The sequence below is a fragment of the Paenibacillus oryzisoli genome, assembly GCF_050467285.1.
Classification (GTDB): domain Bacteria; phylum Bacillota; class Bacilli; order Paenibacillales; family NBRC-103111; genus Paenibacillus_E; species Paenibacillus_E oryzisoli_A.
In genome coordinates this window covers 1-55,865 of the sequence record NZ_JBCMUN010000030.1, presented here as the reverse complement: position 1 = coordinate 55,865, position 55,865 = coordinate 1, and the positions used below count along the sequence as shown (strand labels likewise).

The 55,865-nt window shown below is 48.4% G+C and carries 71 protein-coding genes, 1 rRNA gene and 1 other annotated feature (1 of these 73 running past the window's edge); of the genes, 2 read left to right on the top strand and 70 right to left on the bottom strand.

Going from position 1 to position 55,865, the window contains the following annotated elements; all coding sequences use genetic code 11:
- Positions 1-223, top strand: the 3' portion of a protein-coding gene (gerD, locus tag ABE504_RS31395; protein ID WP_430096504.1) for a spore germination lipoprotein GerD. 539 nt of this gene lie to the left of the window's left edge; 223 of the gene's 762 nt are visible here — the last part of the coding sequence; its start codon lies beyond the left edge, outside the window; its stop codon occupies positions 221-223.
- Positions 224-269: 46 nt separating this feature from the next.
- On the opposite strand, the gene ABE504_RS31390 is transcribed toward gerD, so the two are convergent.
- The 62 genes from ABE504_RS31390 to ABE504_RS31085 all read right to left on the bottom strand — a co-directional run bounded on the left by ABE504_RS31390 (position 270) and on the right by ABE504_RS31085 (position 46,292).
- On the bottom strand, positions 270-1,391 hold the full coding sequence (locus tag ABE504_RS31390; RefSeq protein WP_430096502.1) for a P-loop NTPase: 1,122 nt from the start codon (positions 1,389-1,391) through the stop codon (positions 270-272).
- 57 nt (positions 1,392-1,448) lie between these two features.
- The gene (cwlD, locus tag ABE504_RS31385; protein ID WP_430096500.1) at positions 1,449-2,210 is read right to left on the bottom strand and encodes an N-acetylmuramoyl-L-alanine amidase CwlD; all 762 of its coding nucleotides are present in this window, start codon (positions 2,208-2,210) and stop codon (positions 1,449-1,451) included.
- A gap of 97 nt (positions 2,211-2,307) precedes the next feature.
- A complete protein-coding gene (locus ABE504_RS31380) occupies positions 2,308-3,000 on the bottom strand; it encodes a phosphoadenylyl-sulfate reductase (protein ID WP_430096498.1) in 693 nt (230 codons plus the stop codon).
- A 203-nt stretch (positions 3,001-3,203) separates the two neighbouring features.
- Entirely contained in the window at positions 3,204-3,596 is a 393-nt protein-coding gene (gene rpsI, locus ABE504_RS31375; protein WP_126144071.1) for a 30S ribosomal protein S9, read from the bottom strand.
- An 18-nt stretch (positions 3,597-3,614) separates the two neighbouring features.
- Complete coding sequence (rplM, locus tag ABE504_RS31370; RefSeq protein WP_126144072.1) at positions 3,615-4,052, bottom strand: 50S ribosomal protein L13; 438 nt, start codon at positions 4,050-4,052, stop codon at positions 3,615-3,617.
- A gap of 179 nt (positions 4,053-4,231) precedes the next feature.
- The gene (truA, locus tag ABE504_RS31365; RefSeq protein ID WP_430096496.1) at positions 4,232-4,993 is read right to left on the bottom strand and encodes a tRNA pseudouridine(38-40) synthase TruA; all 762 of its coding nucleotides are present in this window, start codon (positions 4,991-4,993) and stop codon (positions 4,232-4,234) included.
- 102 nt (positions 4,994-5,095) lie between these two features.
- Positions 5,096-5,461, bottom strand: a complete 366-nt coding sequence (gene rplQ / locus ABE504_RS31360; RefSeq protein WP_057304263.1) for a 50S ribosomal protein L17 — start codon at positions 5,459-5,461, stop codon at positions 5,096-5,098.
- A gap of 24 nt (positions 5,462-5,485) precedes the next feature.
- Positions 5,486-6,430: a DNA-directed RNA polymerase subunit alpha gene (locus ABE504_RS31355; RefSeq protein WP_126144074.1), complete on the bottom strand. Its 945-nt coding sequence runs from the start codon at positions 6,428-6,430 to the stop codon at positions 5,486-5,488.
- Positions 6,431-6,556: 126 nt separating this feature from the next.
- Complete coding sequence (gene rpsK, locus ABE504_RS31350) at positions 6,557-6,952, bottom strand: 30S ribosomal protein S11 (protein ID WP_028557470.1); 396 nt, start codon at positions 6,950-6,952, stop codon at positions 6,557-6,559.
- A 19-nt stretch (positions 6,953-6,971) separates the two neighbouring features.
- Positions 6,972-7,340: a 30S ribosomal protein S13 gene (rpsM, locus tag ABE504_RS31345; RefSeq protein ID WP_126144075.1), complete on the bottom strand. Its 369-nt coding sequence runs from the start codon at positions 7,338-7,340 to the stop codon at positions 6,972-6,974.
- A 19-nt stretch (positions 7,341-7,359) separates the two neighbouring features.
- Complete coding sequence (rpmJ, locus tag ABE504_RS31340; RefSeq protein ID WP_003333770.1) at positions 7,360-7,473, bottom strand: 50S ribosomal protein L36; 114 nt, start codon at positions 7,471-7,473, stop codon at positions 7,360-7,362.
- 109 nt (positions 7,474-7,582) lie between these two features.
- Positions 7,583-7,801 carry a translation initiation factor IF-1 gene (gene infA / locus ABE504_RS31335; protein WP_009676800.1) on the bottom strand — a complete coding sequence of 73 codons (219 nt, stop codon included), beginning with the start codon at positions 7,799-7,801 and terminating at the stop codon, positions 7,583-7,585.
- Between the two features lie 2 nt (positions 7,802-7,803).
- Positions 7,804-8,094, bottom strand: coding sequence for a hypothetical protein (locus tag ABE504_RS31330; RefSeq protein WP_430096494.1), 291 nt, complete (start codon positions 8,092-8,094; stop codon positions 7,804-7,806).
- Between the two features lie 10 nt (positions 8,095-8,104).
- Entirely contained in the window at positions 8,105-8,857 is a 753-nt protein-coding gene (gene map, locus ABE504_RS31325; protein ID WP_126144077.1) for a type I methionyl aminopeptidase, read from the bottom strand.
- Positions 8,854-9,507: an adenylate kinase gene (locus ABE504_RS31320; RefSeq protein ID WP_126144078.1), complete on the bottom strand. Its 654-nt coding sequence runs from the start codon at positions 9,505-9,507 to the stop codon at positions 8,854-8,856. Before ABE504_RS31320 ends, map begins: the two co-directional genes overlap by 4 nt.
- Before the next feature lie 85 nt (positions 9,508-9,592).
- Positions 9,593-10,897 carry a preprotein translocase subunit SecY gene (gene secY / locus ABE504_RS31315; RefSeq protein WP_430096492.1) on the bottom strand — a complete coding sequence of 435 codons (1,305 nt, stop codon included), beginning with the start codon at positions 10,895-10,897 and terminating at the stop codon, positions 9,593-9,595.
- The gene (gene rplO / locus ABE504_RS31310; protein WP_430096490.1) at positions 10,897-11,337 is read right to left on the bottom strand and encodes a 50S ribosomal protein L15; all 441 of its coding nucleotides are present in this window, start codon (positions 11,335-11,337) and stop codon (positions 10,897-10,899) included. The genes secY and rplO overlap by 1 nt, the downstream gene beginning before the upstream one ends.
- A gap of 37 nt (positions 11,338-11,374) precedes the next feature.
- A complete protein-coding gene (gene rpmD, locus ABE504_RS31305; RefSeq protein ID WP_126144081.1) occupies positions 11,375-11,563 on the bottom strand; it encodes a 50S ribosomal protein L30 in 189 nt (62 codons plus the stop codon).
- An 11-nt stretch (positions 11,564-11,574) separates the two neighbouring features.
- Positions 11,575-12,072, bottom strand: coding sequence for a 30S ribosomal protein S5 (rpsE, locus tag ABE504_RS31300; protein WP_126144082.1), 498 nt, complete (start codon positions 12,070-12,072; stop codon positions 11,575-11,577).
- 27 nt (positions 12,073-12,099) lie between these two features.
- Positions 12,100-12,468, bottom strand: a complete 369-nt coding sequence (gene rplR / locus ABE504_RS31295; protein ID WP_126144083.1) for a 50S ribosomal protein L18 — start codon at positions 12,466-12,468, stop codon at positions 12,100-12,102.
- Positions 12,469-12,539: 71 nt separating this feature from the next.
- On the bottom strand, positions 12,540-13,082 hold the full coding sequence (rplF, locus tag ABE504_RS31290; RefSeq protein WP_430096487.1) for a 50S ribosomal protein L6: 543 nt from the start codon (positions 13,080-13,082) through the stop codon (positions 12,540-12,542).
- Between the two features lie 29 nt (positions 13,083-13,111).
- Entirely contained in the window at positions 13,112-13,510 is a 399-nt protein-coding gene (rpsH, locus tag ABE504_RS31285; protein ID WP_126144085.1) for a 30S ribosomal protein S8, read from the bottom strand.
- 32 nt (positions 13,511-13,542) lie between these two features.
- On the bottom strand, positions 13,543-13,728 hold the full coding sequence (locus ABE504_RS31280; RefSeq protein ID WP_126144086.1) for a type Z 30S ribosomal protein S14: 186 nt from the start codon (positions 13,726-13,728) through the stop codon (positions 13,543-13,545).
- A gap of 36 nt (positions 13,729-13,764) precedes the next feature.
- Positions 13,765-14,307: a 50S ribosomal protein L5 gene (rplE, locus tag ABE504_RS31275; RefSeq protein WP_430096484.1), complete on the bottom strand. Its 543-nt coding sequence runs from the start codon at positions 14,305-14,307 to the stop codon at positions 13,765-13,767.
- A gap of 32 nt (positions 14,308-14,339) precedes the next feature.
- On the bottom strand, positions 14,340-14,693 hold the full coding sequence (rplX, locus tag ABE504_RS31270) for a 50S ribosomal protein L24 (RefSeq protein WP_430096482.1): 354 nt from the start codon (positions 14,691-14,693) through the stop codon (positions 14,340-14,342).
- A 51-nt stretch (positions 14,694-14,744) separates the two neighbouring features.
- Positions 14,745-15,113 (bottom strand): 50S ribosomal protein L14, encoded by a 369-nt coding sequence (gene rplN / locus ABE504_RS31265; RefSeq protein WP_028557485.1) that lies wholly within the window; start codon positions 15,111-15,113, stop codon positions 14,745-14,747.
- 36 nt (positions 15,114-15,149) lie between these two features.
- Positions 15,150-15,413 (bottom strand): 30S ribosomal protein S17, encoded by a 264-nt coding sequence (rpsQ, locus tag ABE504_RS31260; RefSeq protein WP_430096480.1) that lies wholly within the window; start codon positions 15,411-15,413, stop codon positions 15,150-15,152.
- A gap of 34 nt (positions 15,414-15,447) precedes the next feature.
- Positions 15,448-15,645, bottom strand: coding sequence for a 50S ribosomal protein L29 (rpmC, locus tag ABE504_RS31255; RefSeq protein ID WP_028557487.1), 198 nt, complete (start codon positions 15,643-15,645; stop codon positions 15,448-15,450).
- Positions 15,635-16,069, bottom strand: a complete 435-nt coding sequence (gene rplP, locus ABE504_RS31250) for a 50S ribosomal protein L16 (RefSeq protein ID WP_126144089.1) — start codon at positions 16,067-16,069, stop codon at positions 15,635-15,637. Before rplP ends, rpmC begins: the two co-directional genes overlap by 11 nt.
- Before the next feature lie 3 nt (positions 16,070-16,072).
- Entirely contained in the window at positions 16,073-16,735 is a 663-nt protein-coding gene (gene rpsC / locus ABE504_RS31245) for a 30S ribosomal protein S3 (RefSeq protein WP_126144090.1), read from the bottom strand.
- Positions 16,736-16,748: 13 nt separating this feature from the next.
- Complete coding sequence (gene rplV, locus ABE504_RS31240; protein WP_126144091.1) at positions 16,749-17,081, bottom strand: 50S ribosomal protein L22; 333 nt, start codon at positions 17,079-17,081, stop codon at positions 16,749-16,751.
- A 25-nt stretch (positions 17,082-17,106) separates the two neighbouring features.
- Complete coding sequence (rpsS, locus tag ABE504_RS31235) at positions 17,107-17,385, bottom strand: 30S ribosomal protein S19 (protein ID WP_430096478.1); 279 nt, start codon at positions 17,383-17,385, stop codon at positions 17,107-17,109.
- 48 nt (positions 17,386-17,433) lie between these two features.
- Complete coding sequence (gene rplB / locus ABE504_RS31230) at positions 17,434-18,264, bottom strand: 50S ribosomal protein L2 (protein ID WP_430096476.1); 831 nt, start codon at positions 18,262-18,264, stop codon at positions 17,434-17,436.
- Positions 18,265-18,295: 31 nt separating this feature from the next.
- Positions 18,296-18,586 (bottom strand): 50S ribosomal protein L23, encoded by a 291-nt coding sequence (gene rplW / locus ABE504_RS31225; RefSeq protein WP_126144094.1) that lies wholly within the window; start codon positions 18,584-18,586, stop codon positions 18,296-18,298.
- On the bottom strand, positions 18,583-19,209 hold the full coding sequence (rplD, locus tag ABE504_RS31220; RefSeq protein WP_430096474.1) for a 50S ribosomal protein L4: 627 nt from the start codon (positions 19,207-19,209) through the stop codon (positions 18,583-18,585). The genes rplW and rplD overlap by 4 nt, the downstream gene beginning before the upstream one ends.
- Before the next feature lie 16 nt (positions 19,210-19,225).
- Complete coding sequence (rplC, locus tag ABE504_RS31215) at positions 19,226-19,849, bottom strand: 50S ribosomal protein L3 (protein WP_430096472.1); 624 nt, start codon at positions 19,847-19,849, stop codon at positions 19,226-19,228.
- A gap of 46 nt (positions 19,850-19,895) precedes the next feature.
- Positions 19,896-20,204 (bottom strand): 30S ribosomal protein S10, encoded by a 309-nt coding sequence (gene rpsJ, locus ABE504_RS31210; protein WP_028557496.1) that lies wholly within the window; start codon positions 20,202-20,204, stop codon positions 19,896-19,898.
- A 412-nt stretch (positions 20,205-20,616) separates the two neighbouring features.
- Positions 20,617-21,807 (bottom strand): elongation factor Tu, encoded by a 1,191-nt coding sequence (gene tuf / locus ABE504_RS31205; RefSeq protein WP_430096470.1) that lies wholly within the window; start codon positions 21,805-21,807, stop codon positions 20,617-20,619.
- A 38-nt stretch (positions 21,808-21,845) separates the two neighbouring features.
- On the bottom strand, positions 21,846-23,921 hold the full coding sequence (fusA, locus tag ABE504_RS31200) for an elongation factor G (protein WP_430096468.1): 2,076 nt from the start codon (positions 23,919-23,921) through the stop codon (positions 21,846-21,848).
- Positions 23,922-23,959: 38 nt separating this feature from the next.
- Positions 23,960-24,430, bottom strand: coding sequence for a 30S ribosomal protein S7 (gene rpsG / locus ABE504_RS31195; RefSeq protein ID WP_430096466.1), 471 nt, complete (start codon positions 24,428-24,430; stop codon positions 23,960-23,962).
- A 44-nt stretch (positions 24,431-24,474) separates the two neighbouring features.
- Entirely contained in the window at positions 24,475-24,894 is a 420-nt protein-coding gene (rpsL, locus tag ABE504_RS31190; protein ID WP_126144104.1) for a 30S ribosomal protein S12, read from the bottom strand.
- A gap of 164 nt (positions 24,895-25,058) precedes the next feature.
- Positions 25,059-25,310, bottom strand: coding sequence for a ribosomal L7Ae/L30e/S12e/Gadd45 family protein (locus ABE504_RS31185; protein ID WP_430096465.1), 252 nt, complete (start codon positions 25,308-25,310; stop codon positions 25,059-25,061).
- Positions 25,311-25,491: 181 nt separating this feature from the next.
- Positions 25,492-29,112: a DNA-directed RNA polymerase subunit beta' gene (gene rpoC, locus ABE504_RS31180; RefSeq protein WP_430096463.1), complete on the bottom strand. Its 3,621-nt coding sequence runs from the start codon at positions 29,110-29,112 to the stop codon at positions 25,492-25,494.
- Between the two features lie 71 nt (positions 29,113-29,183).
- Positions 29,184-32,723 carry a DNA-directed RNA polymerase subunit beta gene (gene rpoB, locus ABE504_RS31175; RefSeq protein WP_430096461.1) on the bottom strand — a complete coding sequence of 1,180 codons (3,540 nt, stop codon included), beginning with the start codon at positions 32,721-32,723 and terminating at the stop codon, positions 29,184-29,186.
- Between the two features lie 364 nt (positions 32,724-33,087).
- Positions 33,088-33,684, bottom strand: a complete 597-nt coding sequence (locus tag ABE504_RS31170) for a class I SAM-dependent methyltransferase (protein ID WP_430096459.1) — start codon at positions 33,682-33,684, stop codon at positions 33,088-33,090.
- Between the two features lie 151 nt (positions 33,685-33,835).
- Positions 33,836-34,201 (bottom strand): 50S ribosomal protein L7/L12, encoded by a 366-nt coding sequence (gene rplL, locus ABE504_RS31165; RefSeq protein ID WP_430096457.1) that lies wholly within the window; start codon positions 34,199-34,201, stop codon positions 33,836-33,838.
- A gap of 63 nt (positions 34,202-34,264) precedes the next feature.
- The gene (gene rplJ / locus ABE504_RS31160) at positions 34,265-34,774 is read right to left on the bottom strand and encodes a 50S ribosomal protein L10 (protein WP_430096455.1); all 510 of its coding nucleotides are present in this window, start codon (positions 34,772-34,774) and stop codon (positions 34,265-34,267) included.
- Between the two features lie 67 nt (positions 34,775-34,841).
- Positions 34,842-34,995: a sequence feature (ribosomal protein L10 leader region), on the bottom strand.
- Positions 34,996-35,050: 55 nt separating this feature from the next.
- Positions 35,051-35,743, bottom strand: a complete 693-nt coding sequence (gene rplA, locus ABE504_RS31155) for a 50S ribosomal protein L1 (protein ID WP_430096453.1) — start codon at positions 35,741-35,743, stop codon at positions 35,051-35,053.
- Between the two features lie 87 nt (positions 35,744-35,830).
- On the bottom strand, positions 35,831-36,256 hold the full coding sequence (gene rplK, locus ABE504_RS31150; protein WP_126144112.1) for a 50S ribosomal protein L11: 426 nt from the start codon (positions 36,254-36,256) through the stop codon (positions 35,831-35,833).
- A gap of 108 nt (positions 36,257-36,364) precedes the next feature.
- Positions 36,365-36,898 carry a transcription termination/antitermination protein NusG gene (nusG, locus tag ABE504_RS31145; RefSeq protein ID WP_126144113.1) on the bottom strand — a complete coding sequence of 178 codons (534 nt, stop codon included), beginning with the start codon at positions 36,896-36,898 and terminating at the stop codon, positions 36,365-36,367.
- Positions 36,899-36,922: 24 nt separating this feature from the next.
- Positions 36,923-37,135, bottom strand: coding sequence for a preprotein translocase subunit SecE (gene secE / locus ABE504_RS31140; RefSeq protein WP_126144114.1), 213 nt, complete (start codon positions 37,133-37,135; stop codon positions 36,923-36,925).
- A gap of 19 nt (positions 37,136-37,154) precedes the next feature.
- Positions 37,155-37,304, bottom strand: coding sequence for a 50S ribosomal protein L33 (rpmG, locus tag ABE504_RS31135; protein WP_079418041.1), 150 nt, complete (start codon positions 37,302-37,304; stop codon positions 37,155-37,157).
- A 225-nt stretch (positions 37,305-37,529) separates the two neighbouring features.
- Positions 37,530-38,174: an RNA polymerase sporulation sigma factor SigH gene (gene sigH, locus ABE504_RS31130; protein WP_126144115.1), complete on the bottom strand. Its 645-nt coding sequence runs from the start codon at positions 38,172-38,174 to the stop codon at positions 37,530-37,532.
- Positions 38,175-38,373: 199 nt separating this feature from the next.
- Positions 38,374-38,886 carry an NYN domain-containing protein gene (locus ABE504_RS31125; protein WP_430096451.1) on the bottom strand — a complete coding sequence of 171 codons (513 nt, stop codon included), beginning with the start codon at positions 38,884-38,886 and terminating at the stop codon, positions 38,374-38,376.
- 6 nt (positions 38,887-38,892) lie between these two features.
- Complete coding sequence (gene rlmB / locus ABE504_RS31120; protein WP_430096449.1) at positions 38,893-39,630, bottom strand: 23S rRNA (guanosine(2251)-2'-O)-methyltransferase RlmB; 738 nt, start codon at positions 39,628-39,630, stop codon at positions 38,893-38,895.
- An 11-nt stretch (positions 39,631-39,641) separates the two neighbouring features.
- The gene (locus tag ABE504_RS31115; protein WP_430096448.1) at positions 39,642-40,082 is read right to left on the bottom strand and encodes a Mini-ribonuclease 3; all 441 of its coding nucleotides are present in this window, start codon (positions 40,080-40,082) and stop codon (positions 39,642-39,644) included.
- Positions 40,079-41,479, bottom strand: coding sequence for a cysteine--tRNA ligase (cysS, locus tag ABE504_RS31110; protein ID WP_430096446.1), 1,401 nt, complete (start codon positions 41,477-41,479; stop codon positions 40,079-40,081). The genes ABE504_RS31115 and cysS overlap by 4 nt, the downstream gene beginning before the upstream one ends.
- Entirely contained in the window at positions 41,460-42,131 is a 672-nt protein-coding gene (gene cysE / locus ABE504_RS31105) for a serine O-acetyltransferase (protein WP_430096445.1), read from the bottom strand. Before cysE ends, cysS begins: the two co-directional genes overlap by 20 nt.
- Positions 42,132-42,455: 324 nt before the next feature.
- Positions 42,456-43,910 (bottom strand): glutamate--tRNA ligase, encoded by a 1,455-nt coding sequence (gene gltX / locus ABE504_RS31100; protein WP_430096443.1) that lies wholly within the window; start codon positions 43,908-43,910, stop codon positions 42,456-42,458.
- Positions 43,911-43,946: 36 nt separating this feature from the next.
- The gene (ispF, locus tag ABE504_RS31095) at positions 43,947-44,432 is read right to left on the bottom strand and encodes a 2-C-methyl-D-erythritol 2,4-cyclodiphosphate synthase (RefSeq protein WP_430096441.1); all 486 of its coding nucleotides are present in this window, start codon (positions 44,430-44,432) and stop codon (positions 43,947-43,949) included.
- Positions 44,433-44,434: 2 nt separating this feature from the next.
- Positions 44,435-45,133 (bottom strand): 2-C-methyl-D-erythritol 4-phosphate cytidylyltransferase, encoded by a 699-nt coding sequence (ispD, locus tag ABE504_RS31090; RefSeq protein ID WP_430096439.1) that lies wholly within the window; start codon positions 45,131-45,133, stop codon positions 44,435-44,437.
- Between the two features lie 91 nt (positions 45,134-45,224).
- Positions 45,225-46,292 (bottom strand): PIN/TRAM domain-containing protein, encoded by a 1,068-nt coding sequence (locus tag ABE504_RS31085; protein WP_430096437.1) that lies wholly within the window; start codon positions 46,290-46,292, stop codon positions 45,225-45,227.
- 154 nt (positions 46,293-46,446) lie between these two features.
- On the opposite strand from ABE504_RS31085, the gene ABE504_RS31080 reads away from it, so the two are divergent.
- A complete protein-coding gene (locus ABE504_RS31080) occupies positions 46,447-46,842 on the top strand; it encodes a DUF1573 domain-containing protein (RefSeq protein WP_430096435.1) in 396 nt (131 codons plus the stop codon).
- A gap of 82 nt (positions 46,843-46,924) precedes the next feature.
- On the opposite strand, the gene pssA is transcribed toward ABE504_RS31080, so the two are convergent.
- The 8 genes from pssA to rrf all read right to left on the bottom strand — a co-directional run bounded on the left by pssA (position 46,925) and on the right by rrf (position 55,723).
- Complete coding sequence (pssA, locus tag ABE504_RS31075; protein ID WP_430096434.1) at positions 46,925-47,689, bottom strand: CDP-diacylglycerol--serine O-phosphatidyltransferase; 765 nt, start codon at positions 47,687-47,689, stop codon at positions 46,925-46,927.
- A 99-nt stretch (positions 47,690-47,788) separates the two neighbouring features.
- Positions 47,789-48,868, bottom strand: coding sequence for a DNA integrity scanning diadenylate cyclase DisA (gene disA, locus ABE504_RS31070; protein ID WP_430096432.1), 1,080 nt, complete (start codon positions 48,866-48,868; stop codon positions 47,789-47,791).
- A gap of 37 nt (positions 48,869-48,905) precedes the next feature.
- Positions 48,906-50,273, bottom strand: a complete 1,368-nt coding sequence (gene radA / locus ABE504_RS31065; RefSeq protein WP_430096431.1) for a DNA repair protein RadA — start codon at positions 50,271-50,273, stop codon at positions 48,906-48,908.
- A 149-nt stretch (positions 50,274-50,422) separates the two neighbouring features.
- Positions 50,423-52,864, bottom strand: a complete 2,442-nt coding sequence (gene clpC / locus ABE504_RS31060; protein WP_430096429.1) for an ATP-dependent protease ATP-binding subunit ClpC — start codon at positions 52,862-52,864, stop codon at positions 50,423-50,425.
- Between the two features lie 69 nt (positions 52,865-52,933).
- On the bottom strand, positions 52,934-53,953 hold the full coding sequence (locus tag ABE504_RS31055; protein ID WP_430096511.1) for a protein arginine kinase: 1,020 nt from the start codon (positions 53,951-53,953) through the stop codon (positions 52,934-52,936).
- Between the two features lie 66 nt (positions 53,954-54,019).
- Entirely contained in the window at positions 54,020-54,526 is a 507-nt protein-coding gene (locus ABE504_RS31050) for a UvrB/UvrC motif-containing protein (RefSeq protein WP_430096427.1), read from the bottom strand.
- 14 nt (positions 54,527-54,540) lie between these two features.
- Complete coding sequence (locus ABE504_RS31045; protein WP_430096425.1) at positions 54,541-55,002, bottom strand: CtsR family transcriptional regulator; 462 nt, start codon at positions 55,000-55,002, stop codon at positions 54,541-54,543.
- Positions 55,003-55,606: 604 nt separating this feature from the next.
- Positions 55,607-55,723 (bottom strand): 5S ribosomal RNA (rrf, locus tag ABE504_RS31040).
- Positions 55,724-55,865: the final 142 nt, after the last annotated feature.

The following is a 55,865-nucleotide window of genomic DNA, read 5'->3' as shown; positions in this document are numbered from 1 at the left end:
ATCGTTGCAAAGCCCTCTGTTCAAGGCTCAAATGGTCGAGCTTTTGAAGGCTGCTATTGTTCAACAGACGAAGCAGGAGCAAGTCCCGGCCGCGCAGAGCGCATCGAAGGAGAATCAGTCGAAGGATAGTCAGGGGGATAAAGAGAAGGAGAAGGATGATTCGGGCTCTGATAAAAAAGAGGGCGACCAGAAGAGCGATTCCGATTCCGATTCGAGCTCATAAGCCATTCTGTTCAAAAAAGAAGCGTGCCGCAAGGCACGCTCTTTTCCTATTTTTCCAACTTCTGAATGACCGCTTCCGCTACTTCGAGGTACAGCTGCCCCGCTTTCGAATCGGCTTTGTACACTGATGGCGAATAATCCGACTCAGACACATGATTATCCGGTGCACCCAGCGGGATCTGCGCGAGCAAATCAGTATGCAGGTTCTCTGCGAGCTTAGCGCCGCCGCCTTTGCCGAACACATAATCGATGGTGCCGTCCTTAGCTTCGTAGTAGGACATATTCTCTACAATACCCAGGATTTCATGGTTCGTCTGAATGGCCATCGCCCCGGCTCTAGCTGCTACGAAAGAGGCTGTTGCGTGTGGCGTTGTGACGATGACTTCTTTGCTTTGCGGGATAAGCTGATGCACATCAAGCGCAACATCCCCGGTACCCGGTGGCAAGTCTAGCAGGATGTATTCAACATCGCCCCATTTCACTTCGTTGAAGAAGTTTCGCAGCATTTTGCCCAGCATCGGCCCCCGCCATACGACAGGCGCATTATCCTGCACGAAGAAGCCCATGGAGATGACTTTTACGCCAAATTTCTCAACCGGCATAATGACGTTGTCAACTAACTGCGGCTGCTCCTCGATCCCCATCATATCCGGAATGCTGAAGCCGTAGATGTCGGCGTCGATAATTCCGACCTTTTTCCCTTTGCGTGCGAGCGCAACAGCGAGGTTCACCGTCACCGTCGACTTGCCCACACCGCCCTTGCCGCTCGCTACCGCGATAAAATGCACCTTGGACTCTTGTCCCAGAATCGGCTGGTCGATCGGCGGCTGTACCGGTTTCTGTTGGGGCTGCGCGGCGTGTTCATGCTGATGTTGATGTTGATGTTGATTTCCGCCCGTCTCCTGCTCAATCCGGCCTCTTTCAAGGTCCGTAATAAGCCTGAACCGAATGTGCACCTGCGACGCTCCTAGCGCCCCAAGCGCGTCGGTAATAAATGCTTTTGCTTTTTCTTTATACCCTTCGTCGTCCGATGTCACAATGACACTTAAGGAGACGGCCTCTTCTTTAATCATGACGTCACGCACTAAGTTGAGCTCGACGACGCTCTTCTGAAATTGCGGATCTATGAGAGGCTGCAATGCTTCCATCAATTGATCTCGTTGAATCATAGCCACACACCTTTTGTTCGTAATCTACTTTTCCCTCGTGGCTTTTATTATATCACATTATGTTGTGGAACCCACTTTTTCCCCCGCAAAAAAGCGCAAGATGCCCTGATAGACCGATGCAGCCAGCATTTTCTGGTACTTTTCGTCCGCCAGCAGCTTTGCTTCTTCGGGATTAGACAGAAAGCCGACTTCAACAAGAGCGCTTGGCATTTTCAAGGTTTTCAGCAAATACACGGTTTTGTCCGCCACTTTCGCCACCCGGTCCGTGTTCTCCAGATTCCGCTTAATTTCGGATTGGATGAGGGCAGCCAGATTCGGATTATCCGGATTGTTTAAATAGTAGAACGTTTGTGCGCCTCTCCACTTCTCCGAAGGGATGCTGTTTAGGTGGATACTAAGAAATAGATCAGCGTTCGTATTATTGATCAGGTCAGCGCGGTTGTGAAGATCCTCGGTTTTCCGTTTGCTGTACCCTTTCGTTCCCGATTCCGCCAAATCGGTATCTGTTTCGCGCGTTAAGACGACCACAGCCCCCGCCTGCTGCAGGAAATCTCTCAGGTGAAGTGTAATGGCCAGGTTAATGTCCTTCTCAATCACCCCATCCTTGCTCGAAGCCCCGCCGTCAGGGCCTCCATGGCCCGCGTCTAAGGCGATTGTTTTGCCGGATAGGGGTAAGTTCCACTGCGAAACGGATTTCGATTGAGGAAGCTCATAGGCATAAATAAAAACAATGAGTGCGACTAGCATCGCAGAGAGCAGCAGCTTCAAGCTGCCGTGGAAGGTGAGCCACACTACCAGTCTTTTCTTTCTTTTACGCATAAAAAATCCACCTCTGTTCCCCTATAGACTCTGTAACATCTATATGGGACAGGGTGGACAAATATACCTTGTTATTCCTTCGACTACGCATTCCAGCTTACTTGTGCAGACCGCACTCCGTTTTCTCTGAGTTCGACCAACGTCCGGCGCGAGCGTCTTCCCCCGGCATTACTTGCCGCGTGCAGTGCGAGCAGCCGATACTCGGATAATTACGGTCATGAAGCGGATTGTAGATCACATTATGTTCGCGGATATAATTCCACACGTCTTCGGACGTCCAATCTGCCAATGGGTTGAATTTGATGAGACCGAATTTCACATCGTATTCCACTTTCTTCGCATTCGCACGTGTAGGCGCTTGGTCGCGGCGGATTCCGGTGATCCAGGCATCGTAATTTCTGAGAATATCCGTGAGTGGATCTACTTTACGAATGTTGCAGCATTGATTTGCGTCGGACTTCCAAAGCTCATCGCCATATTGCGTCGCTTGCTCTTCAAGCGTCAGCTTAGGAAGCACTTGAACGAACTTTTTACCGTAATGTTGCTCAAGACGGTCTCTCGTTTCATAAGTCTCTTGGAAATGCACGTTCGTATCTAAGTAGAAAATGTCAACGTTTGGATTGATTTTCTGCAGCATATCTACAAGCACGACATCTTCTGCGCCAAAGCTGCAAGCCAGTGTCAAACGGGGGAACGTCTCTATAGCAAGCTTCAGCAGCGCCTCTGGCGACTGGCTTTCAAATTCTTCTGCGGCCTTCGTAACAAATGCTTCTTTCTCAAATAGATTCATCTGCCGATTCCTCCAATGTCGTTAATTCCGACCAATATAATATGAATAATCTTATTATATCCGACTTCACCGCTATGTCAATCACTTTTGATCATTTTGGTATTAACTTCTTTTAAACTTTATTGAGCTAGGCGCATACCTAAAAAGAAGAACCTCTCCAACATATGCCGGAAAGGTTCTCGAGGTGTGCAAACGCACGAATATTAACGTTTGGAGAATTGAGGAGCGCGACGAGCTGCTTTCAAGCCGTACTTTTTACGCTCTTTCATACGGGAATCACGAGTCAGGAAGCCTGCCTTTTTCAGGGATCCACGGTACTCAGGATCAGCTTTCAACAATGCCCGGGAAATCCCGTGACGGATTGCGCCAGCTTGTCCGCTGATGCCGCCGCCGTTCGCGATAACCAGAACGTCGTATTTACCAACCGTTTCAGTCAACGCCAATGGTTGCTTCACGATCAATTTCAAAGTTTCAAGACCGAAATACTCATCTAACTCACGTTTATTAATGATGATGCGTCCTTCACCCGGTACAAGGCGCACACGCGCTACCGAATGTTTACGACGACCCGTTCCATAATATTGAACTTGTGCCACGAAACGTTCCTCCTTATATTAACCGCGAAGATTCCAAACTTCTGGTTGTTGTGCTTGGTGTGGGTGCTCTGCGCCACCGTAGACTTTCAGCTTTGTTTTCATGCTGTCGCCTAGGCGGTTCTTAGGAAGCATGCCATGTACGGCGAATTCGATCATGCGATCAGGTTTGCTGTTCAGCAGGTCCTGTGCAGAAGTCACTTTCAAACCACCTGGGTACAAAGAGTGACGGTAGTACATTTTGTTTTGCATTTTCTTACCAGTCAATTTGATCTGGGAAGCGTTGATGACGATTACGAAATCGCCTGTATCCACATGTGGAGTAAATTCCGGTTTGTGTTTACCGCGGATGATGCTTGCAACTTCACTTGCAAGACGGCCAAGAGTTTGGCCAGCAGCGTCAACGATGTACCATTTACGCTCTACTTCATTTGGCTTAGCCATATATGTGGTGCGCATGCTTAGTCCTCCTAAAAATATATCTCAAAATACGTAAGTTTATTGGCTTTGTTAATTTTACATAAAACTTGATGGATGTAGGTTTCTATGGTCAGGGGCTGTGGGATAGCCGACCACGAAACGCCAAGTTATATTTTACACGATTGTGCGTAAAGAATCAAGAGCGGAACGACAACTTTTTAATAATCGACCTTCCACAATGTTAACCCTTTAGCCTCAGCCGTAGGACCTGCCTGAGCCCTATCCTGTGCCTCAAGAACACGCTTCATATCACTGCTTGGACGCTTGCCTTCACCGATCTGAATGAGCGTGCCGACGATGATTCTGATCATGTTATACAAGAACCCATTGCCGGTTACAAACAACCGAATCCGGTGGATAGCACCGTCTGCGGCAAAGTCGTCAGATTCCGTCTCCAGTCGCACCTCATAGAGCGTTCTTACTTTTACTTCCTTATCCGTTCTCACCGTACAAAACGAAGTAAAATCATGTTCCCCGAGCAAACATGGCAATGCCTCTTTCATGGCCTCCACATTCAAGCGAGTAGGATGATGAAACTCATAGTTGCGATTAAAAACGTCAGGAAAGCGCGCGGTGCGAATCGTATAGCAATACGTTTTTCGCTTGGCTTCTCTGCGGGAGTGAAAAGAAGGAAGGACTTCTTCCGCGGTATGGGCAACGATGTCCTTGGGTAGTCTAGCATTTAGAGCTAGACACCAGCGTTCAATAGGAATCTGGGCATTCGTTGTAAAATTAATAACTTGCGCCTTGGCGTGGACACCGGCATCTGTACGGCCTGATGAGATCACCTTCACAGTCTCCCCCGTGAGCATCCAAATTGCCCGCTCAAGACGTTCCTGGATGGTATCCGAACGAGGTTGAATTTGAAAGCCGGAGTAGGCTGTGCCATCGTAGCTTATGGTAAAACGAAGATTTCTCAAGGGCTAATCCTCCTAGACTCACCCTAGCTGTCTAGCTAAGACCGCAAAAAAAGGGCTTCACAAGAATCTAATGATTCCGTCCACCCTTTCCCATCCGTCTTTTTATGCGCGATCTACTAGCTCTAGGTAAACCATTGGCGCTGCGTCGCCACGGCGTGGTCCCAGCTTCAGGATACGTGTGTATCCGCCTGGACGCTCGGAGTAGCGAGTTGCCAAATCAGAGAATAGTTTTTGAATCGCATCTTGATTCTCGTTAGCAGCTTCTCTACGAACAAAAGCAGCAACCTGACGGCGTGCGTGAAGATCTCCGCGTTTCGCAAGAGTAATTAACTTCTCAGCGATCGAACGAATTTCTTTTGCTTTTGCTTCAGTAGTTTGAATGCGCTCATGTATGAACAGATCTGTTACCAGATCGCGAAATAACGCTTTACGATTACTGGAATCGCGGTTCAACTTTCTGTAGTTCATTGAGTTAACCTCCTTCTGTCACGATTATTCCTCGTTACGTAGACCCAGACCCAGCTCTTCGAGTTTCTCTTGAACCTCTTCAAGGGATTTACGACCTAAGTTACGAACTTTCATCATGTCTTCTTCTGTTTTGGTAATCAGTTCTTGAACGGTGTTAATACCCGCACGCTTCAAGCAGTTGTAAGAACGAACAGAGAGATCCAGCTCTTCGATTGTCATCTCCAGAACTTTCTCTTTCTTGTCTTCTTCTTTCTCAACCATAATCTCAGCGTCTTTTGCTTCATCCGTTAAACCAACGAACAACAGCAAATGTTCTGTCAGGATTTTCGCGCCCAAGCTTACTGCTTCTTCAGGTCGAATACTGCCATCAGTCCACACTTCGAGGGTCAACTTATCATAGTTCGTCACTTGGCCGACGCGAGTATTCTCAATTGAGTAGTTTACCCGTGTAATAGGCGTATAGATGGAATCAATCGGAATAACACCGATCGGTTGATCTTCTCGCTTATTTTTGTCTGATTGGACGTAACCGCGCCCTCTGCCCGCATGAATTCTCATATGAAGACGCGCATCGGAAGAAAGCGTAGCAATGTGCAGATCCGGGTTAAGGATCTCCACGTCGCTATCACCGCGGATATCCGCCGCAGTGATAATGCCTTCTCCTTCAGCATCAATTTCAAGCACTTTCTCCTCATCGGAGTGAATTTTCAACGACAGACCTTTCAGATTGAGGATAATTTCCGTTACATCCTCAAGCACGCCAGGAATCGTCGAAAATTCATGCAAAACGCCATCGATTTGGACAGAGGTTACTGCTGCCCCCGGTAAAGAGGACAGTAAGATACGACGTAGTGAGTTACCTAAGGTTGTACCGTAGCCGCGCTCCAATGGCTCGATGATAAAACGACCATACGCGCCATCTTCGCTTAAAGCTACAGTTTCGATTTTTGGCTTTTCGATTTCGATCATGAAATGTACCCTCCATTCAATACGTCGGTTCCCTCTGGATTACTTCGTTCAAAAAAGTCTAGTATATCTATCCTTCAAACCATTATTCACGATTTTGGAATAATTATACTACAAAGTGATCCTGAATTATACGCGACGACGTTTTGGAGGACGGCAGCCATTGTGCGGAACCGGCGTCACGTCTTTAATCAGGTTTACTTCAAGACCTGCTGCTTGCAAAGAGCGGATTGCTGCTTCGCGGCCAGCGCCTGGACCTTTAACCATCACTTCAACAGTTTTCAAGCCGTGCTCCATTGCTGCTTTAGCTGCTTTCTCAGCTGCCATTTGCGCTGCGAATGGTGTGCTTTTACGGGAACCTTTGAAACCAAGGTTACCGGAACTTGCCCAAGAAATTGCGTTACCATGCGGATCCGTAATTGTAACGATCGTATTGTTAAATGTGGAACGGATGTGTGCAACACCGCTCTCAATATTTTTCCGGTCACGACGTTTCGTACGGACAACTTTTTTAGGCTTTGCCATTTAGCTCTTACCTCCTTTATTATTTCTTTTTATTCGCTACTGTACGACGAGGACCTTTACGCGTACGAGCATTTGTTTTAGTACGTTGACCACGAACAGGAAGACCACGACGGTGACGAAGACCGCGGTAGGATCCGATTTCGATCAAGCGTTTGATGTTCAGAGAGATTTCACGACGAAGATCCCCTTCTACTTTCAGGGTTTTGTCGATTACATCACGGATTTTGCTAACTTCGTCTTCGGTAAGGTCGCGAACGCGAGTACTACCGTTGATACCAGTTTCAGCAATAATTTTTTGTGCAGTTGTATTGCCAATACCGAAAATGTAAGTCAACGCGATTACGACTCGTTTGTCACGAGGTAAGTCAACACCAGCTAAACGTGCCATCTACAGATTGCACCTCCTTCTAACCTTGTTTTTGTTTGTGCTTAGGATTTTCACAGATAACCATAACATTGCCTTTACGGCGAATTACTTTGCATTTCTCGCAAATCGGTTTTACCGACGGTCTCACTTTCATTTTAAGCTCTCCTCCTTTTCATCGTAAGCAACCATGTTGCGTTTTCGTGAGAAAACTTGCTTCGTAAGCATACGCCTTGAGAGAGTAACTTACTTGTAAACCCGAACATTTATTTGAAACGGTAGGTTATACGGCCTCTCGTTAAATCGTAAGGCGATAATTCTACGGTAACCTTGTCTCCAGGCAAAATGCGAATGAAGTGCATTCTGATTTTACCGGATACATGGGCTAAGATTTTATGACCATTTTCCAATTCAACTTTAAACATTGCATTCGGAAGAGGTTCAATCACTGTACCTTCTACTTCAATTACATCTTCTTTGGCCACAGTCATTCTCCTTTCTCTTGTGCTTCAACGAATTTGGCAAGCGCATGCCGCAGCTTCCCGTTCGTGACACGTCCTGTTTCCCTGATGCTTTCATCTACTTCACTGCTAATCTGATCTTGTAACTGAAGATGATGCAGGTTCTTCTTTTTCGGCTGATCGAATTTACGATTGACGCCATCGGCAAGCCAGACAAACCGTTCATCCTCGATGCCGATCACAATCGCATATTCCCCGGGATCTTTACCGCGAAGCACCTTTACGATTTGACCTATGACAGGATGCTTACTATTCATGCCCATTCACCTACGATCTAGGCAAAGTTAATATTTCATAACCCGTCGCCGTTATCGCAACCGTATGTTCGAAGTGGGCACACAGCGAGCGGTCCGCCGTCACGACCGTCCAATCGTCTTCGAGTGTTTGGACAAATCTTTCGCCAACGTTCACCATCGGTTCAATGGCTAAGACCATGCCTGGTTTGAGTCTAGGACCTTTATCAGGGATTCCATAGTTCGGAATTTGAGGTTCTTCGTGAAGATCTGTTCCGATTCCGTGACCAACGTATTCGATAACCACGGAGAAGCCTGCGTCTTCAATACAAGTTTGGATTGCATGCGACAGCGTGTAGAGTCTGACATCCGGTTTCGCTTCTGCGATCCCCCGGTAAAGCGATTGTTCCGTCACCTGCAGCAAACGCTGTGCGGTTTCGGAAATTTCACCGACCGGATACGTCCATGCAGAATCTCCATGATAACCTTTATACTGAGCACCAATATCAATGGAGATGATATCGCCCTCAGCCAGCTTTCTTGGACCAGGAATACCATGAACTAATTCTTCGTTGACTGAAGCACAAATGCTTCCAGGAAAACCGTTATAGCCTTTGAAAGATGGAATCGCTCCCTGACTGCGAATGAATTCCTCTGCGATCTGATCAAGTTCTTTCGTTGTAATGTTCGGACGAATCGCCCTTGAGAGCAGTCTGTGCGTTTCAGCTACGATCCGCCCAGCTTCTCGCATAAGGTCTAGTTCAACCTCGGACTTACAAATGATCATTCCGCTAAACCTCGGAGCAGCGAGCTGATTTGCTCGGTTACCGCATGAATGTCTTGCTCTCCGTTAACCTCACGCAATAATTCCCTCTTTTGGTAGTAATCCAGCAGCGGAGCCGTTTTGTTGATGTACTCATCCAAACGAGTTCCGACTTTCTCTTCCGTATCATCCGAACGTTGGTACAACTCACCGGAACATTTATCGCATACGCCTTCTTGCTGAGGTGGGTTGAAAATCACATGATACGTAGAACCACAGGATTTACAAATTCTTCGGCCAGTCAGTCTAGCTAGCAAGAAGCTGCGATCAACGGAAAGATTGATAACAAGCTCAATCTTCTTACCTAAGGAATCCACGATATCAGACAATGCATCTGCTTGTGCTACCGTTCTTGGGAAACCATCAAGCAAAAATCCTTTATCACAATCCGGTTGGGCAAGACGCTCTTTCACAATACCGTTCGTAATTTCATCCGGAACCAGAAGGCCCTGATCCACATATTTCTTAGCCTCAACACCCAGCGGAGTGCCTTGGCTCATCGCCAAACGAAACGCATCGCCTGTCGAGATATGAGGAATTTGAAATTCGGAAACGATCTTCTCTGCTTGCGTACCTTTGCCTGCACCAGGAGGCCCCATAAATATTACGTTCACAAATTAAACCTCCCCATCGCACTCGGCATTACGAACAGCACAATAGGTGCCGATGTCGCAAGAATCGCGCACCAGAACCTATATGCTATTTATTGATAAATCCTTTGTAATGACGCTTAATCAATTGGCTCTCGATTTGCTTCATCGTCTCAAGACCAACGCCTACTACGATAAGTAAAGATGTACCACCTATCTTAACCGAACTAGGAAGTCCGGCAAGTCCGCCAAACAACATTGGTAGGATTGAGATTGCTGCAAGAAACAAAGCACCAGAAAGAGTAATTCTAGTCATTACGCGAGTCAGATAAGTCGAAGTGGTTTTACCCGGTCTAATCCCAGGTATGTAGCCACCGTTTTTCTTCATCTGGTCCGCCATTTGTACCGGATTAATTTGGACGAAGGTGTAAAAGTAAGTGAACCCGATAATCAGCAGTACATAAAGTACGATCGCTAATGGCGCAGTTTGGTTAATGCTCAGGTTGTTGATGATCCATTCTGCCACACCGTTACCTCTCCAATAGCTCGCTATTGTTGGAGGGAACATCAATAGGGACAATGCAAAGATTACAGGGATAACACCCGCGGCATTCACTTTAAGTGGAATGTGCGTTGTTTGTCCGCCATACATTTTACGACCGACGACGCGTTTGGCATATTGTACAGGGATTTTCCGAACACCCTGCTGTACAAAGATGACACCCGCGATAATCAGGATAATGACGACAGCAATAATAATCAGCTTCACAATATTCAGAAACAGAGCTGCGTCCGAAGCGAAAAGCGATTTATAGATTTGCTGGATCCCCGTAGGAATCGCCGCGACGATACCGGCAAAGATGATAATGGAAATACCATTTCCAATCCCATACTCCGTGATTTGCTCCCCAAGCCACATCAAGAAAGCTGTACCAGCTGTCAGTACGATCGCGATTAGCGCATAAGTTGTAAAGCCAGCATCAATCACCAAACCGTTGTAAAGGCGGTTAAATCCGATGGAAAGACCGAAGGCTTGAATCAACCCAAGAACAATCGTACCGTAACGAGTCACCTGCGTCATTTTCTTTCTGCCAACATCGCCTTCTTTTGCCCATTGCGCAAAGCGCGGGACGACGTCCATGGACAAAAGCTGAACGATAATCGATGCCGTGATATAGGGCATAATTCCCATCGCAAAGATGGAGAATTGGAAAAGAGCACCGCCCGAAAACGTGTTAAGCAAACCAAAGACATCGCTTTGATTCGCTTGATCTTGAAGTTTCAAAACATCTGTATTAATGTTAGGCACCGGAATGAACGCGCCTAACCGGTAGACGATGAGCAAGAGAAGTGTAAAGACAATCCTTCTGCGAAGATCTTCTACTTTAAAGATGTTGGCAATGGTACTGAACATTAAATCACCTCGGTTTGACCGCCGGCAGCTTGGATTTTCTCAATCGCCGATTGAGAGAACTTATTCGCTTTAACGGTTAATTTTACTGTGATTTCACCGTTCCCTAGGATTTTGATGCCATCTTTAGGGGCTTTAACAATACCAGACTCCATCAAAACTTCAGGAGTGATTTCAGTACCAGCTGCGAAATTGTTCAGATCTTCCAGATTCACGATCGCGTATTCCGTACGGAAACGGTTCGTGAAACCGCGTTTAGGTAGACGACGGTACAATGGGTTTTGACCACCCTCGAAACCAGGACGTACACCGCCACCGGAACGTGCATTTTGACCTTTATGTCCGCGAGTTGATGTTTTACCCATGCCGCTACCTGTACCACGTCCAACACGCTTACGAGTTTGACGAGCACCAGTTGCAGAACTTAGCTCATGTAACTTCATCGTTGCACACCTCCTCTAAATCTTAATTATATCTCATTTAAGCTTCGATTTCTTTAACTTCTACAAGATGGCTAACTTGATTAACCATTCCTCTGATCGCAGCATTATCTTGGTGAACAACTGTTTGGTTCAGCTTGCGCAGACCCAGTGTTTTCACAGTAATGCGTTGCGTTTCAGGACGGCCAATCAGGCTACGCTTTAGGGTAACTTGTAATTGTTTCGCCATGTTTACCCCTCCTAACCTAACAGTTCTTGAACTGTTTTGCCGCGAAGCTTAGCAACTTCTTCCGCTTTTTTCAAGCGGCTCAAGCCTTCAAGCGTTGCGTTTACCATGTTCATGGAGTTCGAAGAACCTAGGGATTTTGTCAAAATATCGCCGATACCAGCAAGTTCAAGTACTGCACGTACTGGACCACCAGCGATAACACCAGTACCTTGGGATGCCGGTTTCAACAGAACGCGGCCTGCGCCAAAGCGACCAGTTACAAGGTGAGGAATCGAAGTGCCTACGATTGGAACGTGGATCAAGTTCTTCTTCGCGTCTTCAATGCCTTTACGGATCGCATCTGGAACTTCAGATGCTTTACCGATGCCTGCACCAACCCAGCCCTTGCCGTCGCCAACGACAACAAGTGCGCTGAAGCTGAAACGACGTCCGCCTTTAACTACTTTAGCTACGCGGTTAATGTTAACAACTTTTTCAGTCAGCTCTAAAGTATTAGGATCTACACGCAAGTCTTTTACCTCCTTATAAATGTTTTCTTAGAATTCAAGACCAGCTTCACGAGCTGCGTCAGCCAATGCTTGCACACGTCCGTGGTACAGGTATCCGCCGCGGTCAAAAACCACTTGCTGAACACCTTTTTCTTTTGCGCGAGCCGCGATCAAAGCGCCCACTTTACGAGCAGCTTCAACGTTGCCGCCGTTGCCGATTTCGCTTTTCAAATCTTTATCTTGAGTCGATGCCGATACGATTGTTACTCCCGTCGTGTCATCGATAAGTTGAGCGTACATATGTTTCGAAGAACGGAAAATGTTCAAACGCGGGCGAGCTGTAGTTCCTTCGATTTTCTTACGAACACGAAGGTGTCTTTTCAAACGAGCTTTGTTTTTATCGCCTTTAGTAATCATTTAATCTTGCACTCCTTTCATCAGCTTATGATGCGAGGTTGCGGCTTACATCAAGCCGTGATCTTACGATCTTATTTTTTCTTACCTGCTTTACCTTCTTTACGAAGGATGCGCTCGCCTTCATACTTGATTCCTTTACCTTTATACGGCTCAGGTTCACGTACGGAACGAACTTTTGCTGCAATCGCGCCTACGCGCTCTTTGTCGATCCCTTTAACGATAATTTTCGTGTTCGAAGGAACTTCGAACTCGATACCGGATTCAGGGGTGATTTCAACCGGGTGGGAGTAACCAACGTTCAGAACCAGCTTGTCGCCGGATTTGTTAGCACGGTAACCAACGCCGACCAGTTCCAAAGATTTCGTGAAGCCTTCCGTAACGCCACTAACCATGTTAGCTACAACACTGCGAGTTGTACCGTGAAGGGAACGGTGGAGTTTATTGTCGGAAGGACGCTCAACAGAAATCTCGTTTTCAAGAACACTAACTTTCATATCTTGATGAAGCTCACGGGAAAGCGAACCTTTTGGACCTTTAACCGTGATTTGAGAATTCTCTAGTGTTACATTTACACCACTTGGAATGGTGATTGGCTTACGACCAATACGAGACATGTTTGCACCTCCATTCAATTACAATTGTATTACCAAACGTAGCAGATAACCTCTCCGCCAGCTTTGGATTGACGAGCTTCTTTATCCGTCATAACTCCTTGAGATGTGGAGATGATGGCAATCCCTAGTCCGCCCAAAACACGAGGGATTTCTTGTGCTTTTGTGTACACGCGCAGGCCTGGTTTCGAAATTCTTTTCAAACCAGAGATAACACGCTCATTGTTCGAACCATATTTCAGGAACAAACGAATGATACCTTGCTTGCTGTCTTGAACATATTCAGCGTCACGGATAAATCCCTCTTTTTTGAGGATTTCAGCGATTTCCTTCTTCACTTTGGATGCAGGAATTTCAACTGTTTCATGACGAACGATATTCGCGTTACGAATGCGAGTAAGCATATCTGCAATTGGATCTGACATGACCATTTGTGTAAACCTCCTTCCCGAAAATAGGGTGATTACCAGCTTGCCTTCTTAACGCCAGGAATCTGACCTTTATGTGCTAATTCGCGGAAACAAATCCGACAAATTTTGAACTTACGCAGAACGGAATGCGGACGCCCGCAGCGCTCACAACGTGTGTATGCTTGCACTTTAAACTTCGGGGCACGCTGTTGCTTGATTTTCATCGAAGTTTTTGCCACTTAATATAACACCTCCTGATAGGTACGACTAGGAACCTATTTTACGAAAGGCGCTCCGAGTTGTGTTAAAAGCTCGCGAGCTTCTTCGTCGGACTTAGCCGTTGTTACGATAACGATATCCATACCACGAACTTTATCAACTTTGTCATACTCGATCTCTGGGAAGATGAGCTGCTCTTTCAAACCAAGTGTGTAGTTCCCGCGGCCGTCAAACGCTTTGTTAGAAATACCACGGAAGTCACGTACGCGTGGAAGCGATACGTTGAACAATTTATCCAAGAAGTGATACATGCGCTCGCCGCGAAGTGTTACTTTAACACCGATCGGCATGTTCTCACGCAGTTTGAAACCTGCGATCGCTTTTTTGGATCTTGTTACTACCGGTTTTTGACCTGCGATTTTTTGAAGATCTTCTACTGCAGTGTCAAGTACTTTGGAGTTCGAAACGGCTTCACCAACACCCATGTTGATGACAACTTTCTCGATTTTAGGTACTTGCATTACGGTTGTGTAGTTGAACTTTTGAATTAAAGCAGGTGTAATTTCGTTCAGGTAACGATCTTTCAATCTTGCTGCCATGATTCATTGGCCTCCTTTCCATGCTTGTTGTATTAGTCGATAACTTCGCCGGATTTTTTCGCAACGCGAACTTTTGTCCCGTTATCCAATACTTTGTATCCTACGCGAGTAGGTTTGCCGCTCTTAGGGTCAATCAGCATCACGTTGGAAACGTGGATTGCTGCTTCTTGAGTCAAGATGCCGCCTTGTGGGTTTTGTTGAGATGGCTTCGCATGTTTCTTAACCATGTTTACACCTTCTACAAGCACACGGTTTTGACGAGGATAAGCTGCGATAACGCGGCCTTTCTTACCTTTGTCTTTACCAGTGATAACAAAAACTACGTCGTCTTTCTTCACGTGCAATTTATTGTTGTGAGATTCGAGTCTCTTTTTTGTTCTTGGCACTAGCTTTACACCTCCTGGGGTTTTCCGAATGGAAAACGAGCATCACTGTTCTTAGATAACTTCTGGAGCCAAGGATACGATCTTCATGAAGTCTCTGTCACGAAGTTCGCGAGCAACTGGTCCGAAGATACGAGTACCACGTGGGCTTTTATCTTCTTTCACGATAACCGCTGCGTTCTCATCGAAAGAGATGTAAGATCCGTCTTTACGGCGAGCACCGCTCTTCGTACGAACGATAACGGCTTTCACAACGTCACCTTTTTTGACAACGCCACCTGGTGTTGCTTCTTTTACAGAGCATACGATCAGATCACCAATGTGACCAACGCGACGTCCAGTACCACCCAATACGCGGATGCACATCAATTGTTTCGCACCGGAGTTGTCAGCGACAGCCAAACGAGTAAATGGTTGAATCATCGTATTCCCTCCTTTCGGGGTTCATGTCTTAAGTTATTAGATCACAACTGCCACTTCGAGAACTTCAACCAGTCTCCAAGATTTCTCTTTGGACAACGGTCTAGTTTCAGCGATTTTTACGGTGTCGCCGATTTTAGCTTGGTTGTTCTCGTCATGCGCTTTGAACTTTTTCGTATATTTGATTCTCTTGTGATAGAGATCGTGTTTTTTGTAAGTTTCAATAGCAACAACGATGGTTTTATCCATTTTATCGCTGACAACTTTACCGATCAGAACCTTACGATCATTACGTTCAGCCATGTAAGGAATCCTCCCTTCTAATATGGTTATCTAATTAGCCAATCCCCAATTCTCTTTCACGCAAAATAGTCTTGGCACGAGCGATCTCTTTACGCAAGTCACGAATTTGAGTCGGGTTGTCCAACTGACCAGTAGCTAATTGAAAACGGAGGTTGAAGAGTTCTTCTTTAAAACCATTAACTTTTTGCTCGATTTCAGCAGTGGTTAAGTTCCGGAATTCACTACCCTTCATTTGCTTCACCGCCTACTTCTTCTCTTTTCACGAACTTCGTTTTGATTGGAAGCTTGTGAGCAGCAAGACGCATTGCTTCGCGAGCAACTTCTTCGCTGACACCAGCAAGTTCAAACAAAATTTTGCCCGGTTTAACTACGGAAACCCATTTCTCTACGCTACCTTTACCGCTACCCATACGAACCTCAAGAGGTTTTTGCGTAATAGGTTTAGCAGGGAAGATTTTGATCCATACTTTACCGCCACGTTTGATGTAACGTGTCATCGCGATACGAGCTGCTTCGATTTGACGGTTGGTTACCCAAGCCGGTTCAGTTGCCTGCAAACCGAATTCGCCAAAAGCCACTTCTGTGCCGCCTTTCGCGCGCCCTTTCATGTTACCACGGTGTTCTTTACGGTGCTTTACACGTTTAGGTACTAACATGATTTAGTTTCCTCCTTCCGGCTGAGCCTTTTTCTTAGCTGTCGGAAGCACTTCTCCACGATAGATCCATACTTTCACACCAATACGTCCGTACGTAGTGTGTGCTTCTGCTGTACCGTAGTCGATATCTGCACGAAGCGTATGAAGTGGAACCGTTCCTTCGCTATATCCTTCCGTACGAGCGATCTCAGCGCCGCCAAGACGTCCGCTAGTTGCGATTTTGATACCTTTTGCTCCGGATCTCATCGTTCTTTGCATAGCTTGCTTCATTGCACGGCGGAAAGATACGCGGCGCTCAAGTTGAAGAGCTACAGACTCAGCTACGAGGATAGCATCCAGATCAGGGCTTTTAATTTCGGAGATGTTGATATGGACTTTCTTGTTCGACATTGCAGCGATGTAGTTACGAATAACTTCAACTTCCGCTCCGCCTTTACCAATAACCATACCAGGTTTAGCAGTATGAATCGTTACGTTCACACGGTTAGCCGCGCGTTCGATATCGATGTGGGAAACTGCCGAATCTTTAAGTTTATTTTTTAAGTATTCGCGGATTTTGACATCTTCAAGCAGCAGAGTTCCGAAATCTTTTTCTGCGAACCATTTGGACTCCCAATCACGAATGACACCAATTCTAAAACCTACCGGGTTTACCTTCTGACCCACACGTTATCCCTCCTTATTTCTCAGATACCACGATTGTAATGTGGCTTGTGCGTTTTCTGATCGCGCTAGCGCGGCCCATTGCACGTTGATGGAATCTTTTCATTGTTGGCCCTTGGTTGACGAAAGTCTCGGACACAACAAGGTTATTTGGATCTAGTGAATAGTTATGCTCTGCATTGGCAATTGCGGAGTTCAAGAGTTTCTCCAGAATAGGAGAAGCTGCCTTCGGTGTATGACGCAGAATCGCGATCGCTTCACCTACCGCTTTTCCCCGAATCAAGTCTACAACTAACTTTGCTTTACGAGGAGCAATCCGAGCGTGGTTCAATACTGCTTTAGCTTGCATGGTAGTACCTCCTCTCGGTTAAAAATTAACGTTTTCCGGTTTTCTTATCGTCATCGTGACCTTTGTACGTACGTGTTGGAGCAAACTCACCGAGTTTATGTCCAACCATATCTTCCGTTACGTAAACTGGCACGTGTTTTCTTCCGTCATAAACTCCGAAAGTGTGACCAACGAATTGCGGGTAGATTGTAGAACGACGGGACCACGTTTTAACAACGACTTTCTTGTTAGAAGTGTTCAAGTCTTCTACTTTTTTCAGTAAGTGTCCATCAATAAAAGGACCTTTCTTTAAGCTGCGACCCATGGGTGTTCCTCCCTTCTTTGAACCTCAAGAGAATTCATATGACCGGTATTACTTCGTACGACGACGTACAATGTATTTATCGGAAGCTTTACCTTTTTTACGCGTTTTGTAACCAAGTGTCGGTTTGCCCCATGGAGACATAGGAGACTTACGACCGATTGGAGCGCGGCCTTCACCACCACCGTGTGGGTGATCATTCGGGTTCATTACGACACCACGAACTTGTGGACGATTGCCTTTCCAACGATTACGTCCTGCTTTACCGATTTTCACGAGCTCGTGATCTTCGTTACCAACAGAACCGATTGTTGCGCGGCAAACTTTCAGCACTTTACGAACTTCACCGGAAGAAAGACGGATCGTTACGTAAGTTTCTTCTTTACCGAGCAATTGAGCTTCAGTACCGGCAGCACGAACCAATTGTCCGCCTTTACCGGGCTTCAACTCGATGTTGTGGATAACTGTACCCACTGGGATGTTTTCCAAAGGAAGAGCATTACCGATTTTGATGTCCGCATCCGCACCGGATACGATACGATCGTCAACTTTCAAACCTTTAGGAGCGATGATGTATCTTTTCTCACCATCAGCATAGTGAATCAATGCGATGTTAGCGGAACGGTTAGGATCGTACTCGATTGTAGCAACGCGTCCTGGTATTCCATCTTTCGTACGCTTAAAGTCGATGATACGATATTTACGCTTGTGACCACCACCGTGGTGACGAACCGTAATCTTACCTTGGTTGTTACGACCAGCTGTTTTGCTTAAAGGAGCAAGCAAAGATTTCTCCGGTGTTGATGTTGTGATTTCTTCAAAAGTAGAAACCGACATCGAACGTCTCGCTGGAGAGGTTGGTTTATATTTTTTTACTGGCACTCGGATTCCCTCCTTACTTCAAAAATGTGTTTTATACCGTTTCAAAGAATTCCAGTTCTTTGCTGTCCGCGCTCAGGGACACGATTGCTTTCTTCCATTCGGAAGTGTAGCCAAAGTGACGACCGTAACGTTTAGGCTTAGCCGGCATTCTGAGTGTATTTACATTTGTAACCTTCACTTTAAAGATTGCTTCGATAGCTTGCTTAATTTCTGTTTTGTTAGCGCGAAGATCCACTTCGAAAACATACTTTTTGTTAACCATCAGGTCGCTTGTACGTTCAGTGATGATCGGGCGCTTGATAATGTCGCGTGGATTTTTCATTGTGCAAGCACCTCCTCAACTTTCTGTACAGCTTCTTGCGTGATGATCAATTTGTCATGCAGCATGACATCAAGAACATTCACACCATTAGCAGCAACGAATTTCACGCCTGGGATGTTGCGAGCGGACAAAGCAACGTTGGAGTCGCTATCTACGCCTACAACCAATACTTTGCGGTCTACTTTCAGGTTGTTCAGAATTGCAACGAACTCTTTCGTTTTCGGAGCATTCAATTGAAGCTGATCCAGAACGATCAGATTGTTGTCGATAACTTTCGAAGACAACGCGGATTTGATTGCTAAGCGACGAACTTTTCTTGGCAATTTAAAACCGTAACTGCGCGGAGTCGGTCCAAATACAGTACCGCCACCTTTCCATTGTGGAGCACGAATGGAACCTTGACGAGCACGGCCAGTTCCTTTTTGTTTCCAAGGTTTACGGCCACCGCCGCGAACTTCAGAACGACCTTTAGTTTTATGAGTACCTTGACGTACAGCAGCTTGTTGCAGAAGAACTGCTTCATGCATCGCGTGAACGTGAGGCTCAATTCCGAAAACAACGTCAGACAGTTCAACTTCTCCTACCTGAGCACCTGTTACATTATATAAAGCTACTTTTGGCATCTGTCTTCCTCCTTCCTTACTTTTTAACAGCAGATTTCACGCTAACATAGCTGTTTTTAGGACCAGGAATGGAACCTTTAACTAGCAATACGTTACGCTCAGCATCTACTTTAAGAATTTGAAGATTTTGCAATGTGACTGTTTCATTACCCATTTGACCTGGCAGGTTTTTACCTTTAGGTACGCGGTTCGCTTGAATGGAACCCATCGAACCTGGACCGCGGTGATAGCGGGAACCGTGCGCCATAGGGCCTGTGGATTGATTATGTCTTTTGATGTTACCTTGGAACCCTTTACCTTTGGAAGTACCCGTTACATCAACGAATTCGCCCTCTGCGAACAGATCTGCTTTCAGTTCTTGACCCACTTCATAGTCACCCAACTGAATGCCACGAATTTCCTTAACGTAGCGCTTAGGCGTTGCCCCTGCTTTTTTCGCATGGCCAAGCTCCGGTTTAATGATTCTGCTAGCTTTAACATCCTCAAAACCGATTTGGATCGACTCATAACCGTCGTTATCCACATCTTTCTTTTGCAAAACCACACATGGTCCTGCTTGAATGACTGTTACCGGAACTACGTTACCTTCCGCAGTAAACACTTGTGTCATCCCAAGTTTTTTTCCTAAGATACCTTTCATCGTTGACACCTCTTTTCCTTCCTAAACGTTCGTTTCTATAATAGTTTTACAGTTTGATCTCGATGTCAACGCCAGACGGCAAGTCCAGACGCATCAAAGCATCAACTGTTTGTGGTGTTGGATTCACAATATCGATCAGACGCTTATGCGTACGCATTTCGAATTGTTCACGCGAATCCTTGTACTTGTGCACCGCACGAAGAATCGTGATGATTTGCTTCTCAGTTGGAAGCGGAATCGGACCGGATACACCTGCACCGGAACGCTTGGCAGTTTCCACGATTTTCTCAGCAGATTGATCAATAATTCTGTGATCATACGCCTTCAAACGGATACGAATTTTTTGCTTTGCCATTTAAAGTCCCTCCTTCTATCGCCCAATTTAGTATCGGACATACTCCGTGAAAATTCTCCAACCACCTTACCCATGGCAAAGGGTCCGGGTGTGTCGGCAACCTTTCACATCATCGCAACGTCACAGACCAACGTTTAATATTATATAAAAAATAAATACGAATAGCAAGTGAAATCTTAGGCATTTATCATCTTTTTTAATATCGCCACATTTGCAGCGTTTCTGCCTCGATTTAGGATCGTCGCTCATTCGCACAGTTCCTTCATTATAATAGATGAAACTCGGAATCTCCAGTAGTAGGTGTTTCCATGTTGATGGACAAGAACTAACGACGACACAGCAGCCGCGGCTGCAAACAAAAAACCATCCACCGATTTCTCGATGGATGGTTCTGCATCTCTCGAAAGAGAGATTATTTTTGGATTGTAGCAACCGCGCCCGCACCAACTGTACGTCCGCCTTCACGAATCGCGAAGCGAGTACCTTCTTCAATCGCGATTGGAGCGATCAGCTCAACAGTAACCGTGATGTTGTCGCCTGGCATTACCATCTCTGTACCTTCTGGAAGGGAGATGATGCCCGTTACGTCAGTTGTACGGAAGTAGAACTGTGGACGGTAACCAGTGAAGAAAGGCTTGTGACGGCCACCCTCTTCTTTAGTCAGAACGTAGATTTGAGCTGTAAAGTTCGTGTGTGGTTTAACGGAACCTGGTTTCGCCAAAACTTGTCCACGCTCGATGTCTTTACGGTCAACACCACGAAGCAATGCACCGATGTTGTCGCCTGCTTGAGCGGAGTCAAGCAATTTACGGAACATCTCTACGCCTGTTACAACGCATTTACGAGTTTCTTCCGCGATACCTACGATTTCAACTTCGTCTTGTACTTTAACAGTACCACGCTCTACACGGCCTGTAGCAACTGTACCACGACCAGTGATGGAGAATACGTCCTCGACAGGCATAAGGAAAGGCTTGTCAGTTTGACGCTCTGGAGTTGGGATGTAAGTGTCAACTTGCTCGAACAACTCAACGATTTTGTCAGCCCAAGGACCATCTGGGTTTTGCAGAGCTTCACGAGCTGCACCACGGATGATTGGCGTGTCATCGCCTGGGAATTCATATTCGTTAAGAAGGTCGCGAACTTCCATCTCAACCAGTTCAAGCAACTCGTCATCTTCAACCATGTCGCATTTGTTCAGGAATACGACGATGTAAGGTACGCCTACTTGACGGGACAACAGGATGTGCTCACGCGTTTGCGGCATAGGGCCGTCAGCTGCGGATACAACCAGGATAGCGCCGTCCATTTGAGCAGCACCAGTGATCATGTTTTTAACATAGTCAGCATGTCCTGGGCAGTCTACGTGTGCGTAGTGACGGTTAGGAGTTTCGTACTCAACGTGAGCTGTGGAGATTGTGATACCGCGCTCGCGCTCTTCTGGAGCTTTATCGATTTGGTCGAATGCTACTGCAGCACCGCCATAACGTTTGGACAATACTGTTGTGATCGCAGCAGTCAAAGTTGTTTTACCGTGGTCAACGTGACCGATAGTACCGATGTTAACATGCGGTTTATTACGTTCAAATTTAGCCTTTGCCATTTTAAACGATTCCTCCTTAGAGTGACTATTAGTTTATATTAAGCGCCTTTGCCTTTTGCAATAATTTCTTCTGCAATCGACTTAGGTACTTCTTCATAATGGGAAAGTTCCATGGAGTAAACACCACGGCCTTGTGTTCTCGAACGAAGTGTTGTGGAGTAACCAAACATTTCGGACAAAGGCACTTTAGCACGGATGATTTGTGCGCCATGACGGTTATCCATACCTTCGATGCGTCCACGACGGGAGTTAAGGTCACCCATAACATCGCCCATGTACTCTTCTGGTACAGTAACTTCAACCTTCATGATTGGCTCAAGAAGAACCGGCTTACATTTTTCCTTAGCTGCTTTAAGCGCCATGGAACCTGCGATTTTGAACGCCATTTCGTTGGAGTCAACATCGTGGTAGGAACCATCGACAACTGTAGCTTTGATGTCAACGAGAGGGAATCCAGCAAGAACCCCGTTCTTCATTGACTCTTCGATACCAGCTTGGATTGGAGCGATATATTCTCTTGGAATCGAACCGCCCACGATTTTGCTTTCGAACGTGAAGCCAGCGCCTGCTTCTTGTGGTTCGAACTCAACCCAACAATGTCCGTATTGACCACGGCCACCGGATTGGCGAACGAACTTACCTTCAACTTTAGCAGCTGCACGGAAAGTTTCGCGGTAAGCAACTTGCGGTTTACCAACATTCGTTTCAACTTTGAATTCACGAAGCATACGGTCTACGAGGATCTCAAGGTGAAGCTCACCCATACCTGCGATGATCGTTTGGCCTGTTTCTTCATCCGTCGAAGCACGGAAGGTTGGATCTTCCTCGGAAAGTTTTTGCAAGGCGATACCCATTTTATCTTGGTCCGCTTTCGTCTTCGGCTCAACAGCAAGCTGAATAACCGGTTCAGGGAAGTTCATGGACTCCAGAATAACTGGGTTTTTCTCATCGCACAGTGTATCGCCTGTTGTTGTATCTTTCAGACCAACGGCAGCCGCGATGTCACCGGAATATACAATGCTGATTTCTTGACGGCTGTTCGCATGCATTTGCAGGATACGACCAACGCGCTCACGTTTACCTTTAGTCGCATTCACGACATAGGAACCGGAGTTCAAGACACCAGAGTACACGCGGAAGAACGTTAAGCGACCAACGAAAGGATCTGTCATGATTTTGAACGCAAGTGCCGAGAACGGTTGGTCATCAGCAGACTTACGAGTCACTTCAGTTCCGTCGTCAAGTGTACCTTTAATGTCCGGTACATCAATTGGAGCTGGCAGGTAATCGATAACCGCATCCAGCATCAATTGAACGCCTTTGTTTCTGTAAGAAGAACCAGCGATAACTGGGAAGATTTTAACCTCGCAGACACCTTTACGAAGTGCTGCTTTGATTTCAGCAACAGTCAGTTCTTCACCTTCGAGATATTTCATTGTAAGCTCTTCATCAAGCTCAGCAACTTTCTCTACAAGTTCCAAACGCAGTTCTGCTACTTTATCTTTGAACTCAGCAGGGATTTCCACTTTCTCGATATCTTTGCCAAGATCGTCTTTGTACATATATGCAACTTCTTCAACCAGGTCAATGATGCCTTTGAAATCACTCTCAGCACCGATTGGAAGTTGAATAGCGACTGCATTTGCACCTAGTTTATCACGCATGGATTGAACAACTTGCAGGAAGTCTGCACCGATGATATCCATTTTGTTAACATAAGCAATACGTGGAACGTGGTATTTATCAGCTTGTCTCCAAACTGTCTCGGATTGAGGTTCAACGCCCTCTTTCGCACTAAATACACCTACTGCTCCGTCCAACACGCGAAGGGAACGCTCTACTTCTACAGTAAAGTCAACGTGCCCCGGGGTATCGATGATGTTGATGCGGTGACCATTCCATTGCGCAGTTGTAGCGGCGGAAGTAATCGTGATTCCGCGCTCTTGCTCCTGCTCCATCCAGTCCATCGTAGCTGCACCTTCGTGCACTTCCCCGATTTTATGAACTTTACCAGTGTAGTACAAGATACGCTCTGTCGTTGTCGTTTTACCAGCATCAATGTGAGCCATGATCCCGATATTACGCGTGTTTGCTAAGGAGAACTCTCTAGCCATAGGTCGGTATTTCTCCTTTCATTAATTCGATCAATATTCTACCAACGATAGTGCGCAAACGCTTTGTTCGCTTCAGCCATTTTGTGCGTATCTTCACGTTTCTTAACGGAAGCGCCTGTGCTGTTGCTTGCGTCGATAATCTCGTATGCCAATCTTTCTTCCATTGTCTTCTCACCGCGAAGACGGGAATAGTTGACCAACCAACGAAGACCAAGAGTCGTACGACGCTCTGGTTTCACTTCGATAGGCACTTGATAGTTCGCACCACCTACACGGCGAGCTTTAACTTCAAGAACTGGCATGATGTTTTTGATAGCAGCTTCGAACACTTCCATAGGCTCTTTTCCTGTACGGTCTTTCACCAGGTTAAAAGCGTTATATAGAATGGACTGAGCTACCCCTCTTTTTCCATCGATCATAATACGATTGATCAGACGAGTAACAAGTTTGCTATTGTAAATCGGATCTGGCAATACGTCTCTGCGAGTAACTGGACCTTTACGAGGCATAGTTATCCCCCTTTCTTTCAAGAATCATTCGTATTTGGTATAGCTTATTTTTTAACTTTCGGACGTTTTGTACCGTATTTAGAACGAGCTTGTTTACGGTTATTAACACCGGATGTATCAAGCGCGCCGCGAACGATATGATAACGTACCCCTGGAAGGTCTTTTACCCTTCCGCCACGGATCATAACAACGCTATGCTCTTGCAAGTTGTGACCGATACCTGGAATGTATGCAGTCACCTCAATACGGTTCGTCAAACGAACACGAGCATATTTACGAAGTGCGGAGTTTGGCTTCTTAGGAGTCATTGTACCTACACGCGTGCAGACACCACGTTTTTGAGGAGCGCTCAAATCCGTTGCCTCTCTTTTCAAAGCATTAAACCCTTTTTGCAAAGCTGGTGATTTGGATTTATCCACCTTAGCTTGGCGACCTTTACGTACTAATTGGTTAATTGTTGGCATTTCGTTACCTCCTCCCTACAGTCATAACATAATGTGCTTTTTTTGCAAGCCCACAGATCCAGGCGAGTCATAAATGAGCAAAGAGAAAGTCTTTGCTATGGACGGCCGAGCAAATCGCTAGAATTCACCAAAACCAATTCCACGAACAAAAACATCGTAAGCTTTTATTCATTTACAACAGCTGCTACCGCAGCTCCAACTTCAATTCCACATGCCTTACCTAGCATCTTCATAGAATCTACGTAGGTTACAGGTATTCCCTTCTGCGAGCAGAGGTTCACCAGATTTATCGTCAATCGCGGATCTGCATCTCTCGATACGACGACTGTGAGCGCCTTGCCTTGCTCGACAATCTTCGTTACCTTCTTCGTACCCACCTTAACATTCTTCGCCTGTTTGACGATATCGTACGACATTCAGGCCCCCCCTTCAAAGAAAGGAAAGAATAGTGACTTAGGCACACTACGATATATTAGCATTTTGGCACACCCCATGTCAAGGCGCTGGAGCTTGTATTTTCCGAATTCACATAAAGTTAAAAAAAAGAGAGGCGGCACACCTCAATCTGTGGCCGCCTCCTGCGATTCCGCCGCGCAATTACTCGACAGCAACCGTCTCTTTTTCTACACCTTCATCCGTTTCGATAACTTCGTTCGGATTCGTGATGCGAATGTTGCGGTATCTTGGCATCCCCGTACCTGCCGGGATCAATTTACCGATGATAACATTCTCTTTCAGACCTAACAACTGATCGACTTTACCTTTGATCGCAGCGTCAGTCAAGACACGAGTTGTCTCTTGGAACGATGCCGCGGACAAGAAGGAATCTGTCTCCAGGGATGCTTTCGTGATCCCGAGAAGGATCGGTCTAGCAACCGCTGGCTCAGCGTCAGCGAACAGAGCAACCTTATTGGCTGCTTCATATTCATGAATATCAACGAAGGAGCCTGGCAGCAATGTCGTGTCGCCCGCATCCACGATACGGATTTTACGCAACATTTGACGCACCATAACTTCGATATGCTTATCGTTAATTTCTACCCCTTGGTTACGGTATACGCGCTGTACTTCTTGCAGAATGTAGTTCTGCACGCCGCGAATACCTTTAATACGGAGCATTTCTTTTGGATCGATCGAACCGTCAGTCAACTCGTCGCCCGCCTCAACCTGCTGGTTCAAGGCAACACGAACACGCGAGCCATATGGAACGGCATATACTTTGGATTCCGCTTCGCCTTGCACTTCGATCTCGCGGCGATCCTTCGCCTCGCGAATTTCCTTCACGACGCCGTCGATTTCGGAAATGATCGCTTGACCTTTCGGATTACGCGCTTCGAAAAGCTCTTGAATCCGCGGCAAACCTTGCGTAATATCGTCACCGGCAACGCCCCCGGTATGGAAGGTACGCATCGTAAGCTGCGTTCCTGGCTCACCGATGGATTGTGCCGCGATAATACCAACCGCTTCCCCAATCTCAACGAACTGCCCAGTCGCCAAGTTACGGCCGTAACATTTTTTACATACCCCATGGTTCGTACGGCAGCTAAGTACGGAGCGAATTTGCAGACGCTCAATACCAGCCGAGATAATCGCATCCGCGATGTCGGATTCGATCAATTCGTTACGGTTAACGATGACTTCACCCGTTTGTGGATGACGAACCGTTTCAAACGCGTAACGGCCTTCAATACGGTCGTACAGGTCCTCAATGACCTCTTTACCGTCTTGAATTTTGCTCACCATGAAGCCTTTATCCGTACCGCAATCGTCCTCGCGAACGATAACGTCCTGCGCAACGTCGACAAGACGACGCGTCAAGTAACCGGAATCCGCTGTACGCAGCGCCGTATCGGCAAGACCTTTACGCGCACCGTGCGTGGAAATAAAGTATTCCAAGATCGTCAAGCCTTCACGGAAGTTCGATTTGATCGGCAACTCCATAATTTTACCGGATGGATTCGCCATCAGACCCCGCATACCGCCAAGCTGTGTAATCTGCGATTTGTTACCCCGCGCTTTGGACTCAACCATCATCGCAATGGAGTTGTACTTATCGAGGGATTTCATCAGGATATCCGTGATTTCGTCCTTCGCTTTACTCCAGATCGCAATGACACGGTCATAGCGCTCTTCATCCGTAATCAAACCACGGCGGTATTGGTTCGTAACGACGCGGACTTTCTCTTCGCAATCTTTGAGAATACCAGCCTTCTCTGTAGGCACGACAACGTCTGCGACCGCAACCGTAATCCCCGCTTTGGTGGAGTAGGTGAAGCCAAGCTCTTTAATTTTATCCAAAATCATCGACGTTTGCGTCGTGTGATATTTACGGAAACATTCGGCAATGATCGAACCGAGATATTCTTTACCTACTGCTTTGTTCTCAGGGCGCTCCGCCATAATCGCGCGCAGATCGGCACCTTTCTCAAACACAAAGTGGGAGTCCGGAATACCGTTCAACAGGTTCGTTTTTGTTGGCTCATTAATGAATGGGAAATCAGCAGGATAGATCTCGTTCATAATGATTTTGCCAATCGTCGTAATCAGCATCGCGTTTTGTTGTTTCTCCGTGAAGCTCGTTTTATTCAACGCTCTTGCAGGGATGGCAACACGTGCATGCAGTGCCATTTTACCCGATTGGTAGGAAGAAACTGCTTCGTGTACAGTTCGAATAATGGAACCTGCACCTTTAGCGAATTTGTTGTCCGTTGTTAAATAGAAGCTTCCGAGAACCATATCCTGGGAAGGCGTAACAACCGGCTTACCGTCTTTCGGGTTCAAAATGTTGCCGGATGCCAACATCAGCAAACGAGCTTCTGCTTGCGCTTCGGATGACAACGGTACGTGCACCGCCATTTGGTCACCGTCGAAGTCAGCGTTGTACGCTGTACATACGAGCGGGTGAAGCTTAATGGCGCGGCCTTCGACCAGAATCGGTTCGAACGCCTGGATACCGAGTCTATGCAATGTGGGGGCACGGTTCAGAAGAACTGGATGCTCCTTAATGACTTCTTCGAGTACATCCCAGACATCCGGGCTTACGCGCTCAACTTTACGTTTCGCACTCTTGATGTTGTGGGCGAGACCTTTATTCACAAGCTCTTTCATGACGAAAGGCTTGAAGAGTTCAAGTGCCATTTCCTTCGGAAGACCGCATTGGTACATCTTCAGGTTAGGACCTACGACGATAACGGAACGACCGGAATAGTCAACCCGTTTACCGAGCAAGTTCTGACGGAAACGCCCTTGTTTCCCTTTCAGCATATGGCTGAGGGATTTCAACGGACGGTTACCCGGGCCTGTAACCGGACGGCCGCGACGGCCGTTGTCGATCAGCGCATCGACTGCTTCCTGGAGCATGCGCTTCTCGTTCTGCACGATAATGTCAGGCGCGCCGAGATCGAGCAATCTTTTGAGACGATTGTTGCGGTTAATCACGCGGCGGTACAAATCGTTAAGGTCGGACGTTGCAAAACGACCGCCATCCAACTGTACCATCGGGCGAAGCTCCGGTGGAATAACCGGCAGGACGTCAAGCACCATCCAGCTAGGCAAGTTTTTGGAGTTACGGAATGCTTCCATAACTTCCAAACGCTTGATCGCACGGTTGCGGCGTTGGCCTTGCGCAGTTTTCAATTCTTCCTTGAGCGTGTCGACTTCGCGTTCGATGTCGATGTCAACGAGAAGCTTTTTGACAGCTTCCGCACCCATGCCGGCTTGGAACGCATACCCGTATTTCTCACGGTAGCTGCGGTATTCCTTTTCCGACAAGAGCTGTTTCTTCTCCAAAGGCGTATCGCCTGGATCCGTGACAACATAGGACGCAAAGTAGATGATCTCCTCGAGCGATCTTGGAGACATATCCAGTGCGAGACCCATGCGGCTCGGGATGCCTTTGAAGTACCAGATGTGAGACACAGGGGCAGCAAGCTCAATGTGCCCCATACGTTCACGGCGTACCTTTTGACGGGTTACTTCAACGCCACAACGGTCACAAACGACGCCTTTATAGCGCACGCGTTTGTACTTACCGCAATGACATTCCCAATCTTTCGTAGGTCCGAAGATCTTTTCGCAGAAAAGACCTTCTTTCTCAGGTTTTAAGGTTCTGTAGTTAATCGTTTCCGGCTTCTTTACTTCCCCACGGGACCAAGAGCGAATTTTATCGGGTGATGCCAATCCGATTTTCATAAACTCGAAGTTGTTAACGTCCATCAAGGAGCAACCCTCCTTTAAGAATTTAAAACCACGTTGCCGTGTTTCGTTCTCGATCTATTGCGGTGCTTATCTTAATCGTTGACGCCGAGCTCGGTGCCTTCGATATTCAGGTTTAATTTGTCGCTGGTGATGTCGTCGTCATCGTCCGCTTCGCGCATTTCGATCTCTTCTTCGTCGCCGGACAGGATCTTAACGTCCATACCCAAACTTTGAAGCTCTTTGATCAAAACTTTGAAGGATTCCGGAACGCCCGGTTCTGGCACGTTCTCGCCTTTCACGATGGATTCGTACGTTTTGACACGTCCTACAACGTCATCGGACTTCACTGTAAGAATTTCCTGGAGCGTGTACGCTGCGCCGTAGGCCTCGAGGGCCCAAACTTCCATCTCCCCGAAACGCTGACCGCCGAACTGTGCTTTACCGCCCAGTGGCTGCTGTGTAACGAGAGAGTAAGGACCGGTGGAGCGAGCATGAATTTTATCGTCAACCATGTGCGCCAGTTTGATCATGTACATAACGCCAACGGTAACTTCACGTTCGAACGACTCACCTGTACGGCCATCGTACAGAACCGTTTTACCGTTACGCTGCATGCCAGCTTCTTCCATCGCATCAAACACGTCATACTCACGCGCGCCGTCAAATACCGGCGTAGCGGCATGAATGCCGAGGTAACGGGAAGCCATGCCCAAGTGAACTTCAAGCACTTGACCGATGTTCATCCGGGAAGGAACCCCCAGTGGGTTAAGGACAACCTCGACCGGCGTACCATCCGGCATGAACGGCATATCTTCTTCAGGCAAAATACGGGCGACGACCCCTTTGTTGCCGTGACGTCCCGCCATTTTATCGCCTTCGGAAATCTTACGCTTCTGAGCGATGTACACACGGACGAGTTGGTTTACGCCTGGAGGCAGCTCATCGCCGTTCTCACGCGTAAATACTTTCACGTCGACAACGATACCATCCGTACCGTGCGGTACGCGCAGGGACGTATCACGAACTTCACGAGCCTTCTCACCGAAGATCGCGTGGAGCAATCTTTCTTCAGCTGTCAGCTCGGTAACACCCTTCGGCGTTACTTTACCGACGAGAATGTCGCCGGCGCCGATCTCGGCACCAACGCGAATAATACCGCGCTCGTCAAGGTTCTTCAGCGCATCTTCCCCAACGTTCGGGATGTCGCGTGTGATTTCTTCCGGTCCAAGCTTCGTATCACGCGCTTCGGACTCGTATTCCTCGATGTGAATGGACGTATAGACATCCTCTTTCACAAGCTTTTGGCTCAGCAAGATCGCATCCTCGTAGTTGTAACCTTCCCATGTCATGAAGGCAACGACCACGTTGCGGCCCAACGCCAATTCGCCTTGTTCTGTGGACGGTCCATCAGCCAAAATATCACCGGCTTTAATCAACTGCCCCTTCTTCACGATCGGACGTTGGTTAATGCACGTACCTTGGTTGGAACGCATGAACTTGTGAAGCTTATATTTCACCAGGTTGCCGCTCACCAGCTTGCCATCGACCATCTCTTGACGACGAAGCCAGATTTCGTTGGCAGCAGCCTTTTCGATAATTCCATCAAATTTGGAGACAATACATACTCCCGAGTCCTTCGCAACCTTATGCTCCATACCCGTACCGACAAGAGGGGCTTTCGGAATCAAAAGCGGAACCGCTTGACGCTGCATGTTGGAACCCATGAGCGCACGGTTGGAGTCATCGTTCTCGAGGAACGGAATCAGCGCTGTCGCCACGGAAACAACCTGCTTCGGCGAAACGTCCATGTAGTCGACACGTTCTACCGGCAGCGTTAAGTTGTCATCTTTGTAACGAACGATAATCGCATCTTCAACAAATTTGTTGTCTTCGGTGAGTTCCGCGTTCGCTTGCGCGATAACGTAGTTATCCTCTTCGTCGGCAGTCAAATACGCGATTTGATCCGTAACAACACCTGTCTTCGGATCAACCCAGCGATAAGGCGCTTCAATGAAGCCATACTCATTAATGCGGGCAAACGTCGACAAGGAGTTGATCAGACCAATGTTCGGTCCCTCAGGGGTCTCAATCGGACACATACGGCCATAGTGAGAGTGATGGACGTCCCGAACTTCCATGCCTGCGCGCTCTCTCGTCAAACCGCCCGGTCCGAGTGCGGACAGACGACGTTTGTGCGTGAGCTCGGCAAGCGGATTTGTTTGGTCCATAAATTGCGACAATTGGGAGCTTCCGAAGAACTCTTTAATAGACGCAATAACCGGACGAATGTTGATCAACGCTTGCGGTGTAATTACGTTGGCATCTTGAATGGACATCCGCTCGCGAACGACGCGCTCCATCCGGGAAAGACCGATACGGAATTGATTTTGCAACAATTCGCCAACAGAACGCAGACGACGGTTGCCCAAGTGGTCAATATCATCCGTATTGCCAATGCCGTGCAGCAAGTTGATAAAATAGTTAATGGACGAAATGATGTCGGCTGGCGTGATGTTCTTAACTGTCTTATCAATGACACCGTTAGAAATGACTTTAACGATCTTACCGTCTTCGAGTGGCGAGTATACGTTAATGCATTGAACCGGGATCGTATCGGCGCCGGTAACGCCTTTTGGAATCGAGAATTCCTTGTTTCCTGCCCCTTTTTCAATAAAAGGAAGGATTTCGTCGAGCACGCGGCGATCCAGCAATTGGCCGGCTTCCGCGATAATTTCGCCCGTCTCGTTATCCACCAGCGTTTCCGCAAGGCGTTGGTTGAACAAGCGATTCTTGATATGCAGCTTTTTGTTGATTTTGTAACGGCCGACATTGGCCAGATCGTAACGTTTTGGATCAAAGAAGCGCGCCACGAGCAAGCTTCTTGCGTTCTCGAGTGTCGGCGGCTCGCCTGGACGAAGACGCTCGTAGATCTCGATCAACGCTTTTTCCGTGGAATCGGTGTTATCTTTGTCGAGCGTGTTGCGAATATATTCATTGTCGCCGAGCAAATCTATAATCTCAGCATCCGTGCCAAAACCTAAAGAACGCAGCAAGACCGTAACCGGAATTTTACGCGTACGATCAATACGGACATAAATGATGTCCTTCGCATCGGTCTCCAATTCCAACCAAGCACCACGGTTCGGGATAACCGTCGCGGTGTAAGTTTTCTTGCCGTTTTTATCCACTTTCGTGCTATAATAAACGCTGGGAGAACGAACGAGCTGGGAGACGATTACACGCTCCGCGCCGTTAATAATGAATGTTCCCGTATCGGTCATGATAGGGAAATCCCCCATGAACACCTCTTGCTCCTTGACCTCTCCGGTTTCCTTATTAATCAAACGGACTTTGACTCTTAATGGCGCCGCATACGTTACATCGCGTTCTTTGGATTCATCGACCGAGTACTTAGGATCGCCTAAGCTATAGTCAATAAACTCCAGTACCAGGTTTCCTGTGAAATCCTGAATCGGGGAGATGTCTTGAAACATCTCACGAAGCCCCTCTTCCAAAAACCATTCGTACGATTTTTGCTGAATTTCAATCAGGTTTGGAATGCCCAGCACCTCATTAATTCGTGCATAAGTCCTGCGTTTACGTCGTCCAAATTGAACAAGATGTCCCGCCAACTTTCATTCACCCCTCAACTCTACTCAATAAATAAAAAAAGAAAGAAGAAAAACTTCGACCGACATGCATTCAGGACGCCTCCATGCGTGGAGCCCGTCCGAATTGTGCAGCTGTATGGATGAGTTTTCCCCTTTTGCCTTACACATTTCCAAATATTTCTTTCCATCCTGTTAGAGTTTCCTAAAATTCAAACATTATACGTTATAGGTTTAAATTTTATTCATCCCGGACGAAAAAAATGACTTGACATTTTTGCCAACTAAAGACATGTGTCCCATCTTAATACTGACATTTTCTAATAATATCACATGCGAAATGTCAAGTCAAATACTTTCCGGTCTTTACATAAATTTAAAAGACGGTTTATTTGGTCGCTTTCAGAATGCGATAGCCCTTATCTTTCGATACTTCTTCTACCTCGGCATATAGCGATTCGAGCTTCTTCATCGCCGATGGCGCGCCCTGCTTTTTCTGAATAACCACCCAGATCGAGCCGCCTTCCGCAAGATAAGAATGGGCATCTTCAAAAATGCGATGAACCACATCTTTACCAGCACGGATCGGCGGATTCGTCAGAACCACATCAAAGCACTGCTCTTTCACTTGCTCTAGCAAATCACTTTGCAGAATCGTCACATTGCCGATCCCGTTCTGCTTCGCATTTTGAATCGAAAGCTCGATCGCCCGCTCATTAATGTCCACCATCGTGACATGGCCCTTCGGGCACATCAGCGCTGCGCTCAAACCAATCGGCCCGTAGCCGCAGCCGACATCAAGTACCTTGGCATCCTCAGGGAAATCCATCGTTTCGATCAAGTGCCTACTGCCATAATCCACGCCATTCTTTGAAAATACACCGCTATCCGTCAAAAAGGTCAAACTTCTGCCGCGCAGCACATCTTTCGTCGTCTGCACATTCCGTTTCACCGTAGGCTGCTGCGTATAATAATGTTCGGCCATGCTCAGAAATTCCTCCTCTTTCTACCGTTAGGAAAATCATAGCCGCGCGTTCGTTCCTAAGGCTTTCCTAAGGGTACAAACATCGGTTTCCATAACGCCTAAAAAAACCCCTTGAAGGCAAGCTTCAAGAGGTTTTCTCTAGTAAAAGAAATTACTTAACTTCTACAGTTGCGCCAGCTTCAGTCAGCTTAGCTTTAACAGCTTCTGCTTCTTCGGAGCTAACTTTTTCTTTGATTGGTTTTGGAGCGCCGTCAACCAAGTCTTTTGCTTCTTTCAGACCAAGACCAGTGATTTCGCGAACCACTTTGATAACGTTGATTTTGGATGCACCAGCGCTAGTCAGGATTACGTCGAACTCAGTTTGTGCTTCTTCTACTGCTGCTGCGCCGCCAGCTACTACAGCTACTGGAGCTGCTGCTGTTACGCCGAATTCTTCTTCGATCGCTTTGATCAGGTCGTTCAATTCCAAGATTGTCATGCCTTTGATTGCTTCAAGGATAGTTGCATTGTTGCTCATGGTTAAACCTCCATTATCATCAATAAATTTATTTTGGGTTGTAAAACGGTTCGAGCGTCAAGCTTAAGCTTGACCTTCAGCTTCTTTCTTCTCAGCAACTGCTTTAACAGCAAGTGCAAAGTTACGAACTGGAGCTTGAAGAACGCTAAGCAACATGGAGAGCAAGCCCTCTCTGGACGGAAGATCCGCCAGTGCTTTAATTTGATCGTAACCAACGACGCGGCCTTCGACTACGCCAGCTTTTACGCTCAATTTATCGTTCTTTTTCGCAAACTCAGTCAAGATTTTAGCAGGCGCTACAATATCGTCATTGCTGAATGCGATCGCAGTAGGACCTGTCAAGAACTCATCCAACTCCGACAATTCAGCGTTTGCTGTTGCGCGTCTTGCCAAGGAGTTTTTCAAAACTGTAAATTCGATACCAGCTTCACGTAAGCTTTTACGCAGCTGAGTTACTTGAGCTACGTTCAAACCACGGTAATCTGCTACGATTGTACAAGAGCTCGCTTTGAACTTTTCAGTTACTTCCGCTACCGCCGCTTGTTTCTCTGCAAGAATTTTCGCGTTTGCCATAGTTACACCTCACTTCTCATGCATTTATGATTCAAGTTCGCAAACAGTAGGAGCGCTAGCATTTCTTATAAAAATAAGAAATGCCTTCGTAGACGCTACGAAGGCATGATGTTCACTCATTCCGTGCAAGCACTAAGAAATCGCAATCTATATCATAACACCTCGGTAGGAAATTAAGCCCTCAGGGCACCTACTGTCTACGGTTTGCATATTCGTTTGTCAGGACCTTTGATAGAGTATCACGACCAGTGGCCGAAGTCAACTGGTAGCTATTACTTATCTGAAGGATTGCAGGTTAACACGTACGCTTGGTCCCATTGTGGAGGAAACAGCGATGTTTTTCAGGTATACACCTTTAGCAGCTGCTGGTTTCGCTCTTACAAGGGCATCAACCAATGCTTTGAAGTTTTCTTGCAGCTTCTCAGCGTCGAAGGATACTTTACCAAGTGGAGCATGGATTTGACCTGCTTTGTCGAGACGGTATTCGATTTTACCCGCTTTGATCTCTTGAACAGCTTTGGTAACGTCGAAAGTAACTGTTCCTGCTTTAGGGTTCGGCATCAAACCTTTACCCCCGAGGATACGACCCAGTTTACCAACTTCGCTCATCATGTCAGGAGTCGCTACGCAAACGTCGAATTCGAACCAACCTTGTTGGATTTTGTTGATCATGTCTGCATCACCAACATAATCCGCGCCGGCTGCTTCAGCCTCTTTTGCTTTCTCGCCTTTTGCAAATACGAGAACGCGTTTTGTTTTACCAGTACCGTGTGGAAGTACAACGACACCACGAACAGCTTGGTCTTGTTTTCTTGGGTCTACACCCAGACGAACTGCAACATCAACAGTTTCGTCGAATTTAGCAGGAGCTGTCTTTTTAACAAGCTCGATTGCTTCGGACGGATCGTACAAAGTTTCAGCATTTACAAGCTGAGCAACTTCGCGGTATTTTTTACCGTGTTTAGGCATGAAATTTTCCTCCTTAGTGGTATTAGCGGATGATCCTCCCACCGAGCGGCTAGCACGACGCTGCCGCGATTCCATTCAAAGATGGAATTAGTCTTCGATGACGATACCCATGCTGCGAGCAGTACCCTCAACCATGCGCATAGCAGCCTCAACGGATGCAGCATTCAGGTCAGGCATTTTTTGCTCAGCGATTTCACGAACTTTTGCGCGTTTCACAGTTGCAACTTTCTTTTTGTTTGGTTCACCGGATCCTTTTTCGATACCAGCAACGACGCGAAGAAGAACTGCAGCCGGAGGCGTTTTCGTGATGAATGTAAAGGAACGATCCTCGAACACTGTGATTTCAACCGGAATGATAAGACCCGCTTGATCAGCAGTACGAGCATTGAACTCTTTACAGAAAGCCATAATGTTCACACCTGCTTGACCGAGAGCCGGACCAATTGGTGGTGCTGGATTTGCTTTCGCAGCTTGAACTTGCAGCTTAACGATTTTAATAACCTTTTTTGCCATGATAGACACCTCCTTGCCGTAGTATGGGACTCCGCGGAGCTTCATCCCACCAACATAGGTCTATCCCAAGGAATAGACCTGGTAAAACCTTTTGGTTGTCACAATGCTTTATAGCTTCTCCACTTGATCAAAATCAAGTTCAAGCGGCGTTTCCCTACCAAACATATTGACGTGTACCTTGAGTTTACCCTTGTCAGCCACAATCTCTTCAACTGAGCCGACGAAGTTCGCAAATGGACCCACCTTGACACGCACGGTTTCTTTGAGTTCGAAGTCGATCTTCGCCTTCGGCTCTTCCATTCCCATGTGTTTCAGGATCGATTCAACTTCCTCTGGTAACAATGCAGTTGGTTTAGAGCCAGATCCCGTAGAACCTACGAATCCGGTAACTCCAGGTGTGTTGCGAACAACGTACCAAGAATCATCCGTTTGAATCATTTCGACAAGGACATACCCTGGATAAACTTTGCGCATGACAACTTTCTTCTTGCCATCCTTGTTCACCAGTTCCTCTTCCATCGGCACAAGCACGCGGAAGATCTTGTCCGTCATCTCCATGGACTCAACGCGTTTCTCTAAATTGGCTTTCACTTTGTTCTCATACCCGGAATAGGTATGTACGACGTACCATCTTTTTTCCATGAATAAATTCACCTATTGTCCTGTTTATTTAAAAACAAGGCGCAGCAACTCAGAGATGCCTAGATCAAGCACAAAAAAGTAAACAGCAACGAAAGCAACGGTACCAATAACGACAAGCGTATAAGTAATCATTTCTTTGCGGCTCGGCCATTTAACCTTTTTGAGTTCTGACCAACTGTCGGTGAAGAAGGAAAAAGTGGATCCGAAGCTTTGTCTCATTCTAGCCAAGAACCCCACAAACTACACCTCCAAGGAACTACCTAGTCTCGCGATGAGCAGTATGTTCATTGCAAAATTTGCAATATTTCTTCAACTCAATACGGTCGGGATTGTTGCGCTTATTTTTAGTGGATGCATAGTTTCTTTGTTTGCAATTTGTGCACGCTAATGTGATAATGACCCGCATGATGTACACCTCCTACATAGACACTTTCTAATTAAAGCCCTTTGAAGCGCATCAAAAAGAAAGCGACTTTCAGGGCTACCTGAACTACTTTATCACAACCGTTCCCCGAGTGTCAAGGCGGTAGTCTCACAATTGCAAGAGTATCACCAGTATAGACCTCGCGGCCGGTCGCTAAACGTATTTACAAAGAAAAATACCCGCACAGCCTAGACAGCGCGGGCATTTCTATAAGTCTCTGACTTCCAAATATCGCTCAAGCTTACGTTTAACTCGTTGAAGAGCATTATCAATTGACTTGACATGACGGTCCAAATCCACAGCAATCTCCTGATAGGATCTCCCATCAAGATAAAGCATGAGCACTCTCCGCTCCAAATCGCTCAAAATCTCTCCCATTTTATCTTCCAGACCCGTAAACTCTTCCTGATTAATAAGAAGCTCTTCGGGGTCTGTCACTCTAGATCCGCTAATTACATCAAGCAGCGTACGATCTGAATCTTCATCATAAATGGGCTTGTCCAAAGATACGTAGGAATTCAAAGGGATATGCTTCTGGCGTGTCGCCGTCTTTATCGCCGTAATGATCTGCCGCGTAATGCACAACTCAGCAAAGGCTTTAAAGGAAGCCAGCTTGTCCCCTCGAAAGTCGCGGATAGATTTATATAAACCTATCATGCCTTCCTGAACAATATCTTCTCGGTCCGCACCAATCAAAAAATAAGAACGCGCTTTGGCACGCACAAAGTTCTTATACTTGTTGATGAGATATTCCAACGCTTCGCTGCTGCCTTCACGGACGGCTTCGACGATGTCTTCATCTGGCTTGAGGTCATAATCATACATTCTCAGTTCTTTGAGGTCGACGCTCACCAACACAATCCCTCCGGCCTGCAAGACTACCCAGATTCACTATAAGTGCCAGTTCAAAAATTCAGGGTTTCAGCATCGAAAAAATGCGTGATCCCAAGACAGCTTTTTGAACAACCTCTATAAAAGTTAGGTTAAGTATACATGATGAAATCTTACACCGTCAACGGGGAGCCGCACCATTTCTAGCATTTGGAGGGTTTTACTCGCCTCGGCGCATCCGTTCGAGCTTCGCTTTCTGATCTTCACTCAAGCTGCCCTCGAATGGATTTCGCCGCGTCGTATGCTCAGTTTTGATCTGTTCGCGGATCTCTTTACGACCCAGTTTGATTTTGGTCAAAAGTTCCTTTGCTGGAAGCCGCAGCGCACCTTTCCCGAAAATGACATGCTGTTCAATCATATCCGAGGTGGCTACAAATATCTCCTTGCGCCTGCCCATCAAATTAGTCACGAGCCGTTCAATCCGTTCATCCGCGGTTTCCTTCTCCTTTGTGTACAAGACGACCAGCTTGCTCTGAACGTAGGACTTCCCCAGCCCAGGCACCATATAAGCATCGAAGACCAGATACACCTTCATCCCGGAAAAAGACTGGTACTCCGCCAGCATATGAATCAGCTTGTCGCGCGCGCCCTCAAGATCCGTATCCTTGAGCTTGCTGAGCTCCGGCCAGGCTCCAATGATGTTGTAGCCGTCTACGATCAGGTACTGTTCCATGCGAACCTAGCGTACGCGTTGTCGGACAACTTCGTACATGAGCACGCCGGCCGCAACCGAAGCGTTCAGCGAGTTGACATGGCCGGCCATCGGCAGCTTTACCAAAAAGTCGCAGCGCTCTTTGATCAACCGGCCGACGCCTTTGCCTTCATTCCCGATCACCAGCGCGATCGGCATGTTGAAGTTCGCTTTGTACACGTCCTGCGCCGCGGTCACATCCGTTCCCGCAACCCACACGCCCTGCTCCTTGAGCTGCTCAATCGTTTGCGCAATGTTCGTCACCCGCGCGACCGGCACATATTCCACCGCACCTGCGGAAGTCTTGGATACGGTGGCCGTCAGACCGACGGAACGGCGTTTCGGAATAATGACCCCGTGCACACCTGTGCAGTCAGCCGTTCTCAGAATCGAACCCAGATTGTGCGGATCTTCAATTTCATCCAGAATGAGGATAAACGGATCTTGGCCAAGCGATTTCGCTTTCGCAAGAATATCCTCGACTTCCACATATTCATAAGCGGCAACTTGCGCGACGACGCCTTGGTGCTGGAGGCCTTCCGCCATTTGATCCAATTTTCTTTTATCCGTGAACTGTACGAGAATGCCAAGATTTTTCGCTTCGGCTACAATCGGCCCGGCGAATTGCTTCTGCGCGTTCTCAGCGATCCAAATTTTATTAATACTCCGCCCCGCGCGAAGCGCCTCCATGACAGAGTGCTTCCCGCCGATGATATCTTCTTCCATCCAACTTCCTCCTATTTATGCACCTGATCCTGATTAAAGGCGATGGCAAAATCCATAATCTCCCTCAACCGTTCGAACGACTTTTGGTAATATAAGTAACCGACCAAGCACTCAAATGCGGTGCTGTGCCTATATTCGAGCACATCGGCATTTTTGGCCGTCGTTCCCGATTTGGCATTGCGGCCCCGCTTCACGATGTCCTGCTCTTCCTCCGACAGCGTCGGCATCAGCGCCGCGAGCAGCTTCGACTGCGCTTTCGCGGATACGTAGCCCGTCGCCGCGCGGTGCAGATGATTCGGACGGTGGTTGCCGCCCGAAATCACATACTGCCGCACATACACTTCGTACACCGCATCGCCAATATAAGCGAGAACAAGCGGGTTTAGAAGATTGGGGCGCGTAGGTGGCGGAAAAGCGAACAAATTCGCGTCTTCAATCGTGAATTCGCTCATTTCCGGCGCCAGCGTATTCCTTGCGGAGTATCTTCAAGGAATATCCCTTTCTCCGTCAGCAGGTCGCGGATCTCATCGGCGCGCGCCCAGTTCTTCGACTTGCGCGCTTCGGTCCGCTCGACAATCAGTTGTTCGATTTCTGCGTCCAGCAGTTCGTCCGCCGCTTGCGACAAGAGACCGAGTACAGTGTCGAATTGTTCCAACTGCGCCATAAATTGCTGAATCGCCTCGCTGTGAACCCGCTCCTGCTGGAGGTAATGATTCGCCTCCGACACAAGCTCGAACACCGCGGTAATCGCATCCGGCGTGTTGAAGTCATCATTCATTTTATCCACAAATTGCCCATTAATTTCTTGAATCCGCGCAACGATCGCGCGATCGACTTCACCTGTTGCCGAAGCCGTGTTCAAACGGTGCTTCAAATTATCAAATGCATTCTGAATCCGCTCTAACGAGTTCGCAGCCTGCTTCAAGCTTTCGTCGCTAAAGTTCAGCGGATTGCGATAATGCGCGGCCAACATGAAGAAGCGGAACACCTGTGGCTTCATTTGTTTGAGCAGATCGCGGATCAGGATGCCGTTGCCCAGCGATTTGGACATTTTCTCATTATCGATGTTGAGGAACGCATTGTGCAGCCAGTAATTGGCCATTGGATGACCGGTGACCGCCTCGGTCTGCGCAATCTCGCACTCATGGTGCGGGAACGTAAGATCCTGGCCGCCGCCGTGAATGTCGATCGTTTCGCCGAGATATTTGCGCACCATGGCGGAGCACTCGATGTGCCAACCCGGGCGGCCTTGCCCCCAAGGGCTATCCCAATAAATCTCACCGGGCTTCGCGGCTTTCCACAGCACGAAGTCCTGCGGATTCTCTTTGCGGTCGTCCACTTCGATCCGGATGCCGTATTGGAGCTCTTCGAGATTCTGATGAGACAGCTTGCCGTAGTCCGCAAACTTCATCGTGCGGTAATACACGTCACCGCCCGCTTCATAGGCGAAGCCTTTTTCCACCAGAGCCGCAATGAAGTCGATGATCTCCTGGATGTTGTCCGTCACCCGCGGGTTCAGCGTGGCATCGTGCACACCCATCGTCTTGATGTCTTCCAAAAAAGCGGCAATAAACGTTTCCGCCAATTCGGGAACCGTGACCGCCATTTCCTCGGCTTTGCGGATCATTTTATCGTCCACATCGGTAAAGTTCGTAATATAAGTGACCTCATACCCTTGCGATGCCAGAAAACGGCGAACGACGTCGAAAAAAATAACCGGACGGCCGTTCCCGATATGAATATAGTTGTACACGGTTGGTCCGCACACGTACATTTTGACTTTCCCCGGCTCAATCGGAACGAACTCTTCCTTCTTGCGGGTTAACGTATTATACACTTTGAGTGTCATGTTCTCTTTGTTCTCCATTCTTGGTTCTTAGCGCTTCAAGCTGCGCTTTCAGTTCATCAATTTGCTTCTGCATATCTTGAAAAATATCGACAATCGGATCCGGCAAATCGCCGTGATCCAACCGGTTAACGCGTACACCGTCCCGCTTCACAACTTTGGCCGGTATCGTCACCACGGTGCTGTTCGCCGGCACCTCGCGGATCACAACCGCATTGGAACCGATCCGGGAATTCTCACCCACAAGGAAGGAGCCCAAAATCTTGGCGCCGGAGCCGACAACCACATTATTGCCAATTGTCGGATGTCTTTTTCCTTTCTCCTTGCCGGTTCCCCCGAGTGTGACCCCTTGATACAGAATGACATCGTCGCCGATTTCGCAGGTTTCCCCAATGACAATCCCCATGCCATGGTCGATGAAAAAGCGTTTGCCGATCGTGGCGCCAGGGTGAATTTCAATCCCGGTCATGAACCGGCTCACCTGCGATACGATACGCGCAACGGTGAACATGCCTTTCTTATAGAACCAATGCCCGATCCGGTGCGCCCAGATCGCATGCAGGCCCGAATACGTAAAAACAACCTCGAACCAGCTGCGCGCCGCAGGGTCATTGTCGAAAACCGCCGAAATATCTGATTTGATCGCTCTCCACATGTCTGTTCACCTTCTTTGTATAATGCAAAAAGCCCCCGCAGCCCATAAAAGGACTGCAGAGGCGTATCATCGCGGTTCCACTCTGCTTGGTGACTCGGAAGTCTCCCAACTCAAGTGCCCTTAACGCGGGCCATTCGGCGGCACCTACCCACTCTAGGAGTGATCGGCGAAGCTGCTCACAGGTGCATTTCCGATTACAAGGATTGGATAACTCACAGCCGCTGCCGTAGCAACGATTATCCTCTCTGACGAATCCTTCGTTAATCCTACTCTCCTGATCATTGCATTTCTTATAACCTCAAGTATAGCGAAAAGAAACCCCGTTTACAATAAGCTTCTCAGGCGCGCGGCAACTTTTTCTTTGCCAAGCAAGTACAATGAGACGTTCAGGTCAGGACCGTGCACTTGGCCGGTCAAGGCTGAGCGGATGGACATGAACAGCTGTTTGCCTTTGTAGCCCGTTTCCTTCTGCACGGCTTTCAGCAGCGCAGGGATCGTTTCCACCGCGAACGCTTCCGCTTGCTCCACTTGCGCGAGGAAGGCAGACAGCACCGCCGGCACATGCTCTTCCTTGAGCACAGCGGCCGCTTCGTCATCGATCACGAGCTCTTCCTTGAAGAAGAGGCTTGCCAATTCGACAATTTCCGCCGCGTAGCGCATTCTCTCCTGGTTCAGGCCAACGAGGGCCGTTACCCACTCTTGCGATGCGGTATCAAGGTCAGCCGAGATATAACCGGCTTTGACCAAATGCGGAACGCACAAGTCGACGACGCGGGAAAGCGGGGCTTTCTTGAGATAAGCGTTATTCATCCAGTTGAGCTTATCCATATCGAACACGGCAGGGCTCTTCGAGACCCGCTCGAGATCGAACTGCGCGATCAGCTCTTCCTTGCTGAACATTTCTTCTTCGCCGCCCGGGGACCAACCCAGCAATGCGATGAAGTTGAGCACCGCCTCCGGCAGGTAGCCCAGCTCCTTGTACTGCTCGATGAACTGGATGATCGATTCGTCGCGTTTGCTCATTTTTTTTCGATCCTGATTCAAAATGAGCGCCAGATGCGCGAACTCCGGCACCGGCATGCCGAGCGCCTCATACATGAGAATCTGCCGCGGTGTATTGGACAGGTGCTCCTCCCCGCGGATCACCAGATTGATGTTCATCGTGTGATCGTCGACGATCACGGCGAAGTTGTACGTCGGGATGCCGTCCGGACGCGCGATAATAAAGTCGCCGATCCCGTTCGAGTCGAACTCGACGTGCTCGCGCACTTTATCTTCGAAGCCGATGACGCGGTCCGACGGCACGCGGAAACGCGTCGAAGGCTGACGGCCTTCGGCTTGGTACGCCGCGACTTGCTCCGCTGTCAGGTTGCGGCACTTCCCGGAGTAGCCGCCCATCTCGCCGCGCGCCTCTTGCTCTGCCCGCTCCTGCTCGAGATCCGCTTCCGAGCAATAACAGTGATACGCATGCCCGCTTTCGAGCAGCTGATCCAAATATTTTTTGTAAATGTCGAGACGCTCCATTTGCCGATAAGGCGCATAGGGCCCACCGATGTCCACGCTCTCGTCCCACTCCAAGCCCAACCACTTCAGACCGTTCAGTTGGTCGGCGATGCCGGACTCCTTGTGGCGCGTCTGATCCGTATCTTCAAACCGCACAACAAACGCTCCGCCATGACGGCGGGCAAGCAAATAATCAAACAAGGCCGTGCGCGCGCCGCCGATGTGCAAATGCCCCGTCGGGCTGGGCGCATACCTTACGCGTAAAGGCTGATTCATCGCATTGTCCCTCTTTTCCCCATCAAAGAATATGAGCTATTTTAGCACATCTCGAATTAAACAAACAACCGATTGCGCCGCAATTCCTTCGCCACGGCCTGTGAAGCCGAGCTGCTCCGTCGTCGTCGCCTTGACGTTGACCTGCTCCGGCTGAGCATCCAGCGCCGCTGCGATGATCTCCACCATTTGCGGGATATAAGGCGCCATCTTCGGCTTCTGCGCGATAATCGTGGAATCCGCGTTGCCGAGCGAATAGCCTCGCTCACGCGCCAACTGCCATACGTGCTTCAGCAGCACGAGGCTGTCCGCATCTTTAAACTCTGCCGCCGTATCCGGGAAGTGCTTGCCAATATCGCCAAGCCCGAGCGCCCCCAGAATGGCGTCGCTGATCGCATGGAGCAGCACGTCCGCATCAGAGTGCCCGAGCAGCCCTTTTTCATAAGGAATCGTCACGCCCCCGATAATGCACTTGCGCCCCTCCACTAATTGATGCACGTCAAACCCTTGTCCAACACGAATCATGCTTATGCCTCTCCCCTCACGTTATGTACAATCCACTCCGCCCAAGGCAGATCCTCAGGGGTCGTGATTTTGATGTTATAGTAGTCGCTCTCGACCACCGACACCTTAACGCCCAGCCGCTCCACCAGCATCGCGTCATCGGTGCCGAGAAACCCTTCCCGCTCCGCCTGCTCATGCGCTTCCAGCAGCAAAGCAAGACGAAAAGCCTGCGGCGTTTGGATCGCCCACAAGCTTCGTCTATCGGGTGTCGACTGTATTTGCTTATTGCTGTCAACGACTTTGATCGTATCCTTGACCGGAACCGCCAGTACGGCTGCCCCTGTCTCTTGGGTCTTCGCCAAACATGCAAATATATGTTCCCTCTTCGCAAATGGCCGCACCCCGTCGTGGACCATAACCCATTCCGTGCCCGGCTGCAAAGCGCGGAGTCCTTGTCTGACCGAATCCTGACGCTCGGCCCCGCCGGCCAGCACCCGCGTCGCTTTCGTGATTCCGTAATCTGCCACATAGCCGCTGCAGCGATCCACATCATCCGCCCCTGCAACGAGAACGATTTCGTCCACTTCCTGTATGTTTTGAAATAATTGCAAGGTATGTACCAGAATGGGCTTCTGTCCCAACTGCAAATATTGCTTGCTCTCCGCCGTACCCATTCGTGAGCCTCTGCCTGCCGCTACGATGATGACGCCTAGCTTCCCCATAAGTCCTCCAACACGGTGCTCCTACAACCGAGCATACTTCGTAAGCATAGACCTGGACAGAACTATGTTACATCTCCTTATCATACTGGTTTTACTGCGCTTTTTCCAATAATTTCGGTTTGGCAAAAATCATCCGACCCGCAGACGTCTGCAGCACACTTGTCACCATCACTTCCAACGTCATGCCGATAAACTCACGGCCGCCTTCCACGACGATCATCGTGCCGTCATCGAGATAAGCAACGCCTTGTCCATGCTCTTTCCCGTCTTTGATCACTTGGACGACAATCTCCTCACCCGGCAGCACCACAGGCTTGACCGCATTCGCAAGATCGTTGATATTCAGCACGGACACGCCCTGCAGCTCACACACTTTATTCAGGTTAAAATCGTTCGTAATCACTTTGCCCTGCAGCACTTTCGCCAGCTTGACCAGCTTGCTGTCCACTTCGGCAATCTCCTCGAAATCTCCCTCGTAAATGAGCACCTTCACTTCAAGCTCTTTCTGAATCTTGTTCAAAATATCCAGCCCGCGGCGCCCGCGATTGCGCTTGAGTAAATCCGACGAATCTGCAATATGCTGCAGCTCCTCGAGCACGAACTCGGGAATGACCAACGTGCCTTCGATGAAACCGGTTTTGCAAATATCCGCAATGCGGCCGTCGATAATAACGCTCGTATCCAGGATTTTGTGCTCCTCATAAGGGCGATGCGTCTGCTTCTCGGACCCGCCGGACCGACTTTTAATCATGAGCTGCACAAGCTCTTCCCGTTTGTTATACCCGATACGGAAGCCCATCACCGCCAGCACAGCCGATACGACTAAAGGTAAGAACGGTCCCGCCCATGTGGCTTGCGCCAGCACCGGATAGACCATGACCGAGGTCAGAAGCCCGATCATCAGGCCAAATGTACCCGACAACAGATCGGAAACCGGAATTTCCGCAACGTTCTTCTCTCCTCTTAGCAGCAACTTCATCCCTGTACCGGCAATCCATGCGGAAATGACGACCATGCCAACTGCACATAAACTATTAATCCAAAAGACTTGACTGCTGCTTCGGATTACATCCGACGTTCGAAGGAACGTGTCGCTCCACTCATACCCTAAACTGCCACCCATGATGGCGAAAATGGCTTGTATCCACTTTTTCATCATAGATTCACCTCCTACTTCAACTTGGTTTGGTTCTTATTACAATTATGTTCCAATTTTTTCAACGTTAATCACATGTTCATCCAGAAAATTGAAATATTAAAGGGCTTCCTTTATAATAAAAATGGAAGTTACAAACACACCCGAGGTGGATGGAATGAGCTCCTTATCTTTAAAGCAGTTTCAGGATCAAGTGTCCGAATTGTTGCTCCGTCACCGTAGTCTGCTTGACGTTTTGTCCAAATTCCAACAGTCCGGCGCAGCTGCGAATCGTTCTGTCGTGAAGTCCGTGACTGAATGCGGCTGTCTGCAGCTTCACGCTGCCAAGCAAGAGTACCATCCTGAGATGACTTTAAGTGAAGCTAAGGATGTTCTTGGCACGCATATCTCCGGTCACTTGTGTGAGCAATGCATTGAAGTTGTCAGCAACGAGCTCGGGCGAAACCTGTTCTACATGGCCGCGCTCAGCAATCTGCTGGATATTAATTTGGAGCAAGTTCTCGAGAAAGAATCTAAGAAATGTTCCACGCTGGGACTTTTCAACATGTCGTAAACATAAAGAAAAAAGCATTTATTTTCTCTCTGAATTCAGAAGAAAATAAATGCTTTTTATTTTTCCAGCTAGCCGGGGCGGATTACAAATCCGATTTCACGGAGTTGTTCTCTTCCACGTTGCTGCCGCGTCTTTTATTTTTACGGCGGGAATTGCGAATACGGATGAAGTAGCCATCAACGTTTTTTTTTAGGCCGTACAATGCATAGAGAAGCAATGGTACAAAAATCATTTTGGAAATGGATTCCGGCCATTTGATCGCGATCACGATGGCAACCGCCACAATAATCGGCGTAATCCAGATGGCGGCTTTCGGAATGCCGGCTTTTTTGAAATTCGGATATTTGACCGTGCTGACCATTAAGTACGACAGCAATACGGTGCTGACAAGCAGAACATACACGTTAAGATCGTTCGCGAACAACGCCAGCGTACACAACACACCGCCTGCAGCAGGGATCGGCAGACCGATGAAGTAACCGGGTGTACCGGCCACGACATTAAACCGTGCTAAACGAAGCGCACCGCAAATCGGGAAGATCGCCGTTACAATCCAGGCGAATGCAGGACTAATGGTGGCTGGTTCGTTGAAAGCGACTACATACATGATGAAGGCTGGCGCAACCCCGAACGAAATAACATCAGACAGGGAGTCGAGCTCTTTACCAAACTCGCTTTGCGCATTCAGCGCTCTCGCTACGCGTCCGTCCAGACCATCCAGCAGCATCGCCACAATGACGAGCACCGCGGCAACACCATGTTGACCGCTAAAAGCTAAAATAATCGACAACACGCCTAGGAACAAGTTCCCTACTGTAAATAAACTGGGAATTGATTTGGTTAGCATATGTTTTTGTCCACCTCTGGATTTACTATACCCTAAACTTGACTTTTGTAAAACCTTAAACTTTGACGTCATCAATAGTACTTTATGATTGTATCCACTTTAAATATGTCTGTCAATGAACACTTGTTCTTGAATCCGCTTGAGACCATCCTTGATGGCACGCGCTCTTACTTCTCCGATGCCGTCCACTTCATCCAGCTCCTCGATTGTCGCCATCATCATGTGCGGCAGGAAGCCAAACTTCTCCACTAAATTCCCAATAATAATCGACGGCAACCGCGGAATTTTGCCTAAAATCCGGAAGCCCCGCGGCGATACCGGCTCTTCCGCAACGGAGCTCGTGTTCGAGTATCCGAGCAGACGAATGATTTGCTGCGGTTCCAACAGTTCATCCGAGGAAAGACGCTTCAAGCCGGCCTGCATTTCCTTCACGCGTTCATCACTTAAATCTCTTACATAATCCTTTACGAGCAAGCGCGCTTCAAGTTCCGCATTTCCTACAAGTTCTTCTAATTGCATGGAAATTAGGCGCCCTTCGTTGCCGAGCTCATTTATGTAGCGGTTAATTTCCGCCTTGATGCGAAGTACCATTTCAAACCGCGCAATCACGTTCGTAATATCGTGCAGCGTCACCAGTTCCTCGAACTCGGAGGCGCTGAGGTTCGTCAATGATTGATCCAGCACCACTTTGTACCGTTCGAGCGTCTGAATTGCCTGATTCGCTTTGGTCAGAATCACCCCGATGTCCTTGAGCGCATAGCGCAAGTTCCCCTGATACAGGGTGATGACGTTCCGCCGCTGCGAGATGGAGACGACCAGTTTATTCGTCTGCTTCGCTACACGCTCCGCCGTCCGGTGTCGGATACCGGTTTCGGAAGACGGGATCGAGGAGTCAGGAATGAGCTGCGTATTCGCGAACAAAATTTTCTTAATATCCTCGCTAAGAATAATGGCGCCGTCCATTTTGGCCAGCTCATAGAGATAGTTGGGTGAAAAATCGCAGTTAATAGAAAAGCCGCCGTCGACAATTTCCATCACCTCCGGACTGTAGCCGACCACGATCAGCCCGCCGGTTTTGGCGCGGAGCACATTCTCCAGTCCGTCACGAAACGGCGTTCCTGGTGCTACAAGTTGGAGCAATTGACTCATCACATCTCGTTTGATCTCTTCTTTGCTCATGTTTTTCCTCCTGAAGCCTGCAGATTGCCACGCTGCGTTAACCCAGTGCCGCTTTCAGCGCTTCCGCCACCGTGTTTACGCCTATAATTTCCATACCTTTGGGCGGACTCCAGCCCTTCAGGCTCTTCTCCGGCATAATCACACGGCGAAACCCGAGCTTTTCCGCTTCCTTCACCCGCTGATCAATCCGCGATACGCCACGGACTTCACCCGTTAGGCCAATCTCTCCAAAAACAACATCGTAAGGCTGCGTCGGCTGATCCCGGAACGAAGACGCAATGGAGATCGCGATCGCAAGGTCAACCGCCGGTTCATCCAGCTTCACCCCGCCCGCGACGTTGAGGTAGGCGTCTTGATTTTGCAGGAACATGCCCATCCGCTTCTCCAGCACCGCGATAATGAGCGAAAGCCTGTTGTGATCGACACCCGTCGCCATCCTTCGCGGAGATGGGAAGTTCGTCTGCGACACCAGCGCCTGAATCTCCACCAGCACTGGCCGCGTCCCTTCCATGCTCGCCACAACCGTCGATCCGGCTACGCCAAGCGGCCGCTCCTGAAGGAATAGCTCCGAAGGATTGCTGACCTCCACCAAGCCGACTTCCTGCATTTCAAAAATGCCGATTTCATTCGTCGAGCCAAAACGGTTCTTCACCGCGCGCAGCACCCGGTAGGAGTGATGGCGCTCGCCTTCAAAGTAAAGCACACAATCGACCATGTGCTCCAGCATGCGCGGCCCCGCGATGGCGCCTTCCTTCGTGACGTGGCCAACCAAGACCGTTGCAATTCCTTTACCTTTAGCTATTCTCATAAAATGACCTGTGCATTCCCGAACTTGCGATACCGTGCCAGGCGCCGAGGTAACCGTCGGATGAAAAACCGTCTGGATGGAATCGATGACCAGGAAATCCGGGTTCATTTCTTGAATGGCTTCTTCGATCAATTCTAAGTTAGTCTCAGCTAACACGAACAGCAGCGGAGACGCCGCATCCAACCGATCTGCGCGAAGCTTCGTCTGTTTAACCGATTCTTCCCCTGAAATGTACAATACCTTCAGTCCAACCTTTGTCAGCTCGAACGAAGTTTGCAGCAGCAATGTCGACTTCCCAATCCCGGGATCTCCGCCAACGAGGATCAGCGATCCTGGCACAATGCCGCCGCCGAGCACGCGGTTGAGCTCTTTATTGCTTGTGACAACGCGAGGTTCCGGACTGCTTTCTATTTGGTTAATGGGTGTCGGCTTTCCCTTGGTCTTAGGAATGGCGGAGGTCATGCCCTGCGTGCGAACGACCGTCTCGATTTCTTCCACCATCGTGTTCCAAGATTGGCAGCCCGGACATTTCCCCATCCATTTCGGCGATTCATAGCCGCATTCTTGGCAGCAAAATTTTGTTTTCTGTTTACTCATGTGGGAAGGTGCTCCTTATTTCCATAACAACGCATTCTGGTTATCCTTACCAATAAAGTTTACCATTTTTACCGTGCCCATGAAAGGGTTCCAAGGAATTAAAAAAAGCATCCCACCCGCCGGGATCGGCGAAGTGGAATGCTTCTCGCTTATTTCGTGGCTACGCCTTCGCTCTTCTGAACGACAAGTTCGCCTTCTACTTCATCAATCGTTAACGTATCGCCCTTCGAGATATTGCCTCTCAGCAATTCTTCGGACAAGCGATCCTCGATATGCTTCTGAATCGCCCTGCGCAGCGGTCTTGCGCCATACGTCGGGTCGAAGCCTGCTTTAGCCAGGAACTGCAGCGCTTTGTCCGTGAGGATAAAGTCGACCTCTTGCTCTTTGAGGCGTTTGCGCAGATCGTCGGCCATCAGGCTTACGATGCGAGCGATATGAGCTTCGTCCAAGGAGTGGAAGACGATGATTTCGTCAATCCGGTTGAGGAACTCCGGACGGAAGCTTTTCTTCAGCTCGCCCATCACTTTGTCTCTCATATTGTTGTAGTCTTTGCCAGCATCGATCGCCGCTGTAAAGCCGAGCGAAGAGTTTTTCTTGATCATGTCTGCGCCTACGTTCGACGTCATGATGATCAACGTGTTGCGGAAGTCCACTGTGCGGCCTTTGGAATCGGTCAAGCGGCCGTCTTCCAGCACTTGCAGCAGGATGTTGAACACTTCCGGATGCGCCTTCTCGATCTCATCCAGCAGCACGACCGAGTACGGTTTGCGGCGTACTTTTTCGGTCAGTTGACCGCCTTCTTCGTAGCCGACATACCCTGGAGGCGCCCCGACGAGACGGGAAGTCGAGTGCTTCTCCATGTATTCGGACATATCGATCCGAACGACCGCATTCTCATCGCCGAACAGCGACTCTGCGAGCGCGCGGGCCAGCTCTGTTTTACCAACCCCAGTTGGACCGAGGAAAATGAAGGAGCCCATTGGACGCTTCGGATCTTTGAGGCCCGCTCTGGCGCGGCGGATCGCGCGGCTAACCGCTTTGACCGCTTCCTCTTGCCCAATGACGCGTTCGTGCAGAATATCTTCCATTTTCAGCAGACGATCCGTTTCTTCTTCCGCCAGCTTGGAAACCGGAATACCGGTCCAGCTTGCCACGATTTGTGCGATGTCGTCCGGCGTTACCTCGGTGTCGAGACGGCCTTGTTTCTCTTTCCAATCGTTCTTCGTGGAATCGAGCTCTTCACGGAGTTTTTGCTCCGTATCGCGCAGACCCGCTGCTTTCTCGAACTCTTGGCTTTGGACCGCGGCGTCTTTCTCCTTGCGGATGTTCTCCAACTTATTCTCTAGCTGCTTCAAGGAAGGCGGCGTTGTGTAGGAACGCAGTCTTACTTTGGAGCTGGCTTCGTCGATCAAGTCGATCGCTTTATCCGGCAGGAAACGATCTGGAATGTAACGGTCAGACAGCTTCACTGCTTCTTGGATCGCGGCATCTGTGATTTTCACACGGTGATGCGCTTCGTAACGGTCACGCAGACCGTACAGAATTTGAATCGCTTCTTCCGGAGACGGTTGATCCACCGTAATCGGTTGGAAACGGCGCTCCAGCGCAGCGTCTTTTTCAATATATTTGCGATACTCATCCAGTGTCGTCGCCCCGATGCACTGCAGCTCGCCTCTCGCCAGCGCCGGCTTCAGGATGTTGGAGGCGTCAATCGCGCCTTCCGCTCCGCCTGCGCCAATCAGCGTGTGCAGCTCATCGATGAACAGGATGATGTTGCCCGCTTGGCGGATCTCATCCATGATCTTTTTGAGGCGGTCTTCGAACTCGCCGCGATATTTCGTGCCGGCCACGACCGAGCCCATATCGAGCGTCATGACGCGTTTATCTTTTAACGTTTCTGGAATCTCGTTGTTGATGATTTTTTGAGCGAGGCCTTCGGCAATCGCCGTTTTACCGACCCCAGGCTCCCCGATGAGAACTGGGTTGTTTTTCGTTCTGCGGCTGAGCACTTGAATCACGCGCTCAATTTCCTTGCTGCGCCCGATAACAGGGTCGAGATGACCTTCCCGCGCGAACGCCGTCAAATCTCTTGCCAAGCCATCCAGCGTTGGCGTGTTGACATTCGGGTTCGTGCCATGGCTAGGCGACACCGTTTCGCTGCTGCCCAGCAGTTGAAGCACTTGCTGACGGGCTTTATTCAAGGAAACGCCGAGGTTGTTCAGCACGCGAGCTGCAACGCCCTCCCCTTCGCGGATCAAGCCAAGCAAAATATGTTCAGTCCCCACATACGTATGGCCTAATTTTCTCGCCTCGTCCATGGAGAGTTCAATGACTTTTTTCGCCCTTGGCGTGTAAGCAATGTTGGTAGGCTGTTCTTGTCCTCTGCCAATGAGCGATTCCACTTCGTCTTGAATTTTCTCAAGACCTAGGCCCAGCGCAACGAGTGCTTTAGCTGCAATGCCTTCGCCTTCCCGGATAAGTCCGAGTAAAATATGCTCAGTCCCAATATTGTTATGCCCTAAGCGGACAGCTTCCTCTTGAGCCAAAGAAAGCACCTTCTGCGCACGTTCCGTAAATCTGCCAAACATCATAGAGAACACCTCCAAAAGTAGTATATCTATGGAATTCCTAAAGGATGTTACATCAACGTCAGTTAAGCGCTAGAATCGTCCCAGCTTCTCGCGAATCATTTCCGCTCTGCGCACATCGCGCTCCTCGGCAGTCAGCTTCTCACCAGCGTACTGCTGAAGGAAGCCCGGCTGCGTCATCACCAAGAGTTCATTGAGCACGTGGCCGGAAACGGTATTAATGATCCCCAAATCGATACCAAGTCTAACATCGGACAGCCGCTGTGCCGCTTCTTTGGAGTCCATGATGCCTGCATAAGACAGGATCCCAAAAGAGCGATTCACACGGTCAATAATCCGCATTCTGGACTCTTGTAACAGCTTATGCCTCGCGGCTCGCTCATGCTCAACAATTTGCCTCGCAACACTGTGTAAATTATCAATAATCTCTTCTTCCGTCTGCCCGAGCGTAATCTGGTTGGAGATTTGGAAGAGGTTACCTAAAGCTTCGCTGCCTTCCCCATATAATCCTCTAACCGTCAGCCCAACTTGTGAAACAGCGGATAAAATTCGATTAATTTGCTGGCTCAGCACTAACGCCGGCAGATGCATCATCACCGATGCCCGAATGCCTGTTCCCACATTGGTCGGGCAGCTCGTTAGATAGCCACGCTTCTCGTCATAGCCGTAATCCAGCTGCGTTTCAAAAATATCGTCAATCTGATTCGCCAAATCCCAGACTTCCTTAATTTGGAAACCCGGGCATAAACATTGTATGCGAAGGTGATCCTCCTCATTGATCATAATGCTGATCGACTCGTTGTCGCTGAGAATAACGGCACCGTTACGGGATTCGTTCGCCAAGTTCGGACTAATCAGATGTTTCTCGACTAGCACCATGCGTTCAAGCTCATTGAGCTCGCCAAGCGGCACTAATGAAAAGTTGCTGATCGTCTCCAACTCGTCATTCTCAAGCACCGCGGACAATTTCTCCAGCACTTCTTGCGATTGTTGGTTCGTCGCCAGCATCGGGTAGGGGTATTCTCTGAGATTGCGTGCAATACGGATTCGGCTGCTAATGACAATGTCCGATTCCGGCCCCTCGCCCTTCATCCACTCGCTTAATGCATCTCCTGTAAACCGCTGTAATGTCACTCGATTCACACCTCCTAGCCGTACTCACATGCTCGCCATTTTTTTCTCAATTTCCCGAATTTGGTCACGCAGCTTAGCCGCCTGCTCAAACTCTTCGCCTTCGATGCAAGCTATAAGATCCTTCTTTAAAAGATCAATCTCCCGCTTGCTTTTGATGATTCCTCCGCTTCGTTTCGGCACCTTGCCGACGTGGACGGTGTTGCCATGCACTCTTTTGAAAAGCGGATTCAGCTTCTCCGTGAACGCTTGATAACAATTCCCGCAGCCGAAGCGGCCCAGCTTGCTGAATTGCGAGTACGTAAGTCCGCAGTGCTCGCACCGGATCGGTTGCGCCTTCGCCGCGGATAACGGTTCAAAATCAAGCAGACCCGACAACAAATTATGAATCGAAAAGCCGCCGGACGTTCCCGGAATCATCTCGCCCTTTTCCCTGGCGCATGCTTCGCAGATATGAAACTCGTTCTTATCCCCATTCACAATCTTGGTAAAATGGAGCGTCGCCGGTCGTTTCCCGCATTCCTGACAAACCATTTATATCCGCCTCCTCATTTGCTAAGCAAGGATATTAACATTGCTTTCAGAAGCTTCGCTCGAATCTCGTCACGCAGCGGAAGCTTAAAGGCAAGCACATCCCTTGAAATCGCCGCTCGAATCAGATTGGCCTCTCTGTGGGAAATATACCCGCCCTCTTGAAGCTGATAAACCAGCCCTTCCGAGGCGACTTGATCAATATGTGTGTTAATCGTTCGAAAAATATGGTCAACAATCGAACCGTGGCTCTTGAGCTCGATCTTCTGAATTCGAATATAGCCGCCGCCGCCGCGTTTGCTCTCGACAAGATAGCCCTTCTCCAAAGTAAACCTTGTGGAGATCACGTAGTTAATTTGTGAAGGCACGCATTGGAATTGGTCAGCCAGATCGTTCCTCTGAATCTCGATCGCCCCTTCAGTGCTTTGCTGCAGGACGTGCTTCAAATACTGCTCGATAATTTCGGATACATTGCGCATCAATTCGGCCTCCCAGATTTCTGAAAGTAAAATTGACTTTGACTTTCTTTGACCTTAATTAGATTATAATCATTTCCTTTCTTTTTGACAAGTGCCGCCGCGAAAATGCACAACCTCGTCTCCGCGCTTCCACGTAACCTTATTAGTGTTGACCTTCGCTAGGGATTTATTCGAACCGTTAGAGGAAAAAGCGGCAGTCTGCTGTATGGGCCTGCATATACGAAAAGCCTTCCTGTTCCTTCCTATCAGGCTGCTTGGGGAACGAGGAGACCTTAATCGGGCTCTGCGCCGTTCATTTCGGGTGAAATGCGGCAAATAGAGCCTCCTCTAAGGCGAGGTGGGGCGTAGTGAACGGTCTAATACCTGCAAATAGGCAGGAATTTTCCGCAGAAATGGCCTTTTCGGCAAATTGCCGCGATAAAGCAGTTTTTCGAGTCGAGTTTGCTTAAAAAAGAGGCACACGTCAAAAATGCCTGCAGAATCGCAGGCATTTCATCAAATCAGGTGAGGAACGGGGGAAGTTCCTGCTATTACGCAGGCTTTAATGCCTACTGAGAATAGAAAAAAGCCTTACTCAGATTTCTCCAAGTAAAGCTCTTCAATCGCTTGGCAACGTTCTACTCTCCCAGAACCCTGCGGTTCAAGTACCATCGACGCTGGAGGGCTTAACGGTCGTGTTCGAGATGGGAACGCGTGGGTCCCCTCCGCCATCATCACCAAACGGGATGCTTCTGCCAAGAAACATCAGATGTTACATTCAAGGTGGCTTGCACCTTGAAAACTAGATACGAAACGGTAATTACTTTAGGTTTACGTTGTGTTATTGGGCCCCGAGAAAGTAATCGGCATCAGCTACAAAGCTT

Coding starts and splice junctions, on each gene's coding strand:
- rpsJ (WP_028557496.1), bottom strand. CDS start 20,204: ATGGCAAAGCAAAAAATTCGTATCCGTTTGAAGGCGTATGATCACAGA.
- rpmJ (WP_003333770.1), bottom strand. CDS start 7,473: ATGAAAGTGAGACCGTCGGTAAAACCGATTTGCGAGAAATGCAAAGTA.
- map (WP_126144077.1), bottom strand. CDS start 8,857: ATGATCATTTGTAAGTCCGAGGTTGAACTAGACCTTATGCGAGAAGCT.
- rplF (WP_430096487.1), bottom strand. CDS start 13,082: ATGTCTCGTATTGGTCGTAAGCCAATCACCATTCCAAGTGGTGTAAAT.
- ABE504_RS31380 (WP_430096498.1), bottom strand. CDS start 3,000: ATGAATCTATTTGAGAAAGAAGCATTTGTTACGAAGGCCGCAGAAGAA.
- ABE504_RS31050 (WP_430096427.1), bottom strand. CDS start 54,526: ATGGTTTGTCAGGAATGCGGGAAACGACCGGCGACGCTCCATTTTACC.
- rpsL (WP_126144104.1), bottom strand. CDS start 24,894: ATGCCAACAATTAACCAATTAGTACGTAAAGGTCGCCAAGCTAAGGTG.
- rplA (WP_430096453.1), bottom strand. CDS start 35,743: ATGCCTAAACACGGTAAAAAATACCGCGAAGTTGCTCAGCTTGTAAAT.
- ABE504_RS31080 (WP_430096435.1), top strand. CDS start 46,447: ATGAGCTCCTTATCTTTAAAGCAGTTTCAGGATCAAGTGTCCGAATTG.
- rpsM (WP_126144075.1), bottom strand. CDS start 7,340: ATGGCACGTTTAGCTGGTGTTGACTTACCTCGTGACAAACGAGTCGTA.
- radA (WP_430096431.1), bottom strand. CDS start 50,273: ATGAGTAAACAGAAAACAAAATTTTGCTGCCAAGAATGCGGCTATGAA.
- rplL (WP_430096457.1), bottom strand. CDS start 34,201: ATGAGCAACAATGCAACTATCCTTGAAGCAATCAAAGGCATGACAATC.
- cysS (WP_430096446.1), bottom strand. CDS start 41,479: ATGACACTCAAAGTGTATAATACGTTAACCCGCAAGAAGGAAGAGTTC.
- rlmB (WP_430096449.1), bottom strand. CDS start 39,630: ATGGAAGAAGATATCATCGGCGGGAAGCACTCTGTCATGGAGGCGCTT.
- rplC (WP_430096472.1), bottom strand. CDS start 19,849: ATGAAAGGTATCTTAGGAAAAAAACTTGGGATGACACAAGTGTTTACT.
- disA (WP_430096432.1), bottom strand. CDS start 48,868: ATGAGCAAAGAAGAGATCAAACGAGATGTGATGAGTCAATTGCTCCAA.
- ABE504_RS31045 (WP_430096425.1), bottom strand. CDS start 55,002: ATGCGCAATGTATCCGAAATTATCGAGCAGTATTTGAAGCACGTCCTG.
- rplP (WP_126144089.1), bottom strand. CDS start 16,069: ATGTTAGTACCTAAACGTGTAAAGCACCGTAAAGAACACCGTGGTAAC.
- rplE (WP_430096484.1), bottom strand. CDS start 14,307: ATGGCAGCAAGATTGAAAGATCGTTACCTGAACGAAATTACACCTGCT.
- rplR (WP_126144083.1), bottom strand. CDS start 12,468: ATGATTACTAAAGGCGATAAAAACAAAGCTCGTTTGAAAAGACACCTT.
- rpsH (WP_126144085.1), bottom strand. CDS start 13,510: ATGGTCATGTCAGATCCAATTGCAGATATGCTTACTCGCATTCGTAAC.
- rpsG (WP_430096466.1), bottom strand. CDS start 24,430: ATGCCTCGTAAAGGTCCAGTTACTCGCAGAGACGTATTGCCAGATCCG.
- rpsQ (WP_430096480.1), bottom strand. CDS start 15,413: ATGGCTGAACGTAATGATCGTAAGGTTCTGATCGGTAAAGTTGTCAGC.
- rpmD (WP_126144081.1), bottom strand. CDS start 11,563: ATGGCGAAACAATTACAAGTTACCCTAAAGCGTAGCCTGATTGGCCGT.
- secY (WP_430096492.1), bottom strand. CDS start 10,897: ATGTTCAGTACCATTGCCAACATCTTTAAAGTAGAAGATCTTCGCAGA.
- ABE504_RS31170 (WP_430096459.1), bottom strand. CDS start 33,684: ATGGCCGAACATTATTATACGCAGCAGCCTACGGTGAAACGGAATGTG.
- rplD (WP_430096474.1), bottom strand. CDS start 19,209: ATGCCAAAAGTAGCTTTATATAATGTAACAGGTGCTCAGGTAGGAGAA.
- ABE504_RS31085 (WP_430096437.1), bottom strand. CDS start 46,292: ATGATGAAAAAGTGGATACAAGCCATTTTCGCCATCATGGGTGGCAGT.
- nusG (WP_126144113.1), bottom strand. CDS start 36,898: ATGGAAAAAAGATGGTACGTCGTACATACCTATTCCGGGTATGAGAAC.
- rplM (WP_126144072.1), bottom strand. CDS start 4,052: ATGCGCACCACATATATGGCTAAGCCAAATGAAGTAGAGCGTAAATGG.
- rplQ (WP_057304263.1), bottom strand. CDS start 5,461: ATGAACTACAGAAAGTTGAACCGCGATTCCAGTAATCGTAAAGCGTTA.
- ABE504_RS31355 (WP_126144074.1), bottom strand. CDS start 6,430: ATGATCGAAATCGAAAAGCCAAAAATCGAAACTGTAGCTTTAAGCGAA.
- rplV (WP_126144091.1), bottom strand. CDS start 17,081: ATGCAAGCTAAAGCAGTATTGAACCACGCTCGGATTGCTCCTCGTAAA.
- ABE504_RS31115 (WP_430096448.1), bottom strand. CDS start 40,082: ATGAGCGAATTCACGATTGAAGACGCGAATTTGTTCGCTTTTCCGCCA.
- ABE504_RS31330 (WP_430096494.1), bottom strand. CDS start 8,094: ATGAATAGTAAGCATCCTGTCATAGGTCAAATCGTAAAGGTGCTTCGC.
- gltX (WP_430096443.1), bottom strand. CDS start 43,910: ATGAATCAGCCTTTACGCGTAAGGTATGCGCCCAGCCCGACGGGGCAT.
- clpC (WP_430096429.1), bottom strand. CDS start 52,864: ATGATGTTTGGCAGATTTACGGAACGTGCGCAGAAGGTGCTTTCTTTG.
- ABE504_RS31185 (WP_430096465.1), bottom strand. CDS start 25,310: ATGTCGTACGATATCGTCAAACAGGCGAAGAATGTTAAGGTGGGTACG.
- ABE504_RS31390 (WP_430096502.1), bottom strand. CDS start 1,391: ATGATTCAACGAGATCAATTGATGGAAGCATTGCAGCCTCTCATAGAT.
- tuf (WP_430096470.1), bottom strand. CDS start 21,807: ATGGCAAAGGCTAAATTTGAACGTAATAAACCGCATGTTAACATCGGT.
- ispD (WP_430096439.1), bottom strand. CDS start 45,133: ATGGGGAAGCTAGGCGTCATCATCGTAGCGGCAGGCAGAGGCTCACGA.
- rplK (WP_126144112.1), bottom strand. CDS start 36,256: ATGGCAAAAAAGGTTATTAAAATCGTTAAGCTGCAAGTTCAAGCTGCG.
- fusA (WP_430096468.1), bottom strand. CDS start 23,921: ATGGCTAGAGAGTTCTCCTTAGCAAACACGCGTAATATCGGGATCATG.
- rplJ (WP_430096455.1), bottom strand. CDS start 34,774: ATGGCAAACGCGAAAATTCTTGCAGAGAAACAAGCGGCGGTAGCGGAA.
- cwlD (WP_430096500.1), bottom strand. CDS start 2,210: ATGCGTAAAAGAAAGAAAAGACTGGTAGTGTGGCTCACCTTCCACGGC.
- rplW (WP_126144094.1), bottom strand. CDS start 18,586: ATGAAAAATCCACGCGACATTATCAAGCGCCCGATCATCACTGAACGT.
- ispF (WP_430096441.1), bottom strand. CDS start 44,432: ATGATTCGTGTTGGACAAGGGTTTGACGTGCATCAATTAGTGGAGGGG.
- ABE504_RS31125 (WP_430096451.1), bottom strand. CDS start 38,886: ATGGAACAGTACCTGATCGTAGACGGCTACAACATCATTGGAGCCTGG.
- cysE (WP_430096445.1), bottom strand. CDS start 42,131: ATGTGGAGAGCGATCAAATCAGATATTTCGGCGGTTTTCGACAATGAC.
- pssA (WP_430096434.1), bottom strand. CDS start 47,689: ATGCTAACCAAATCAATTCCCAGTTTATTTACAGTAGGGAACTTGTTC.
- rpmG (WP_079418041.1), bottom strand. CDS start 37,304: ATGCGGGTCATTATCACATTAGCGTGCACAAATTGCAAACAAAGAAAC.
- rplO (WP_430096490.1), bottom strand. CDS start 11,337: ATGAAGTTACATGAGCTAAGTTCTGCAACTGGTGCTCGTCAAACTCGT.
- ABE504_RS31055 (WP_430096511.1), bottom strand. CDS start 53,953: ATGAAGGGCGAGGGGCCGGAATCGGACATTGTCATTAGCAGCCGAATC.
- rplN (WP_028557485.1), bottom strand. CDS start 15,113: ATGATTCAACCATTTACTCGTTTGGCTGTCGCTGACAACTCCGGTGCG.
- rpmC (WP_028557487.1), bottom strand. CDS start 15,645: ATGAAGGGTAGTGAATTCCGGAACTTAACCACTGCTGAAATCGAGCAA.
- rpsK (WP_028557470.1), bottom strand. CDS start 6,952: ATGGCAAAGCCTAAAAAAGTTGTCCGTACGAAACGTCGTGACCGGAAA.
- rpsS (WP_430096478.1), bottom strand. CDS start 17,385: ATGGGTCGCAGCTTAAAGAAAGGTCCTTTTATTGATGGACACTTACTG.